The following is a 57,413-nucleotide window of genomic DNA, read 5'->3' as shown; positions in this document are numbered from 1 at the left end:
GGAGCGGAAGCAAGCCAGGGCTTACTTGTTGTCCTTGACCTCTTCGAACTCGGCGTCGACCACGTCGTCACCCGGCTTGCCCTGCTCATCTGCCGGCTGGCCTTCGCCAGCCTGAGCCTGCTCGGCGTACATCTTCTGCGCGACCGGGGTGGAAGCCTGGGAAACCGCTGCGATCTTCGCTTCGATTTCGGCCTTGTCGTCGCCCTTGATGGCCACTTCCAGCTCGCCAAGCGCCTTCTCGATGGCAGCCTTGTCGTCGTCGCTGGCCTTGTCGCCGGCTTCGGTGAGCATCTTGCGGGTGGCGTGCACCAACTGGTCGCCCTGGTTACGTGCAGTGGCCAGCTCCTCGAACTTGCGGTCTTCCTCGGCATTCGCCTCGGCGTCGCGCACCATCTGCTCGATCTCCTCCTCGGACAGCCCCGAGTTGGCCTTGATCACGATGGACTGCTGCTTGCCAGTGGCCTTGTCCTTGGCGGACACGTGCAGGATGCCGTTGGCGTCGATATCGAAGGTAACCTCGATCTGCGGCATGCCACGCGGAGCCGGCGGGATCTCGGCCAGATCGAAACGGCCCAGCGACTTGTTCTGCGCGGCCTGCTTGCGCTCGCCCTGCAACACATGGATGGTCACGGCACTCTGGTTATCGTCGGCAGTGGAGAACACCTGCGACTTCTTGGTCGGGATGGTGGTGTTCTTCTCGATCAGCGGAGTCATCACGCCGCCGAGGGTTTCGATACCCAGGGTCAGCGGCGAGACATCGAGCAGCAGCACGTCCTTCACGTCACCTGCCAGGACCGCGCCCTGAATGGCAGCGCCCATGGCGACGGCTTCGTCCGGGTTGACGTCCTTGCGTGCTTCCTTGCCGAAGAACTCGGCAACCTTCTGCTGCACCAGCGGCATGCGGGTCTGACCACCGACCAGGATCACGTCGTCGATCTTGGACACGTCGACGCCGGCATCCTTCAGCGCGATGCGGCAAGGCTCGATGGTGCGCTGCACCAGATCCTCGACCAGCGCTTCCAGCTTGGCACGGGAGATTTTCACGTTGAGGTGTTTCGGACCGGTCGAGTCTGCAGTGATGTACGGCAGGTTGACGTCGGTCTGCTGGCTCGACGACAGCTCGATCTTGGCCTTTTCGGCGGCTTCCTTCAGGCGCTGCATGGCCAGCGGATCGCCCTTGAGGTTCATGCCGGTTTCTTTCTTGAACTCGTCGACGAGGTAGTCGATCAGGCGAATGTCGAAGTCCTCACCACCGAGGAAGGTATCGCCATTGGTAGCCAACACTTCGAACTGGTGCTCGCCGTCGACTTCAGCGATCTCGATCACCGAAACGTCGAAGGTACCGCCACCCAGGTCATAGACGATTACGGTGTGGTCGCCCTTGGCCTTGTCCATGCCGTACGCCAGCGCAGCCGCGGTCGGCTCGTTGATGATGCGCTTGACGTCCAGACCGGCGATGCGACCGGCGTCCTTGGTGGCCTGGCGCTGGCTGTCGTTGAAGTAGGCCGGAACGGTGATCACCGCCTCGGTCACCGGCTCACCGAGATAGTCCTCGGCGGTCTTCTTCATCTTCTTCAGGATTTCCGCGGAGATCTGCGGCGGCGCCATCTTCTGGCCATTCACCTCGACCCAGGCGTCGCTGTTGTCGGCCTTGACGATCTTGTAAGGGACCATCTGGATGTCTTTCTGCACGACTTCTTCGTCGAAACGGCGACCGATCAGACGCTTCACCGCATACAGGGTGTTATGCGGGTTGGTCACCGCCTGACGCTTGGCCGACTGGCCAACCAGGATTTCGCCGTCGTTCGCATACGCGATGATCGACGGGGTGGTACGGCCGCCTTCGGCATTCTCAATAACCTTGGCCTTGCCGTTTTCCAGGATCGAGACGCAGGAGTTGGTGGTTCCCAGGTCGATACCAATGATCTTGCCCATTTAATTCGCTCTCCAAATTTCGATTGGTCCGCGCCTGTTTTACCGGCTGCGGGTAACACAAAAACGCTTGGCTACCAGATGGGGGTCGGCAACCGGATTTCAAGCCTTCTCATCAATCGAAGGCGGCACATCGGCGGGCGCCTTGCTGACGACGACCATCGCCGGACGCAGCAGGCGACCGTTGAGCAGGTAACCTTTCTGGAACACCTTGAGCACGCTGCCCGGCTCGACATGGGTGCTCTCTTCCATGGCCATGGCCTGGTGATGCTCGGGATTGAACGGCTCGCCATGCGGATCGAGCTGCTCGAGCTGGTGACGCGCCAGCGTGTCCAGCAACAACTTGAGGGTCAGCTCGACGCCCTCGCGCATGGGCTTGACCGCCTCATCCGCGGCGCTGGACAACTCGAGGCCACGCTCCAGACTGTCGGCGACGGCAAGCAGATCACCTGCAAACTTTTCCAAGGCGAACTTGTGCGCCTTTTCCACATCCTGCTCGGCACGCCGGCGGATGTTTTGCAGCTCTGCCGCAACGCGCAGGGACTGGTCCTGCGCAGCGGCCAGCTGCTCTTCCAGCGACTGCACGCGGGCAGCCAGATCCTCGGCTACGTCCGCCTCCGAATGCTCGGGCGCTTCCGGGTTCTGGTTATCCAGGTTCTGCTCGTCGGCCATGGGTCCTCCTCTCTATACGATCAGCGGGCAGCAAACCCGCGCTTGTGCCGCTATATGGGGGCGCGAAAACAGGCTTCAAGGGCGGAAAGCGAAGAGCGCCCGGCGAAATGACGAGCAACTGCACATTCATCCTTCAACGCTTGTAGCGGCCGGGAAAACCACTGTATAAATAGCCAGCCAAGCAAATCGGGAGCCCTTGCCATGCTGGTTCATCTATCGGTTCACAACTACGCCATCGTCGAGCACCTCGACCTCGAACTGAAGCGCGGCATGAGCGTCATCAGCGGTGAAACCGGCGCAGGCAAGTCGATCATGCTTGACGCCCTCGGCCTGACGCTGGGCGACCGAGCCGACAGCAGCGTGGTACGCCTTGGCGCCGACAAGGCCGACATTCTCGCCAGCTTCGACCTGGACGATATTCCCGACGCTCGCGCCTGGCTCGCCGAGCGCGACATGGACCATGACGGACCCTGCATCCTGCGCCGCGTCATCACCGCCGAAGGGCGTTCGCGCGGCTACATCAACGGCACCCCTTGCCCACAGGGCGACCTCAAGGCGCTGGGCGAGCTACTGATCGATATTCACAGCCAGCACGAGCACCAATCGCTGCTGAAGACCGACACCCATCGACGCCTGCTCGACGAGTACAGCGGCAACCAGGAGCTGGCGCGCCAGGTCCAGCTGGCCGCCCAGCGTTGGCGGCAGACCCGCCAGACCCTGGAACGCCTGAGCAACAGTGGCGACGAACAGCGCGCACGCCACCAGCTGCTCAGCTACCAACTCGAAGAGCTGGAGAACCTGGCGCTGGGAGAGAACGAACTGGAGCAGCTGGAACGCGAGCACAAGAACCTGGCCAACGCCGAACAGCTGCTCGGCGCCTGCCGCCAGGTCATGGAGCTGTGCAGCGAGAGCGATGCCGGCAATGTGCTGTCGGCGCTGACCAGCAGCCTGCAGCGCCTGAGTGCCTTCCAGAACCAGCCGCAAGCCTTGAGCGAAGCAGTCAACCTGCTGGCCAGCGCGCAGATTCAGGTCGAGGAAGCCATCGGCGAACTGAATCGTTTCGTCGACCATTTCGACGCCGACCCCGAACGCCAGCAGACACTGGAAGAGCGCCTGGACACCATCTACACCCTCGCGCGCAAGCACCGCGTGCAGCCAACCGAACTGCCCGGCCTGCATCAGCAGCTGCTGGAGGAACTCGAAGGGCTGAACGCCGATGACGAAGCAGTCGAGCGCCTCGGTGAAGAACTGGCGGCCTACGCTCGGCATTACGAAGAAAAAGCCGGCGAGCTCAGCCGCATGCGCCAGGCTGCGGCCGAACAACTGGCCAGCGCGGTCGAGGTAGAGATTCAGAGGCTGGGCATGCCAGGCGGCAAATTCAGCGTGCAGCTCAAGCCCGCAGCCGAAGGCGAACTGATGCCCTATGGCCTGGAACAGGTCGAGTTCCTGGTCAGCGCCAACCCGGGCCAGCCCCTGCGCCCCCTGGCCAAGGTTGCGTCCGGCGGCGAATTATCACGCATCAGCCTGGCGATTCAGGTGATCACCGCGCAGACATCCCGCGTACCGACACTCGTGTTCGATGAAGTCGACGTGGGTATCGGCGGCCCCACCGCGGAGATTGTCGGCCAGCTACTGCGCCGCCTCGGCGAACGCGGCCAGGTGCTGACCGTCACCCACCTGCCCCAAGTCGCCGCCCAGGGACATCACCACCTGTTCGTGCACAAGGCTCGCGGGGCGGATGAAACCCGCACGGCCGTGGCCGAATTGGATCAGAACGGCCGCATCGAGGAAATCGCGCGAATGCTCGGCGGCGTCGACCTGACCGAGCAGTCCCTGGCACATGCCCGGCAGATGGTCACCTCCGCACAAGCCTGAGCCCAGCAGTCAGGCACAAAAAAGGCGGCCTGGGCCGCCTTTTTCATATGTTTGGATCAGTCTTTCTTGCGCACGTAGAGCACCAGATTGTGATCCACCAGCTCGTAGCCGTGACGCTTGACGATCTCCTTCTGCAACTTCTCGATCTCGGAGTCGAAAAACTCGATGACATCGCCGCTATCGACGCAGACCATGTGGTCGTGATGTCCGCCATCGGCCAGCTCGAAGACGGCATGGCCACCATCGAAGTTGTGCCGAACTACCAGACCGGCCGCCTCGAACTGGGTCAGCACGCGATAGACCGTCGCCAGACCGACATCCTCACCCGCTTCCATCAACGCCTTGTAGACGTCTTCGGCGCTCATGTGGCGGCGATCGGTAGTGTCCAGCATCTGCAGGATCTTGACCCGCGGCAGAGTTACCTTGAGACCAGCTTTACGTAGTTCGCTATTTTCAACCATGGTTGGCTTTCTCGCTGCTGCTGTTTCGCAGCCTCCTTCAATACGGGTATGATCCGGGTTCTTTGCCCAGCCAAGATAGTGGAAGTCACCCACCGATGCAAAACACCAAGCTCATGCTGGCCAGCCTCTCCTTCGCAGGTCTGGTCGCACTCGCCGGTTGTTCATTCCCCGGGGTTTACAAGGTCGACATTCAACAGGGCAATGTCGTCACGCAGGACATGATAGACCAGTTGCGTCCCGGAATGACCCGCCAGCAGGTGCGGTTTATCATGGGCAATCCGCTGATCACCGACACTTTCCACGCCAACCGCTGGGACTACCTGTACAGCATCCAGCCCGGCGGCAGCCCGCGCCAGCAGGAGCGCGTCAGCCTGGTGTTCAACGCGAACGATCAACTGGCCGGCCTGGCTGGCGACTTCATGCCCGGCGTAAGCCGCGACGAACAGATCCTTGGCCGCGACGCCCAGGCGCCTGACGCAACGCCTGCCGCCCAGCCAAGTCAGCCTGAAGAGCGCCCTGCGCCTGGCTCGCTGCTAGAACAGATTCAGCGTGAAGTGGACGAAGCGGAGCCGGTTCCGGTCCCGATCCCCGAACCGCTGGAAACCGAATAAAGAAACGCCCGGCTAGCCCGGGCGTTTTTGTTTCAACATGTTCAAGCGTCTTCGGCCTTGTTCTTTGCCGCCCGCGCGGCACGCTGTTTGCGCACCTCTTTCGGGTCGGCAATCAGTGGCCGGTAGATCTCCACGCGCTCACCTTCCTCGAGCACGCGCTCCTCGGGCTTGGGCACGGCCTTGCCGAAAATACCCAGCGGCGCAGCGGCCAGATCGAGCCCCGGGAAGTGCGCATCCATTCCCGAACGCAAGGCCGCCTCGCGCACGGTAGTACCGGCGGGCACGGTCATCTGCAGCAACTTCTGCTTGTCGGCCAGCGCATAGACCACCTCGACCGCAATCGATTGCTTATCCATATAGCTGCTTCGCCCGGTCGCAGAAGGCATCGACCAAAGTATTGGCAGCCTGGTTGAACAACGGCCCAAGGGTCGCCTTGACCAACGGCCCGGCGTAATCGAAGGTCAGATCCAGGCTGATCTTGCAGGCCTTTTCACCCAACGCCTTGAATTCCCATATGCCGTGCAGATGGCTGAACGGTCCTTCCTCCAGCGTCATCTCGATACGCTTGCCGAGGTCCAGGGCATTGCGCGTCATGAAGCGCTGGCTCAACCCGGCCTTCGCCACCGTCATGCTGGCGTGCATCTCCGTCTCACTGCTGGAAAGCACCTCGGTCGCAGAACACCAGGGCAGGAACTGCGGGTAGCTGGCTACGTCATTGACCATGTCGAACAGCGCCTGGGCCGGATAAGGCAGCAGCGCGGAACGTTGAATGTGCGTCGTCATGCGGACCTTCTACGTCGTCGTTTCATTGCGCGCCATCCGAAGGTTGGCGCAGCCAGCCCGCAACCGCGGCTTCCGGATGGCACCAGGAAGCGGCTCAGCGCAAAGCGGGGCACATTGTCGGGGATTAATGGCTGCCCCTCAAGTTTCTGCCGCCAGCACTCTTGCAGGCTGTCGCCAGCCGCAGCGGGACTCCCTATAATGCGGCCCCTATGGCCAAACAGAAGAAACAGTCCCCCGGGACCATCGCGCTGAACAAGAAAGCGCTACACGACTACTTCATCGAACAGAAATTCGAGGCGGGCCTCGTCCTGGCCGGCTGGGAAGTGAAGAGCATGCGCGCCGGCAAGGCGCAGCTGGTCGACAGCTACGTCCTGCTCAAAGATGGCGAAGCCTGGCTGATGGGTGCACACATCACGCCGCTGACCAGCGCCAGCACCCACGTCATTGCCGACCCGACCCGCACCCGCAAGCTGCTGCTGAACAAGCGCGAGCTGGGCAAGCTGTTCGGCGCCGTACAGCAGAAAGGCTACGCCTGCGTAGCGCTGTCGCTGTACTGGAAGAAGCACATGATCAAGTGCGAGATCGCCCTCGGCAAAGGCAAAAAGGAGTACGACAAGCGCCACACCGAGAAGGAGCGTGACTCCGACCGGGAGATCCAGCGCGCGATGCGCACCAAAGGCAAGGACGACTGAGCCACGCCCGCCGCGCGGCATGATCAGCCCAAGCGGCAATACTGAGCCGGCAGGCAATGCCGGCTCCGTTCTCATCCTTCTTTCTGCAATCGCTCACCCTGCCTGCGCTGCGCGCGCGCCAGACGCTGAGCTTCCTGCTGACCTTCAGCCAGCACTTCCTGCACGTAATTGATATGCCGGTGAATCACCTCACGTGCTTCCACTGCCTGCCTGGCCATGATCGCCTCGTACAGCTCGCGGTGCTGACTCATCAGCATGTCCCGCGTTTCATCGCGCAGGGCGTACATGCCGCCGATGTTGGTCACCACGTTGCGCTTGAGCAGGTCGAACAGGCCACGAATGGTGTGCAGCAGCACCGCGTTGTGACTGGCTTCGGCAATCGCGAGATGAAACTGGGCATCGGCCGCCCCCTCTTCGGCACGCGTGACCTTGCCGTCGCGGGTATAGCACTCCTGCAAGGTGGCGAAGGCTTCGGTTAGCCGCTTCCGATCCACCTCGGTCGCTCGCAGCGCCGCGTAGTACGCACAGCTACCTTCGAGCGTGTGACGAAACTCCAGTAAATCGCGCTGCGCATCGCTGTTGTTTTCCAGCAGATGCAATAGCGGGTCGCTGAAGGTGGAGCCCAGCGAGTCGGCGACGAACGTACCACCGCCATGTCGGCTGACCAGCAGCCCCTTGGCCGCGAGCTTTTGAATCGCTTCGCGCAGCGAAGGCCGCGAGACCCCAAAGCTTTCAGCCAGGGCACGCTCCGCTGGGAGGCGCTCACCGGCCTTGAGCGTACCCTCAAGAATCATCGTTTCCAGCTGCGCGACGATATCGTCCGCAAGCCGCCGCTGCCGCACCATCCCCACATCCATAGCCATCCCCGAATGGTCTTACCAATCTGAAAATGCTAGCCATGACCGCGCATCCGCACAAGGCCGGCTGTTGCGACCAAAGTCTATAGCTAGCCAATTGACGACCCTATACACAGCTCTTACGCTGGCCATTCCCTTTTGTGAATTGGTATTACCACTTTACAGATCGGTCTAACAATAAGAGGACTCAGCATGAGATCTGTGCACAACAACAACTTCACGGTCCGCTCAGGGCCCCATCTGAACCGAATTGCAGGGGACGCCTGACATGTCCAACGGACTGCTCGCACTATTCGCCTTCACACCCATTCTGCTCGCAGCAATCATGCTGATCGGCTTGCGCTGGCCGGCCAGCCGCGCCATGCCGCTGGTCTTCCTGTTTACCGCAGCCATCGGCCTGTTCGTCTGGGACATGAGCGTCAACCGGATCATCGCCTCGACGCTGCAAGGCCTGGTGATCACCCTCGGCCTGTTGTGGATCATCTTCGGCGCGATCCTGCTGCTGAACACCCTGAAACATTCCGGCGGCATCACTGCCATTCGCGCCGGTTTCACCACCATCAGCCCTGACCGCCGCATCCAGGCCATCATCATCGCCTGGCTGTTCGGCTGCTTCATCGAAGGCGCCTCCGGCTTCGGCACCCCGGCTGCCATCGCCGCCCCGCTGCTGGTCGCGGTTGGCTTCCCGGCGATGGCCGCGGTCCTGCTCGGCATGCTGGTACAAAGCACGCCGGTGTCTTTCGGTGCGGTCGGTACGCCGATCGTCGTGGGCATCAATAGTGGTCTGGATACCGCCACCATCGGTGCGCAGCTGGCAGCCCAGGGTTCCAGCTGGCAAGCCTTCCTGCAGCAGATCACCAGCAGTGTGGCGATCACCCACGCCATCGTCGGCACCGTGATGCCACTGGTCATGGTGCTGATGCTGACGCGCTTCTTCGGCAAGGAGAAAAGCTGGAAGGCCGGCTTCGAAGTGCTGCCGTTCGCGATCTTCGCTGGTCTGGCGTTCACCCTGCCCTACGCCGCCACCGGTATCTTCCTCGGCCCGGAATTCCCGTCGCTACTCGGCGGCCTGGTAGGTCTGGCAATCGTCACCACCGCTGCTCGCTTCAACTTCCTGACACCGAAGCGCACCTGGGATTTCGCCGACGCCAAAGAGTGGCCGGCCGAATGGCTGGGCACTATCGAAATGAAGCTGGACGATATCGCGGCGCGCCCGATGAGCGCCTTCCGCGCCTGGCTGCCCTATGTGCTGGTCGGTGCGATCCTGGTCATCAGCCGTGTATTCCCGCAGGTCACTGCCGCGCTGAAATCGGTATCCATCGCCTTTGCCAACATCCTCGGCGAGACCGGCATCAATGCCGGCATCGAGCCGCTGTACCTACCGGGCGGCATCCTGGTCATGGTGGTGCTGATCACCTTCTTCCTGCACGGCATGCGCGTTTCCGAGCTGAAGGCTGCGGTAAAGGAATCCAGCGGCGTGCTGCTCAGCGCCGGCTTCGTCCTGCTGTTCACCGTGCCGATGGTGCGTATCCTGATCAACTCCGGCGTCAACGGCGCCGAGCTGGCCAGCATGCCGATCGTCATGGCGCGCTACGTCGCCGATAGCGTCGGCAGCATCTACCCTCTGCTGGCGCCAGCCGTCGGTGCGCTGGGCGCGTTCCTCGCTGGCTCCAACACCGTCAGCAACATGATGTTCAGCCAGTTCCAGTTTGGCGTTGCGCAGTCGCTCGGAATTTCCGGGGCGATGGTGGTTGCCACCCAGGCCGTCGGTGCTGCGGCGGGCAACATGGTTGCGATCCACAACGTGGTCGCCGCATCCGCTACCGTCGGCCTGCTCGGCCGCGAAGGCTCCACGCTGCGCAAGACCGTATGGCCTACGCTGTATTACGTGCTGTTCACGGGAGCGATCGGCCTGATCGCCATCTATGTCCTAGGCGTGACCGACCCGCTGGTCGGGGTGTAAGTAACAGACCGTGCCCCCGCTGGGGGCACGGTTGCATTCCAGAAACCGCACCTGGCAGGCCCACTGAAAAACGTAGGCGAGGCGGGCAAGACGACGCAGAAGCAGCCTGACGCTGCTTTTAACGACGGATTGCCAACGCAGATAGTTTTTCAAAAGCCTGTATGCGGATAACCGGGCTAACCCGGAGACCAAGCCGATGAGTGAACTCTTCTACAACGCTGCGCCGAACGCCACTCGCGTCGCGCCGCCGCTGCCCAAGCCACGCGAGTATCCGGCCAAGCCGAGCCAGGTCTACCTGTTCGGTACCTGCGTGGTGGATCTGTTCTATCCCGAGGCTGGCCTGGATGCCATCCGTCTGCTCGAACGCGAAGGATTGTCCGTGCACTATCCGCAGGGCCAGACCTGCTGCGGCCAGCCGGCCTACACCAGCGGCTACACCGACGAGGCACGCAAGGTCGCCCGTGCGCAGCTGGAGCTGTTCGCCAATGACTGGCCGGTAGTCGTCCCTTCCGGTTCCTGCGCCGGCATGCTGCGCCATCACTATCTGGACCTATTCAAGGACGAGCCAGCCACGCTGAAGAAGGTCCAGGCGCTGGCCGAGCGCACCTTCGAGCTGGCCGAGTTCCTGCTCAACGTCTGCAAGGTCGAATTCAAGGACGCCGGCACGCCGACCAAGGTTGCCCTGCATACCTCCTGCTCGGCCCGCCGCGAGATGAACACTCACCTGCACGGCCGTGCCCTGCTCGCCCAGCTGGGCCAGGTCGAACGCGTCGAGCATGATCATGAAAGCGAATGCTGCGGCTTCGGCGGCACCTTCAGCGTACGCATGCCCGATATCTCCGGCGCCATGGTGCTGGACAAGACCCGTGCACTGAAGGAATCCGGCGCGCATCAGCTCATCAGTGCCGATTGCGGTTGCCTGATGAACATCAATGGTTCGCTGGAGAAACAGCGTGAAGCCCTGCGCGGTCAGCATCTGGCGACCTTCCTCTGGCAACGCACCGGAGGTGCCCGATGAACGCCGAACAGCGTATTCCCGCGATACAGATCGAGAACGCCGGCGATCCGGATTTCCGTGCCCGCGCCCGCAAGTCCCTGAAGGACGACCAGCTGCGGCGCAACTTCCGCACCGCCATGGACTCGCTGATGACCAAGCGCGCCGTGGCCTTCAGCGATGCCGACGAACGCGAGCGGCTGCGCGAGATGGGCAACCGCATCCGCGCCCGCGCACTGTCCAAGCTGCCCGAACTGCTCGAGCGGCTGGAAACCAACCTGACCCGCAATGGTGTGAAAGTGCACTGGGCGGAGACGGTTGAAGAGGCGAACAACATCGTCCTCGAGATCGCCCGCGCCCACGAGGCGAAGCAGGTGATCAAGGGTAAATCGATGGTCAGCGAAGAAATGGAGATGAACCATTTCCTCGAAGGCCATGGCATCGAATGCCTGGAATCGGACATGGGCGAGTACATCGTCCAGCTCGACCACGAAAAGCCTTCCCATATCATCATGCCGGCAATCCACAAGAACGCCGGCCAGGTCGCGTCCCTGTTCCACGAGAAACTCGGCGTGGAGTACACCAAGGACGTCGACCAACTCATTCAGATTGGCCGCCGCACCCTGCGCCAGAAGTTCTTCGAGGCCGATATCGGTGTCTCCGGCGTGAACTTCGCGGTGGCTGAGACCGGCACCCTGCTGCTGGTCGAAAACGAGGGCAACGGGCGCATGTCCACCGGCGTGCCACCGGTACACATCGCCGTCACCGGCATCGAGAAGGTGGTGGAGAACCTGCGCGACGTGGTGCCGCTGCTCTCGCTGCTGACCCGCTCGGCGCTGGGCCAGCCGATCACCACCTACGTCAACATGATCTCCAGTCCGCGCAAGGCCGATGAGCTCGACGGCCCGCAGGAAGTGCACCTGATTCTGCTGGACAACGGTCGCAGCCAGGCCTTCGCCGACAGCGAGCTGCGCCAGACCCTCAACTGCATCCGCTGCGGCGCCTGCATGAACCATTGTCCGGTGTACACCCGCGTCGGCGGCCATACCTACGGTGAGGTCTATCCGGGCCCGATCGGCAAGATCATCACGCCGCACATGGTTGGCCTGGACAAGGTGCCGGATCATCCCAGCGCCTCCTCGCTGTGCGGCGCCTGCGGTGAAGTCTGCCCGGTGAAGATCCCGATTCCGTCCATCCTGCGGCGCCTGCGCGAGGAAAACGTCAAGGCGCCGAACGATACGCACAAGGTCATGCGCGGCCAGGGCAGCAAATACTCGAAGCAGGAACGACTGATGTGGGCCGGCTGGCGCCTGCTCAACACCAGCCCGACGCTGTACCGCATATTCGGCTTCTTCGCCACACGCCTGCGCGGCCTGACGCCATCGAACATCGGCCCCTGGACGCAGAACCACAGCGCACCGAAACCTGCCGCCCGCTCGCTGCACGAGCTGGCCCGCGAGCACCTGGAGGGCAAGCGATGAGCGCCAAGGCCAATATCCTCGCCAAGCTGAAGAAGAGCCTGGAAGGCACCACGCCTATCGTCGATGACTACGACGTATCGCTGGTCGCCCAGCCCTGGAGCTACACGCCCGAGCAGCGTATCGCCCGGCTGCGTCAGCTGATGGAAGCGGTGCACACCGAGATTCACCTGACCACGGACGCCGCTTGGCCCGCCTTGCTCGAACAGCTGCTGCACGACCGCCAGCTGCCGAGCCTGCTGATTGCCCCGACCACGCCGTACGGCGCACGCTTCACCGCGCATTGCGCCGGCCGTGAAGGCCTGCCGACGCTGAAGGCCTACGACCGCCCGGTCGAGGACTGGAAGGACGAGCTGTTCAACGACACCCCGGCGAGCCTCACCGGCACCCTCGGCGCCATCGCCTCCACCGGCAGCCTGATCATGTGGCCGACCCGCGAGGAACCGCGCCTGATGAGCCTGGTGCCGCCGGTGCATTTCGCCATCCTCAAGGCCAGCGAAATCCACGACAACTTCTACGAGATCCAGCAGAAGTTCCAGTGGGCCGCCGGCATGCCGACCAATGCCCTGCTGGTCTCCGGCCCGTCGAAAACCGCCGACATCGAACAGGTGCTGGCTTATGGCGCCCATGGCCCGAAGGATCTGATCCTGCTGATCCTGGAGGACGCATGAACGCGGCCGCACAGCTCGAACGCGCGCCCTTGCAGGCGGCGTTCCTCCGCGAAGTCGAACGCCTGATCCCCGCTGAACGCCGCTTCGACGACCCACTCTCCACCCTCGCCTTCGGCACCGACGCCAGCTTCTACCGGCTTATTCCCAAGCTAGTGGTGCGCGTGGAATCCGAAGCCGAGGTGATCGCGCTGCTCAAGCTGGCCCATGCGGAAAGCGTCCCGGTGACCTTCCGCGCCGCCGGCACCAGCCTGTCCGGCCAGGCGATTTCCGACTCGGTGCTGATCGTGCTCGGCGACAACTGGAACGGCCGCGAGATTCGCAACGGCGGCGAGCAGATCCGCCTGCAACCCGGCGTCATCGGTGCAAATGCCAACGCCGTTCTCGCGCCATTTCAACGCAAGATCGGCCCTGATCCGGCCTCGATCAACGCAGCGAAGATCGGCGGCATCGTCGCCAACAATTCCAGCGGCATGTGCTGCGGCACCGCACAGAACACTTACAAGACGCTCGTCGGCCTGCGTATCGTGCTGGCCGATGGCACCGTGGTCGACAGCGAAGACGCAGCCAGCGTCGCCGCCTTCCGCCAAAACCACTCAGCGCTGCTCGAACAGCTGGCCGAGCTGGGCCGCGAAACCCGGGCCAACACCGAACTGGCAGCGAAGATCCGCCACAAGTACCGGCTGAAGAACACCACCGGCTTTTCGCTCAACGCACTGGTCGACTTCGACGAGCCGCTGGACATCCTCAATCACCTGATGGTCGGTTCCGAAGGTACGCTGGGCTTTATCAGCGCGGTGACCTACGACACCGTGCCGGACCATCCGCACAAAGCCAGCGCGCTGGTGGTGTTCCCCGACGTGGAAACCTGCTGCCTGGCCGTGCCGGTGCTCAAGCAGCAACCGGTATCGGCGGTCGAGTTGCTCGACCGCCGCAGCCTGCGCTCGGTCGAGCACAAGGCTGGCATGCCCGAATGGGTGAAGGAGCTGTCGCCGACGGCCTGCGCACTCTTGATCGAATCCCGCGCCGCCAGCCAGTCGCTGCTACACGAGCAAATCAACCTGATCATGACCTCCATTGCGCATTTTCCGGTGGAGAAGCAGGTCGACTTCAGCGAAGACCCGGTGGTCTACAACCAGCTGTGGAAGATCCGCAAGGACACCTTCCCGGCGGTCGGCGCCGTGCGCCAGACCGGCACCACGGTGATCATCGAGGATGTGACTTTCCCCGTCGAGCGTCTGGCCGAGGGCGTCAACCGGCTGATCGAATTGCTCGACAACCACCGCTACGACGAGGCGATCCTCTTCGGCCACGCCCTGGAAGGCAACCTGCACTTCGTCTTCACTCAGGGCTTCGATGATCCGGCGCAGGTCGCCCGTTACGAAGCCTTCATGGGCGAAGTGGCGCAGCTGGTTGCCGTCGAGTTCGGCGGCGCGCTCAAGGCCGAGCACGGCACCGGGCGCAACATGGCGCCCTTCGTCGAGCTGGAATGGGGCAGCGAGGCCTACGCGCTGATGTGGAAGATCAAGCGCCTGCTCGACCCCACCGGCATCCTCAATCCGGACGTGGTGCTCTCCGACGACCCGGACATCCACCTTAAGCATCTCAAGCCGATGCCCGCCGCCGACGAGATCGTCGACAAGTGCATCGAGTGCGGCTTCTGCGAGCCGGTCTGCCCATCCAACGGGTTGACCCTGACGCCGCGCCAGCGCATCGTCATCTGGCGCGATATCCAGGCGCGCAAGCGCGCCGGTGTCGACACCACGGAAATCGAGCGGCTCTACCACTACCACGGCGTCGAGACCTGCGCCGCGACCGGCCTCTGCGCCCAGCGCTGCCCGGTCGGCATCAACACCGGCGACCTGGTGCGCAAGCTGCGCGGACGCGAAGCGAGCAAAACCGGAACCGCCAATTGGCTGGCCGATCATTTCTCCACCGCCGTGCAGGGCACCCGGTTCATGCTGCATGCCGCCAATGGCGCGCACATCATTCTCGGTAGCAAGCGCCTGGCCAAGCTGTCTGCGACCATGACCAACGCCAGCAAGGGCCGCGTGCCGCAGTGGACCCCTGCCACACCGCAGCCGCTGCAACGCCTGCATCTGCCCAAACCAGCCGTGCAGGACGAGCGTCCGCGCGTGGTCTATCTGGCCGCCTGCGTTTCCCGTGCAATGGGCCCGGCGGCACGCGATCAGGAACAGGAGCCGCTGCTCGACAAGACCCGCAGCCTGCTGGAAAAGGCCGGCTACCAGGTGATCTTCCCCGAACAGTTGAACGACCTTTGCTGTGGCCAGCCGTTCGCCTCCAAGGGCTATGCCGAACAGGGCGAGCGCAAGCGCCAGGAAATGCTCGACGCCCTGCTCAAGGCCAGTCGCGGCGGGCTCGACCCGATCTACTGCGACACCAGCCCCTGCACCCTGCGCCTGGTCCAGGGCCTGACCGATCAACGCCTCGACATGTACGACCCGGTGCGCTTCATCCGCACGCATCTGCTCGACAAGCTGGAATTCGTCCCGCAGGACAAGCCGATCGCCGTGCATGTCACGTGCAGCACCCAGCATCTGGGCGAGGCGCAGGCGCTGATCGATATCGCGCGCCGCTGCGCAAACGAGGTGGTCATTCCGGAAGGCATCCACTGCTGCGGCTTCGCTGGCGACAAGGGCTTCACCACGCCGAAACTGAACGAGCACGCACTGCGCAGCCTGAAGAACGCCGTGCAGATCTGCGAGGAAGGCATCTCCACCAGCCGCACCTGCGAGATCGGCCTGTCACGTCATGGCGAGATCGACTATCACGGCCTGGTCTATCTGGTTGACCGTGTAACGCGTCGTAAAACTGCCAGCCAACCGCTCTAGCACCAGCGTTACGGCCCGCTCAGCGGAGCGGGGCCGTTTCGTTTGTGTCGCTTCGATGAACGCTCTTGCGCAATCGCAGTCGGATTTTTAGAGCCCCTGACGGGTTCGATTCGACTCGGCGCCGCCGTTTCAGCAGTTCTCAGGCAGGCCCGGGAAGTCCACAAGACTGGAGGACCCACAATGAAAGTTCATGCACTGCTCGCGTCCGCGGTACTGCTCGCCAGCCCCGCTGTCTTCGCCCAAGACGACCTGTGTCAGCTCAACCTGCAGGAAATCGACGACAACATGGCCACCAACACCGCTACGCTGGGCGAGCCGGCCAAGAGCCAAGTCGACGAGTACGTCAAACAGGCCCGCCAAGCCCAGCAATCGGGCGACACCGAAGCCTGCATCGCGCACTCCACCAAGGCACTGCAAGAGCTGAAGGGCCCAGGCAGTACCGGTAGCGGCGGCACAGCTGGCTCTGGCTCTGGCGGCGGAAACTAAGCCCGACCGGCGGGGTTGTGCGAGCGATCCTGTCGCAGCCGAGCTGTACATTTTGTAACCAGCATGGCTACAAACTGATCGACAGCGCAGAGAGATCGCCGTACACTCGCGCCCAGCACCACAAGCGTCACCAGGGGCCGATTAGGATTCGACGCCGGTAACAAAACTTGAGGGGCATGCCGAGTTGGTAACAGAACTCGTAAATAAACTGTTGCAAACCTATAGTTGCCAACGACGACAACTACGAAGGGTACGCGCTAGCCGCCTAACCTTCATCTGGTAGCTTCGGCTCCAGCGGTCACTAGGGGATGCCTGTAAACCCGAAATGACTGTCAGACAGAACAGGATCGCCGCCAAGTTCGCTGTAGACGTAACGGCTAAAACTCATACAGCTCGCTCCAAGCACCCTGCCAATCGGGCGGCGCGGAGTTAACTCAGTAGATCTGGCTAAGCATGTAGAACCGATAGCGGAGAGCTGGCGGACGGGGGTTCAAATCCCCCCGGCTCCACCAAATGCACAAAAAAGGGCGTCCACGGACGTCCTTTTTTATGCCTGAAATTCGCTAACTACGGGGATTCCAGCTGCCACAGGTACAGACGTAGCCTCCGATCCGGACCGGATGGCATGAGCCATAGCGCGGCGCAAGCCGCAACGGGTACCTGCGGCGATGCTGTCGAAGTCAGTCTGCGCAAGGTAGATCACCGCCCGATCGAAACGGCCCAGCCAGTCTTGGGGGCACCGACTCTGCAGTTCTCGATAATCGGAACTCCTAACCTCTGGTGCTTGCCACATACTTGTCCGAACCGTTGGCCTTTACGGTCCATACAGTCCGCCGCCTCCCCCGTACGCGTGATCGGCGGAAGGCAGCAAGAAAAGCGGTGAAAGGGCATGAAAAGACGACACCTGCTTAAGGCCGGACTATTTCAGTTGTTGTTCGCCAAGCTATCTCTGGCACGGGCGCAGGCCGTGCGCCACGTCGAGCGGGACGGCTGGATTCTGCGCCTGGATGACGATTGATGAAGGTCAGCGTTGGACAACTCGCGCAAGCTCCTCCGTTCGACTACTGCGTCGTCGGCAGCGGCCCAGCCGGCATCACCCTGAGCCTGGCGTTGGAAGACGCCGGCAAACGCGTCCTGCTGCTCGAAGGCGGTGGTGAGTCGCCCTCCGAAGCGTCCCAGGAGCTCTACCGTGGTGAGACGCTGGGGCATGCCTATCGTCCCCTGCATGGCTGCCGGATACGTGCCTTCGGCGGATCGTCGAACGGCTGGGGCGGCTGGTGTCGGGCGCTGGATGCGGTGGATTTCGAGGCCAGGCCGGGCCTGACCGACGGCTGGCCGATCAGCCACGGCGATCTCGCACCTTATGCCACTCGTGCGGACGAACTGTTAGGGTTGGGCGCCGCCGGAGAGGAACCCCCGTTGCCCGGCGCATCGCTCAAGCAAAGCCGCTTTCGCTATTCCACGGTGAACTTCGGCCAGAAGTTCCGGAAGCGCCTGTTCGCCTCGACGCACGTCGCAGTGGCGCTGGACACCAGCCTGGTGGCGATCCTGACCGAAAATGCGAAAGTCACTGGCCTGCTGGTGGATAGCGGCGGGGAGCGTAAGACCCTGAGCGCACGACGCTACGTTCTCGCCACAGGCGGCATCGAGAATAGCCGCCTGCTACTGTGGAGCAACCAGTTGGCGCAGGGCAGACTGATCGGCAATACGGCGACGCTAGGCCGCTACTGGATGGAGCATCCACATTTCACCCTCGGTGAAATCCTGCTCAAGCAAGTGGCCGGGCTGCACTTCGACGAATACGATGTCAGCTTCGTATCGCCGTCGGCGGAACTGATGGTGCGCGAGCGCCTGCTCAATTGCGCTCTGCGGATCATCCGTGATGGCGAAACGCAGACCCTCGACAGCATTCGCCGGCTGGCCCGGGTAGCGCCTCGGCTAGCCCGCGCCACGCTGCGTGACTACCGCCAGGGGAACAGCTATGGGGCGCTACTGCGAGCCAGTTGGGAACAGCGGCCGCGCGCGGAAAACCGCGTCGCTCTGGGCCCACAAAAAGACCGCTTGGGCATCCCCCGGGTGGCACTGCACTGGACCCTCGACGACGAAGACAGGCGCAGCGCTCGGGAGTGCGCCCATCACCTGGGCCGCCTTATCGCCGACCTCGACCTTGGCCGTCTACGCCTGGACGACTGGTTGTCCGGAGGTGCGCCGTTTCCCACCGACGACGAGCTCGGCGGCTGTCACCATATGGGCGGTACACGCATGGCCTTAACGCCGGAACACGGCATCGTCGACCGCGACTGCAAGGTGTTCGGCCAACGTAATCTCTATATCGCCGGCTCCTCGGTATTCCCCAGCGGCGGCTTCTCCAACCCGACCTACACCATCGTGCAACTGGCGCTACGCCTGGCGGAGCACCTGACAAGACTGGAGGACACCTGAACACTTGGCTAGCGACGCATCAGGGTGCGATAAGCCGCACTCCTGAGTGAACGTATCGTCCGTATCGGCCCTTGCCGCTGCGTCGACGTAGCTTTCGCCAGGTCGGAGCTCGCCCCCAGTGGGCGCTCAGAAGGGCAACTGATGTTCATCCTCGTACAAGAAAAGTAAAAGGCCTCCATCGGCATCCACGGTGAACAATCGAAAGGATCTTCTGAACGGTATTCCCACCTCACTGTGGCTCCGGGCGAATACGTCATCACCGACACGCAGTGCCGGATGACCGCGGGTGCATCCTCGCGGGGCAGCGGCCCTCGACTAGCCATGCAATGCGCTAAGCGCCCAGTTAGGGCAGTGCCCGCCAATGCTCTATGCTGGTTCAATCGATCAGCGCCGTATCAAGGAGCCCACATGCCCAGCCTCGAATACCTGATTACCTGTCTGATCGTCGTGCTGATACCCGGCGCGGGGGTGATCTATACGGTTTCGACGGCGCTGGTGCACGGCCGTCGCGCCGCTATTCTGGCCGCGACAGCCTGTACGCTCGGGATTCTGCCGCATCTGCTGGCGACCATTCTCGGTGTCGCGGCGATCCTGCATTCCAGTGCATTGGTCTTCGAGACTCTGCGCTATGCCGGTGCCGCCTACCTGCTCTATCTCGCCTACGCGACCTGGCGTGACCGCTCCGCGCTGGCGGTGGGTGGCGATAGAGAACCGTTCAGGGTCCGCTCGCTGGTTGCCAAGGCGCTGCTGGTCAACCTGCTGAATCCGAAACTGACCATTTTCTTCCTTGCCTTCCTGCCGCAATTCATCCGGCCGGGCGCGGGCGATGAGCTTGGACAGCTGCTCGGCCTCAGCGCGACATTCATGCTGATGACATTCGCCATCTTTTCTGCCTATGGCCTGCTGGCGCACGCCTTTCGCAAGGCAGTCATCGAGTCGCAGCGGGTTCAGGCCTGGCTATGCCGGGGCTTCGCGGCATCATTTGCCGGTCTCGGTGCGAATCTGGCCTTGGCCGACAGATGACCCCCAAAGGCCTTTGACGCGACCGAGAGGAGCCGGCCGCGGCTCTCGATGAGGCGCAACGCAAGCAGGCCGTGCTCAACCTTGCCGTCAGTCACGCGGGGCGGTTTCAGTCACCCATAGATCGCCGGCTCCCGATAATGCCGGGCGCAGGCCTCGCCGTTCTCGCGGAACAGGTGGCACTTGTCGGCCTTCAGGCCGGCGGCGAAGGTCTCGCCCTCGGTGACGCGCAGGTTGCCGTCGACGCAGAGGGTGATCACATCCTGCAGACGTTCAAGGGTGAGGTGCAGCAGGTTGTACTGGCCCAGGCGCTCGGCCACGGTGATCTGGCCATGGAAGGTGAAGTCGGCCTCTTCCGGCATGACGAAGTGTTCGGGGCGGATACCGAGGGTGAGCGGGTCGCCAGGGCTCACCGCGCTGCCGTCCACCGGCAGGGTCAGCGGGAAGCCGCTGGGCAGTTCGATGGTGACGGCCTCGGGGCTTGCGGAGATGGCCCTCACGTCGACGAAGTTCATCTGCGGCGAGCCGAGGAAGCCGGCGACGAAGCGGTTCTGCGGGTAGTGATAAAGGTGCAGCGGCTGACCGACCTGGGCAATCTCGCCGGCGTTGAGCACCACGATCTTGTCGGCCAGGGTCATGGCTTCGACCTGATCGTGGGTCACGTAGATCATGGTGGAGCGGATGCGCTGGTGCAGGCGGGCGATCTCGATGCGCATCTGCACGCGGAGGAAGGCATCGAGGTTCGACAGGGGTTCATCGAACAGGAACACCTTCGGTTCGCGGACCATGGTGCGGCCGATGGCGACACGCTGGCGCTGACCGCCGGAGAGGTCCTTGGGCTTGCGTTCGAGCAGCTTGTCCAGCTGCAGGATCGCCGCGGCCGCCTCGACGCGGCGCGCAATCTCGCGCTTGTCGACGCTGGCGAGCTTGAGGCCGAAGGCCATGTTCTCCGCCACCGTCATGTGCGGGTAGAGCGCGTAGGACTGGAACACCATGCCCACCGAACGATCCTTCGGCGGCAGGTCGTTGACGCGCTGGTCGCCGATCAGCAGATCGCCCGAAGTGATGTCCTCCAACCCGGCGATCAATCGCAGCAGCGTGGACTTGCCGCAGCCGGACGGGCCGACGAAGACGACGAACTCACCGTCTTCGATATCCAGGTCGATATGCCGGGTGATCGGCGTACCGTCATAACTCTTGCAGATGTCGCGCAGCGTGACACTGGCCATCGTTGTTGTTCTCCGTTGCTGCGATGCACTCGTTTCGATGGCAGCGGCGGGTCATGCCCACCGCTGCCGACGCTCCCTCAACCCGCGAGCCGCACATAGCCGAAGCCGTGCGCCGGCAGCCGCGCCCAATGACCGTCGTATTCGGCGAAACTCGCCGGCACGTCCACCAGCGGCACCGCCTGCACCGGCAGCTCGTAGCTGCGCGGCAGGTCGCCAAGGTTGAACAGGCACAGCCAGACTTGCTCGCCGAGGCGCCGCTCGAACACCAGCAGGGCGTCGTCATGGTAGACCATGCGGATGTCGCCCTCGATCAACAGACGCTGCTCGCGCCGCCAGCCGAGGAAGCGCCGGTAGCAGTTGAGCATCGAATGCGGGTCGGCTTCCTGCGCGGCCACCGACAGCGAACGGTGCGAGTCGTCCACCGGCAACCACGGCTGGCTACCGGTAAAGCCGGCATGATGCGCCTCGCTCTGCCAAGGCATCGGCGTGCGGCAGCCGTCGCGGCCCTTGAATTCCGGCCAGAAGGTGATGCCGTACGGATCGACCAGATCCTCATAGCGCAGTTCCGCCTCGGGCAGGCCCAGCTCCTCGCCCTGATAGAGGCAGACGCTGCCGCGCAGGGACAGCAGCAGCGCCATCAGCAGGCGGCCGCGCTCCGGATCGGGACGGCCGTCGAGCGCCCAGCGGGTCATCACCCGTACCACATCGTGGTTGCCCATGGACCAGCACGACCAGCCATCGGCCAGTTCACGCTCGATGCCCTCCACCGTGCGGCGGATGTAGGCCGGGCTGCACTGTTCGGTGAGCAGGTCGAAGGAGTACGCCATGTGCAGGGTGTCGCCGCCGCTGGTGTAGGCGGCCATGGTGCGCAGGGATTCGTCGCAGCCGATCTCGGCCACCGAAGAGGCACCGGGATAGCGCTGCAGCAGAGCGCGCAGACGGCGGAGGAATTCCAGATTCTCCGGTCGCGTCTTGTCATAGATGTGCCGCTGGTAGGCGTAGGGGTTGTCGATGCGTACGCCGATGCTGCCCTCGCGGATCTCGCTGTTCGGCGGGTTGTCGCGCAGTTCGGCGTCGTGGAAGTAGAAGTTGGCGGCATCCAGGCGGAAGCCATCCACGCCGAGCTCGAGCCAGAACTCCATGTCGTCGAGCACCTGATCCTGCACGGCCGGGCAGTGGAAGTTCAGGTCCGGCTGGCTGGCGAGGAAGTTGTGCAGGTAATACTGCCGGCGCCGACTGTCCCAGCTCCAGGCCGGGCCGCCGAATACCGAAAGCCAGTTGTTCGGCACGCTGCCGTCCGGCTTGGGATCGGCCCAGACGTACCAGTCAGCCTTGTCGTTATCGCGGCTGGAGCGGCTCTCGACGAACCAGGGATGTTGGTCCGAGGAATGGTTGAGCACCTGGTCAATCAGCACGCGCATGCCGCGCTCGTGGCAGGCCTCGACCAGTCGGACGAAGTCATCCAGGGTGCCGAACAGCGGATCGACACCGCGGTAGTCGGCCACGTCGTAGCCGAAATCCTTCATCGGCGAGGTGAAGAAGGGCGACAGCCAGATGGCATCGACGTTGAGGCTGGCGATGTAGTCCAGCTTGTGCAGCACACCGGGCAGATCGCCCACGCCATCGCCGTTGCTGTCGAAAAAACTGCGCGGATAGACCTGATAGATCACCCCGCCGCGCCACCAATTCTGAAGTTGCTCGGACATACCACTTACCTTGAGTGAGCGTGAAGACGGGGCCACTCTAGGTGCGGCAAGCGGTCGCAACATCCTCCGGCGGCGGGCTCTTGCAGGCGTAAAGGCCGGGCGTAGACGGCCCGCTGGCCGAGGGCGTAGACAGCGAACCGGTCAGCGCATCCGCGCGGGGTTGCCGACCACCGTGGCGCCGGCCGGCACGTCGCGGGTCACCACACTGCCGGCGCCGACCAGCGCATCTTCACCGACCGTCACACCCGGAAGGATGATCGCCCCACCGCCGATCCAGGCGTTGCGACCGATATGGATCGGCCGGCCGAACTCGACGCCCGAGCGGCGTGCCTGCGGATCACGCGGATGGTCGGCCGTGTACAGCTGTACCGCCGGGCCGATCTGCGCACCGGCACCAATATGCACCTCGACCACATCGAGAATCACGCAGTTGAAGTTGAGAAAGGCGCCTTCGCCCAGGTGGATGTTGTAGCCGTAGTCGCAGTGGAACGGCGGACGGATCACCGCGCCGGCACCGACCGCGGCCAGCCGTTCGGCCAGCAGCGCCCGACGCTCGTCCGGCGCGGCCGCCAGCGCTGCGTTGTAGCGCACCATCCAGGCCTTGGCCGCGGCCTGATCGGCGAGGATCTCCGGGTCGCCGGGGTGGTACAGCTCGCCGGCCAGCATCTTCTGTTTCTCGCTCATCGCCATGGCAACGCTTCCTTCACTGAAAAGCCCGAGGGTGCCACAGCCGGACGCTGCCCTCCTCCTCCCCCGCCCGGCGGCCAGCAGTCGAGGCGATGGATGGTTCCGCCCGATACCGTCGCATCCGCCGACGGGCTCGACTAGGGTTGATGCACTGTCCCCTCGCCTTCGGAGCACCGCCTGTGAAACTGATCGGTCGCTATATGTCGCCTTTCGTCCGCCGCGTCGGCGTCAGCCTGCATCTGTTGGACATAGCGTTCACCAACGAACCACTCAGCGTCCTGACGGATAGTCTGAAGATTCGTGAATACTCGCCGCTGGGTCGAGTGCCCGCGTTGGTGCTGGATGACGGTCAGGTGCTGATCGACAGCAACGCCATCCTCGATTATTTCGATCAGCAGGCTGGTACCGAGCGCGCCCTGCTGCCGCTGTCCGGCCCCGAGCGCAGCGAGGCGATGAACCTGCTGGCCTTTGCCGTCGGTGCCTGCGAGAAAACCGTGGCGGCGTACTACGAACGCGATCGGCGGCCGGAAGGGCTGGTCTGGGACGACTGGTACCGCCATTGCGAGGATCAGGCGCGTGGTGCGCTGGCATTGCTGGATGCACGCCAGGCCGAGCGCGGCGAACGACCCTTGCTGGGCGAGCGCATGAGTCAGGTGGATATCAGCGCGGTGGTCGCCTATGACTTCGCCCGTCTCACCCTGCCCGACACGCTGGCGCCGGACGGCGCCTTCCCGCATCTGGCCTCAGCGTCGCAGCGCGCCAACGCCCTGCCCGCCTTCGCTCAGACGCAGTGGAAGGGCTGAGCGTCAGTCCCCCTGAATCTTGCTCAGCAGGTCGCGCGCCAGCTGCACCGCTTCGCTGCGGTGGGCGATGTTGAGCTTCTGGTAGAGGCTGCGAATGTGCGTCTTGATGGTGGTGGGCGCGACGTTGAGGTGATCGGCGATCTGCTCGTTGGACTGCCCGGCGTGGATCAGGCTCAGCACCTGCCATTCGCGCCGGGTCAGCGGTGAGCGGCGGATCAGTTCGGGCACGTCGGGGCGGTTGATGATGTCCTGGATCACCGCCTCGTCGAGGGTGATGCGGATGGCGCGGCTGAAGTCGCGCTGCTGCTGCGCCAGCTGTATCAGCCGCGTGGCGCGCTGGGCTTCCGCTTCGTCGAGGGTGCGTTCGTGCAGCAGGCACTTGAGCATGCCGATGATCGGCTTGCCGACCCGCAGAAAGCTGCCGACGGCGCCGCTGCCGCTGGCCAGGGTCATGGCCCGTTGCAGGTGATCCAGCGCCTGCTGGCGCTCTTCACGCAGCCAGTGCAGCTGCGCCAGGAGGATGTGGTTGCGGTTGCGATCCATCACCAGGCCGTGGCGCTCGGCGTCGGTCAGCAGCTGGCGCAGGATCGGCAACGCACTGTCCAGCTGCCCCAGCGCCACGTGGGCACGGGCATGATTGCGCGCGTTGAGCTGGGAGAAGTGGTTGGCACCGGCGCTGACCGGCGGCGCGCTGATCAGCCATTGGCGAATCGCCTCACGATCCTGGCTGGAATCCCAGTAGGCGAGCATCACCGCATGGGCATTGGCCAGCCAGTCGATGTGGTAGCGATCATCGGCAAGCATCGTCTGCATCTGGCTGATGTAGTCGGCGCAGGCGTTCTGCTGGCCACGGGCGTAGGCGACGCCGGCCAGCAGTGCGTGGCTCTGCAGACGCCAACGCTGGTTGCCGAGTTCGTCGAGAATCTGGATACCCTGCAGCGCACACTGCTCGGCAGCATCCAGCTGATGCCATTCCAGCAGCACCTGGCCGCGCACCCGATAGATGAACTCGACGATCGGCGTGGCCTGCAGGTTCTGCTGCTCGATGTACTGGATGGCCCGTTCCTGCAGGGTGTAGGCCTTCTGCAGATGGCCCTGGGCGATGGCGATCTCCGACAGCTGGCCGAGGCTCCAGACCACCAGATGCGACGCGTTGATCTCCCGCGCGCGGCGTTCGGCTTCCTCGTACTGCTTCTGCGCCTGCGGCAGTGCACCCTGGACGAAATGCACCTCGGCAAGGCCGGACATCGCCGCCACGCGCGAGGTGCGCATGATCAGCGGCTCGCAGGTCAGCGCCTCCTGGGCCAGGGCGATGGCGCGCTGCTCGTCGCCCTGATTCATCGCCACCTGCGCGCGCACCGCGTTGAACTCGCAGACGATGCGCGCCCAGTCCTGATCCGAGCAGCTGCGCTGCAGGGCCAGTTCGGCGGCCTTGAACCAGCGCTCGACGTGATCGAACTGGTAGGAATTCTGCGACACCCAGGCCTGCAGGAGCGTGAGCAGCGGCGAGCCGGCGATCACCGGCTCCGGCAGGGTTTCCAGGCACTGCTGCAGCAACCCGAGACGACCCTGACGATAGAAGGCACGCCCGTGGCGCTGCAGGATGTCCGCGACCTGCTGCGGGTCGCCGGCCTGCACCGCATGCCGCGCGGCTTCCTCGGGCATGCCCTCGGCCAGCAACGCCTCGGCGGCGCGCAGATGCAGCTGGTTGACCCGCTGCGGCTGGTGGGTGCGCAGCTCGCCCTGCAGGAACACGGCGAACAACGGGTGATAGCTGTACCAGCGGCGCAGGCTGTCCAGCGGCTGGATGAACAGGCCGCCGCGTTCGAGCCGTTCGAGCATCTCGCGGCCGTGGCAGGCTTCGGTCAGGCGGTCGGCCAGCGCCGCATCGAAGCGGTCGAGCAGGCAGGTCGCCTCGAGAAAGCCGCGCAGGTCTTGCGGCAGGCCGTCGATCACCTGTTCGCGCATGTAGTCGCGGATATCCGGGTGGCCGAGCAGCAGGTTTTCCAGGAACAGGTCCATGCCACGGCTGGTCTGCACTTCCTGCAGCGCCAGCTGTAGTGCGCAGGGCCAGCCACCGATGCGGCGGTTGAGCCGCTCGACCTGCTCGCGGTTGATGTTCACCGGCACGCCCAGCTCCAGCAGGGCCTGCACCTCATCGTCTTCAAAGGCCAGCTGGCGGGCATCGAGCAGCAGCAGCTGATGCTTGACCCGCAGCTCGGCCACACCCAGCTCCGGCAGCCGGCGGCTGCACACCAGCAAGGTCATCCAGCTGGGCATATGCCGCAGGAAGAAGCGCAGCCCGGCGATCAGCTCACGCTCGTGCAGCACTTCGAATTCGTCGAGCACGATCAGGATCGCCTCGTGCTCGCCCGGCAGTTCGGCCAGCAGTTGAGTGAACAGCGCATCCAGCGAGACCTGGCCCTGTTCGGCGAGCGCAGCGGACAGCGGGCAGCCGGCATCGAGCTGGCGGTCCAGCGCCTGGGTCAGGTAGCGACCGAACTGCAGCGCCAGGTTGTCGCTGGCATGCAGCTGCAGCCAGGCGACGCGGCCATCGAAGGCCCGCGCCCATTGCGCTGCCAGGGTGGTCTTGCCAAAGCCGCTGGCCGCATGCAGCACGGCCAGGCGTACCTGCGGCAGGCGCACCTGCCACTCGTCCAGTCGCGGACGTTCGAGCAGGCCCGGCGGCAGCATGGGGATCGCCAGCTTGGTGGGAATCAATGGCAGCAGAGGTGGCATCGCGGCATTCATGGACGGTTCCCTGTTCTTGTTCTTGTTCTTGTTCTTGTCATGGCCTGGCGCACCGGTTCGCATCGCTCCCGCGCCCCGGTTTCGCGCCTCGTTTCAACTCAGTTGGTCAGCCTTTCACCCCGCCCGCGGTCAGGCCACCGACGATCCACTTCTGGCAGTAGAGGAACACCGCGGTGATGGGCAGCCCGGAGAGCACCGCCGCCGCGGCGAAGTCGCCCCACAGGTAGTTCTGCGGATAGAGGTACTGCTGGGCGCCGACCGAGAGGGTCAGTTTGTCGACATCCATCAGCAGCACCGAGGCGATGGGGTATTCGGTGACGCTGGTGATGAAGGCGAGAATGAACACCACCGCCAGGATCGGCACGCTCATCGGCAGCAGAATATGGAAGAACGCCTGCCAGGTGGTCGCGCCGTCGACGATGGCGGCCTCCTCCAGCGAGGCATCGATGCTCTCGAAGTAACCCTTGATGGTCCAGATATGCAGCGCCATGCCGCCCAGCGAGGCGACGATCACCGCGCCGTGGCTGTTCACCCCGAGCCAGCTGACGTGCTGGCCGAGCTGGTCGAACAGCGCGTAGATGGCCACCAGCGAGAGCACCGGCGGGAACATCTGGAAGATCAGCATGCTTTTCAGGATCGGCGCCTTGCCGCCGAAGCGCATGCGCGCGAAGGCGTAGGCGCTGGTGGTCGACAAAAGCAGGATCAGCACCGAGCTGACCAGGGCGATCTTCACCGAATTCCACAGCCACAGCAGCACCGGGAACGGCGGGTTGGTCACGCTACCGTCCTCGTGGGTGTAAGGAATGCCGAGGGCCAGCGACCAGTGTTCCAGGGTCGGGTTGTCCGGGAACAGGCTGCCGGTGGCGAAGTTGCCTTCACGGAAGGAAATCGAGATCACCATCAGCAGCGGAAAGAGGATCACCGCCACGAACGCCAGCAGCGCCGCGTGGGTTGCCCACAGCCGGTAACGGGCGGATCTGGGTTGCACCATGGCCATGTGGGTCTCCTTATACCTTCACTTTCGAGAGTTTGAGGTTGAGCAGCGCCATGGCGCCCACCAGCAGGAAGATCAGCGTGGCGATCGCCGCGGCCAGGGCGAAGTCCTGCCCGGAATCCTGGAAGGCGATGCGGTAGGTGTAGCTGACCAGCAGGTCCGTGGTGCCGGCCGGCGTGGTCGCGCCGATGATGTCCGGGCCGCCGCGGGTCAACAGGGTGATGAGCACGAAGTTGTTGAAGTTGAAGGCGAAGCTCGCGATCAGCAGCGGCATCAGCGGCTTGATCAGCTGCGGCAGGGTGATGCGCAACAGGTTGTCCAGCGGACTGGCGCCGTCGATGGCCGAAGCCTCGTACTGATCCCGCGGGATCGCCTGCAACAGGCCCATGCACAGCAGCAGCATGTAGGGGTAGCCGAGCCAGGTATTGACGATGAGGATCATCGTGCGCGCCAGGGCCGGGTCGCTGAACCAGTCCGGGCGCGTGCCGAACAGGCTGTCGAGCAGCAGGTTGATCTCGCCGAAGTTCTGGTTGAACAGGCCGCGGAACACCAGGATGGAAATGAACGCCGGCACCGCGTACGGCAGGATCAGCATCAATCGGTAGAACGCCTTGCCGCGCACCAGCTCCCATTGCAGCAGGCTGGCCAGCACCAGCCCTACGGCGAGGGTGAAGACCACCGTGAGGCCGGCGAAGGCGAAGGTCCAGGCGAAGATCTGCATGAAGGGTTCGCGGATGCTCGGTTCGGTCAGCACCCGGGAAAAGTTGGCGAAGCCGGTGAACACGGTAAAGCCCGGCGGCACCGCCTGGCCGGCTTCGTCGACATAGAAGCCGCGTTCCATGTCGGCAGTCAGCCGCGCGCCGCTGCGGGTGTCGACCAGCACGCCGGGGCCGTCCTGACGATAGACGGGCTCCACGGCGGCGACTTCACGCAATCCATACAGCCGCAGCAGGCTGCCATCCGGCGCCTGCATCACCCACTGCTCCAGCGCCTTGCGCCGCTGAATCACCTCGCGCAGCGCTAGCACCTCGCCCAGCCCTTCGACGCTTTCGGCCGGCTGCAGGAGCAGCGGCGCTTCCGCGTCAGGCTCACCGGTCAACGGCGGGGTGACGAACACGCCCTGCTCGCCCTTGTCGATGCGCAGGCGCTCGCCATCAGGACTTTGATGCAACGTGAAACGGAAGCGCTCGCCGGCAAGGTAGGTCTGGCTCAGATGATATTGCTCGACCTGGGCCTGACTCAGCAGGTTGCTGCCGCTGTAATTGGTGAAACCGATGCCCACCGTATATAGCAGCGGGAAGATGACGAACACCAGCATCCCGGCCACCGACGGGAAGATGTAGCGCTGCGCGTACATCCGTCGGTTGATGAACAGGTAGCTGGCGATCCCGGTCACCACCAGCCCGAGCAGGGCGAAGGCCATCTGCCCCTGCACGTAGAGCGCGACCACCAGGTACAGCGCGAAGGCGTTGAAGGTCAGCCACGCCAGCCAGCGCAGGCCGTTGGTCAGGGAGCGGGGCAGGCCCCGGGAGGTCGTACGGGTCATGGCTGGGCTGGGCAACTCGGCACGGGCATTCACGGGAGCGGAACCTTTGAGAACGGAGCATAGTCCGCCGGCGCGCCCGAGGCGGCGGCCGGCGACGGGTTCAACGGGTGATGCGCTTGGCGGCATCGTCCAGGGCGGCGTCGACGTCCTGTCGGCCGGAGGTGATGTTGGTCAGCGCGGCGGCCATGGATGACCAGAACGCGCCCATCTCCGGCACGTTGGGCATCGGCTCGCCCATTTGCGCGTTCTCGAAGGTCGCCTTGATGTGCGGATTGCTCGAAAGCTCTTCCATGTAGGCGGTGTTGGCCACCGCACCCAGCGGCACGTCGGCGTTCACCGTCTTCAGGCCGTCGACCTCGAGCAGGTAGTTCTCGAGAAACTCCACGGCCAGGTCCTTGTTCGGGCTGGCGGCGTTGAGCAGCGCGGCGGCGACGCCGACGAAAGGCTTGCCCGGTTCGCCGTCGATGGCGGGAATCGGTGCCACGCCGAAGTCGATGCCGCTCTTCTCGATGTTCGACCAGGCCCAGGGGCCGCTGATCATCATCGCCGAGTCGCCCTTGTTGAAGGCCGCCTCGGCCACGCTGTAATCCGCGCCCTTGGGCATCACACCCTTGTCGATCAGGTCGCGCAGCACCTGCGCGCCGGCCTTGGCGCCGGCGTTGTTCACCCCAGTGGATTTGACGTCGTAACCGCCGTCGGTCCGCTCGAATACGTAGCCGCCCTTGGCCGACAGCAGCGGCCAGGTGAAGTAGGTGTTGTTGTAGTCCCAGAGGATGGCGCGCTTGCCCTGCGGAGCGAGCTTCTCGTTCAGCGCCAGGACGTCGTCGAAGCTCTTCGGCGGCGTATCCACCAGGGCCTTGTTGTAGATCAGGCCGATGGTTTCCACCGAGATCGGGTAGCCCCACAGTTTGTTGTCGTAGGTCACCGCCTGCCAGGAGAAGCCGGCGATGCCGGACTTGGTCTCGGCGCTGGGGGTGACGGGGGTGAGCAGGCCGCTCTTGGCCCATTCGCCGATGCGGTCATGGGCCCAGATGAAGATGTCCGGGCCGTTGCCGGTGGCCGCCGCCTGCTGGAACTTGTCGGTGGCGCTGTCCGGGTGGGCCACTTCCACCGGAATACCGGTCTCGGCGGTGAACCGCTTGCCAACCTCTGCCAGGCCCTTGTAGCCCTTGTCGCCGTTGATCCAGACGACCAGCTTGCCTTCTTCGATCGCTGCCAGCGCCGGCAGCGGCAGGCTGAAGGTGGCCGCCAGGCCGACAGTGGCGATACACCAGAATTTCTTGTTCATGCTTCGCTTTCCTCGTGGCTTCTTATTAGTTGTTCCACCTGCTGCCGGCCTGAGGCTCTGACAGTCGTTCCATCCTCGGCGCGTCATGCGCCATGTGCATCCTCCTCCTCAAGGGGGCGGAGGGCGTAGAAGCGGGGCGTAGACCGACCCTCGCAGCGGCACAAAATACGCCATCAGCCTGGCGCTTACGCCTATACCCGGCGGCCAACGCGCAGTCAAATGTAGCGAAAAAGCATAATGGAGCCCCATTTGATGCGTGCCCACCGGTTTTCTGCCCTGCCGCTGCTGTTCGGCCTCGCCCTGCCCTTGTCCGGCCTCGCCGCTCCCGAACTGAGCGTTCGCCTGAACGACCAGCCGCTGTCACCGCGCTGGAACGCCCTGGCAGCCGAACGCTACGACACGGAGCTGGAGCTCGAACCCGGTCAGCTGCGATTGGTGATGCCGCAGGGCACCGCGACAGGCGCAGCGCTTGCGCCTTACCGCCGCCAGCCGCTTGGCAAAGACAGCGCCTACCGCTACGAAGTGCCCGAGGCCGGACGCTATCGGCTGATCGTCGAGACCGGCACCGCGCCGGCCCTGCGTCTGTTGCCGATCAAGGCCGCCGAGCCGAAGGCGGCCACCGCGGTCTGCAAGCCGTGGGAGGGTGGCGCGGTGGAACTGGCGGTCGGCGAGGTGTTCCGCGATGGCCAGACCCTGCGCGACGCCCTGTCCGGCACCACGGCGGTGGTCCGCGACGGCCAGGTCAGGCTGCAACCCGCCGCCGGCAGCGACGGCCTCTTGCTGCTCGAAGCCGCCGAGCCGGCCAAACCGGCACCGCGCGACTGGCGCAACGCGATCGTCTACTTCGTGCTCACCGACCGCTTCGCCAACGGTGATCCAGGCAACGACCGCAGCTATGGCCGCGAGCCGGACGGCGCCGAGGAGATCGGCACCTTCCACGGTGGCGACCTCAAGGGGCTGACCGAGCGGCTCGACCATATCGCCAGCCTCGGCGTCGATGCGCTATGGATCAGCGCGCCCTACGAGCAGATTCACGGCTGGGTCGGCGGTGGCGAGCGCGGCGACTTCCGCCATTACGGCTATCACGGCTACTACGCGCTGGACTTCACCCAGCTCGACGCCAACATGGGCAGCGAAAACGACCTGCGCGCCCTCATCAGCGCGGCCCATGCCCGCGGCATCCGCGTGCTGTTCGACGTGGTGCTCAACCATCCCGGCTACTCGACCCTGCAGGACATGCAGCAGCTCGGCTTCGGTGCTCTGCGCGAGGGCATGGCCGAGTACCTGCCCGAGCAGTGGAGCGCCTGGCAGCCGGAAGCCCACGAGAATCTGCACGCCTACCACAACCTGGTGGACTACGAGCACCCGAGCTGGGCCGCCTGGTGGGGCCGCGACTGGGTCCGTGCCGGCATCGCCGACTACGACACGCCGCCCAGCGCCACGGTCGATCCGCTCAAGGGCTCGCTGGCCTTTCTGCCGGATTTTCGCACCGAGTCCGACGCAGTCGTCGCGCTGCCGGAGTTTCTTGCGCGCAAGACGCAGACCCGTGCCGAGCCGCGCGAGGGCTATCGCGTGCGCGACTACCTGATCGAATGGCTGACACTCTGGGTCCGCGAATTCGGCGTCGACGGCTTCCGTGCTGACACCGTCAAGCACGTCGAGCCATCGACCTGGGCCGAATTGCGCGTGGCGGCCGAACGCGCCCGCACCGACTGGGCCCGCGCCAATCCGGACGATCCCATGGCCGACGAGCCGTTCTGGATGGTCGGCGAAGTGTTCGGCCACGGCCCCGAGGCCAGCGACTATCTGGACCAGGGCTTCGACGCGCTGATCAACTTCGACTTTCAGCAGCAGTCGCTGGCGGCCAGCGATTGCCTCGCAGCGGCCGAACCCAGCTACGCGGACTATGCCCGGCGCCTGGGCGAGACACCCGGGCACAACTTGCTGAGCTATGCCTCATCCCACGACACCGCGCTGTTCAACCAGCTGGCCAAGGGCGACCTGGCGCGCCAACGCGGCCTCGCCGCCGCCCTGTTGCTGGCGCCTGGCGCGGTGCAGATCTACTACGGCGACGAAAGCGCGCGTCCATTCGGACCGACCGGCTCGGACCCCTTCCAAGGCACGCGCAGCCCGATGAACTGGGGCGAGCACGAGCAGCCCGAAGTTGCCGCCCTGATCGAACATTGGCAACGGATCGGCCAATTCCGCGCCCGGCATCCGGCGATCGGCGCGGGTGAGCATCGACTGCTTTCGGCCGGCCAGCCCTATGCCTTCGCCCGCGAGCTGGGCGAGGACAAGGTCATCGTGGTGCAGGCCCGATGAGTGCCGCCTCGTTGACCGCAGCGGCACGGCGCCAGGCCCAGCGGGCTTTTCTCGCCAGCGGCACCGAGTTTCGCCTGGGCCGCGCGGAGGATTGCCCGCTGCCACCGCAGGAACTCGCTGCCGTCACCGGAACGGAGCCATGGGTACGCGCCTGCCTCGACGACGGTCTGACCGCCCGCGTCTACCGCGTACAGCTGGCCGGCCGCGACTGGGCGCTGAAGGTCGCGCGGCGGCCCTGTCGTGTGCAGAACCCGGACGGCCAGACGAGCTTTCTCAACGAGTTGCAGCGCCGCCGCGACCTTGCCCGGCTGATGCGCATACCGGAGCAGGCCGAACGCCTGGCCGGCATCGTGCCGACGCAGTACGCCTCGCTGCAGCAGGGCATCGTGTTGTCGCCCTGGGTCGAGGGCCGGCGCATAGAACGCTGGGACGAGCGCCAGCTCGTCGAGCTGTTCGACCTGCTGATCGCCCTGCTGCTGGCCGGCCTGTTCGAGTGGGATCTGGCGCCAGGCAACACCCTGGACGATGGCCGCATCCGCCTGTTCGATTTCGGCTACCTCTACCCCTTCGACCCGCTGCGTCAGTACAACAGCGACGGCCTGGCCTCGCCGGGCTTCCATCCGGCCGAGCGCTTCGAGACGCGCCAGCTGTTCGCCTGCCTGCTGCGGCTGGAACAGGAAAGCGAGACATGGGCACTGGCCGATTTCGAGCTGGAAAAACGCATCGCGCTGGATGCCTACCAGCGCCTGCATCGAGAGCTGACTGGCCGCGGCGCAAGCGAAACGGTATTGGACTGGCTGAGCGGCCTGATGCGTCGCTGGCGCAACGCGCTGGCTGGCGAACTGGGCGGGTTGTACCTGCAGGAAGCCTGGCGCTCGCACTGGCTCGACGTGAAAGACGATCTCAGCGGCCAGAGCTGCACGCCTCTGACCCTACAGCGCCTGGCCTGGCTCCGAGATAAAGCCACCACCCGGCATGCCGATCTGCTCGCCAGCGGTGCGCTGACCAACGAACGACAGCCCGACCGCGAAGCGCTGCTGAACCAGCTTCGCCTGGCCGAAGCACAGGCCGCCCGCTGGCAGCTGGGCGAATCGGGTGCTTAGCCGCGCGCCCGCTGCCAGCAATGGAACACCTGCTAAGCAGGAATGCTGGCAGGCCCAGCCTGCTCTGCGGGAGCGGTCTTGACCGCGAAGGCTGCAAGCCAGTTCGCAGCCAAGGCCGTACCCAAGCTTCACACCATTACCCAGGCGCACCCGCCTCAGAACGAGCCGCTGCTACTGGCGCCGGCGGCGGCCTGGACCTGATTGTTGCCGCCCGATTGCCACTGACGCACCAGCGTCGCGTCCGCCTCGTTGCGGATCAGGCATTTCCACTCCACGTTCTGGCCAGCAGGCAAGGCGATGCTGCCCTTCCAGGTCGGATAGGCACTGGTGTCAGTCAGCCGCACCGCAGCGGCCGGGCTCCAGTTGCCGAGCTGGCTGACGTTGCCCACCGCGTAGACGCTGTCGCCCATCTGCGTCACGCCGTTGTCGCAGCGGAAGTTCACATTGACCAGACCACCCTCGCCGCCGTCATTCCCGCCGCCATCGCCGCTACCGCTGCGCCAGACGCGCACCTGGCCATTGCTGGCGTTGACCGCCTCGCTGAAGCTGCCGCTGGCGACCTGGCCGGGGTTGGCCAGATCGGAGTTGAGCGCCACCACCAGGGTCTGCTGGCTGCCGCTGACGGTGGCGACCAGGCCACTGAAGCCGCTATGGAAGCTGATCGCCGAATCGGCACGCACGCCGGCGGTGCGCCGCACCTGGATCAGCTGGCGGATGAAGTCGCCGTAGCCCCAGTCGTACATGTGCGGCCAGTACACCACCGGCGTGCCCGGGCTGGTGAGGATGTAGGCGTAGGCCTGGCGGATCAGCCCGTCCTGCAGCGCCCAGTGGTGCTGGCCACCGTTCTGCCCGGGCGAATAGCCGGTGTCATGGTTGTCGACAAAGGTCACCGCCACCTCGCGCCAGCGCGGGTCGGGGTTGCCGTTAAGGCCGTTCTTCCAGTCGGCGACCGAGCCGTTCTGCATGCGCTCCTTGAGGGCGAAGTCGAACACCGGGCACTTGGCCCGATCCGACCAGTCCTTGATGATCTGCTGCCAGCTGGCCGTGTTGCGCCAATCCCAGCTCGGGTACTCGGACGGGCCTTTCCACAGCTCGCCGACGCAGAAACTGCTGTCGGCGCTGTCGCTCATCCAGCTGTCGACCCGCTCGGGCGCATAGCCGCGAACGAAGTCGAAGCGGAAGCCACCGGCGCCGTAACCGCTGCGCAGGTTGCCGAGCTCGTCGCGAAACATGCCGTAGACCTGCGGGTGGCCGGTGTTCAGGTCCGACTCGCCGCCGATGAAGCGGTCACCGTCGTCGCAGTCGTTGGCGTAGTTGCCCGGGTCGGCGCAGTCGTTGCGCCAGAAGCCCTGGCCGGCCGGCAGGTTGATTTCCTTTTCCGGGTAGCCGCGGTTCATGTGGTTGGGCACCACGTCGTAGAGCACCTTCACCCCGGCACCGCCGAGCGCACCGGCGGCCTGGCGCAGCTGGGCGTCGCTACCGTAGCGGCCGTTCTTGTTGAAGTCATGCCAGAAGTAGCCTTCGCCGCCGCCGGAGTTGCCGCCATCAGTCCAGCTGGAGAAGTCACGCCAGGGCACCGGCATCCAGATCGCCGAGAAGCCGTCAGCGGCGATGGTCGCGGCCTGCTGGCGGAGGATGTTGTACCAGTCGTTCGGCGCCTCGCGCACGACGTTCCAGTGAAAGCCCTGGAGGATGATTTCGTCGCCGCCGTGGTAGCGCACGCCGGCCGGGCTCTTGCCGGCCTGGTCAGCGAGGGCGGGGAACGGTAGCAGGATCGCCGCCAGCACGGCGGCACGCAGGGTTTGGCTCATCGCAATACTCCGGTTCTTGTGCTTGTTCGCGGGTATCCGGCAACGCTTTGCCGAATGAGGATGAACGCCGGCCGGACTTTCGACCGACCCGTGCAGACTGCTCCCGGGCCCGCTCACGTCCAACCTCCCTGCGCGCTTTCGAGGCGGCGTAGTGGCCAGGCGGAGGACCCATGGCAATCATCTGCGCCCCGCCCGTCGCGACCCCGCCCCGGGGATTACGCCGCAGTCATCCCGATTACGCCCTCGGGCTGCGCCAGCGAAATATTCAGCCGGGAGGATGCCGCCCCCTGCCCCATCACCGAGGCTTTGCGCCACCGATCGGCGTTGCCGCGACAGGCAGCGCCGGCGTGACCGCTCGGCATTAACAAGAAAAACAAGGACCCGTCATGAAGCACACCGCGCACCCTCTGTTCGTCCTCAAACCCGTCTGTGTTCTCGCCGCCCTGCTGGTCGGTGGCCCGGCCCTGGCGGTCGATTTCCACGGCTACCTGCGTTCCGGCGTCGGCGCCACGGCCGGCGGCGGAGACCAGGCCTGCTTCCAGGCTGCCGGCGCACCGGCGAAATATCGCCTGGGCAACGAATGCGAAACCTACGCCGAGATCGGCCTCGGCCAGGAGGTGTGGAGCGAAGGCAACCGCAGCTTCTACGTCGACAGCATGATCGCCTACCGCTCCGATCAGGGTAACGACTGGGAAGCCACCGGCACCGACACCAACGGCGGCGAGAACAACCCGTTCGACGAGGCCGGCACCACCTCCATCCGCCAGTTCAACGTGGTCGGCAAGAACCTCATCCCGAGCCTGCCGGGCGCGGCGATCTGGGCCGGCAAGCGCTACTACAAGCGCCACGACGTGCACATCAACGACTACTACTACTGGGACGTCTCCGGCCCCGGCGCCGGTATCGAGGACATCGACCTGGGCTTCGCCAAGGCGAGCGTGGCGTGGATCCGCAACACCGACGGCGACTGGGTCTACCAGGGCTCGGGAACCGGCACCAACCTGGCCAACGACACCCTCGACTTCCGCCTCGCCGAGATCGACGTCAACCCAGGCGGCAAGCTGGAGCTGGGCTACGACTACGGCAAGGCCAACCTCACCGACGAGCAGGAGCGCGATCCCGGCTACGAGGACCAGAAAGGTCATCTGGTCACCCTCGAGCACACCCAGAGCGACTGGTTCGGCGGCTACAACAAACTCGCCCTGCAGTACGGCACCGACGGCATCATCGGCAGCAGCGGGCGCAACAGCACCGGCAACAGCGACGGCAAGATGCTGCGCCTGGTCAACCAGGGCGTGGTCGGCCTGAGCGACAACATCGAGATGATGTACGTGCAGATCTACGAGGACCGCGACTTCGACAACGACTCCGGACAGACCTGGGCCAGCTTCGGCGTGCGCCCGGTGTACAAGTGGAGCGACGTGATGAGCACCGCGCTGGAGTTCGGCTACGACCGCGTCGATCCACAGGCCGACGGCGAACGCACCCGCGACCTGAAGAAGCTCACCCTGGCCCAGCAGTGGTCAGCCGGCAACAGCTTCTGGGCGCGCCCGCAGATCCGCGTGTTCGCCACCTACGCCCAGTGGGACGGCGGCCGCTACCAGGCCGCCAGCGAATCCATCGACGCCGGTGACGACGACGGCCTCACCTTCGGTATCCAGGCCGAGGCCTGGTGGTAAACCGCGCCGGCTGAACGCCGTTGCACGCAACGGCAGACTTTCCGCTCCCACCGTCCAGACGGTGCCTTTTGCCCCGACTCTGGCAGGTCGGGGCATTTTTTATCCGGAGAACCGCCATGCATCCTCTATCCCTTCTCGCCGCCGGGCTGATCGCCCTGGCGCTGGCCGGCTGCAGTAGCGAACCGCTGCGTCGGGTCGACGCCCTCGCCGCCAGCCCGGCGCCGCTGCACGGCTCGGTCGAACAGGCCCGTGCCGCGCTGGCCGCCGCACCGTCTTGCTGCAGCGGTCTCGACCAGCTGCCGTACCAGCCGCTGGAGGCGGGCTTCAGCGGCAATGTCGTGATCGACAGCCAGGCCCCGGCCTATGCCTTCGAAACCGGCAAGAGCTTCCTGCGCGCCTTCAAGCTGCCGGCCGGCGGCCCGTCGTTCGAGCTGCGCCTGTACAGCCAGGCCGGCAGCAGCGTGCTGGCGCCCAACGCCATGCTGCTCGACAGCCGCATGCGCCCGACCCGCCTGCTGGATGCCGACGACTTCGCCTACGTACCGCCGACCGGCCTCAAGGGCGACAGCCTCGACGCGCGCCTGCGCATCGACCGCTCGCAGCCGGAGCATCCGGGCAACGAGCGTTACCTGATCCTCTATACCAGCGAGGCGCAGATGGCCGGGCAGACGGTCCTGCAGCACCCGGCCAAGGCCTACGCCAAGGCGCTGGGCAACGAGCCGCCGAGCATCCCCGACCCGGTGGCGCAGCACTCCCCGGTGGGTGTGATCAAGCTGGTGATGATCCCCGACAGCGCCGCCGGCTCGACCGCCAAGGGCTACGTACCGGGCTACAGCATCGGCCAGGAAATGGGCAACGAACTGCCCAGCGCGCCGGCGCCAACGGTGCTGCCGGAGACCTCGGCGTACTACCGCCAGGCGATCGATGCCGCTCTGACCGAGAAGGACCTGGAACGCGCGCTGCGTCTGGCCGACGAAGCGGCACGGGTTGGCGACAGCGCGGCCAAGCGGCACCTGCTCGAGCGCATCGAGATCCGCTGAAAGGCGGGGTTCGCGGCGCGGCAATCGCGTCGCGAACATCGCTGTGGACAGGTGAAGCGCGTTACGCCTGGGTCAGCTGCTTGTACAGCTGCGGCAGACGGAACGGCAGCTGTTGCGGCTCCTTGATCAGGGTGTAGCCGTTGGCGCCGAACATATATGGCAGGTAGCCGCCGGCCTCGCGGTCGATGGTGATGCAGAACGGCAGCAGGCCCTGCTTGCGCGCTTCCATGACGGCCTGGCGGGTATCTTCGACACCGTAACGGCCTTCATAGAGGTCCAGATCGTTCGGCTTGCCGTCGGTGACCAGCAGCAGCAGCTTGCGCCGCTGCTTGCAGGCGCCGAGCAGTTCGGTGGCGTGGCGGATGGCGGCGCCCATGCGGGTGTAGTAGCCGGGCTTGAGCGCCTGGATGCGCCCGCGGGTCTCGTCGCCGTAGGGCTGGCGGAAGCTCTTGAGCTCCTGCATGCGCACCTGCTGACGGCGCAGCGAGGAGAAACCGTAGAGCGCGAACGGATCGCCGACCGCCGACAGCGCTTCGCCGAACAGCAGCAGGCTGTCGGTGACCACGTCGATCACCCGGTGCTCGTTGTCCAGGTGCGCGTCGGTGGACATCGACAGGTCGGCCAGCAGCAGGCAGGCCAGGTCGCGGCGGTTCTGCCGCTGCTCCATGAACAGACCACGTTCGGCGCACTGGCCGTTCTGCCGCTCGACGTGAAAATCGAGCCAGGCCTGCATGTCCAGTTCCGAGCCCTGCGGTTGCTGACGCAGCCACTGGCGGTCGTTGCGCAGGTGCTCGAACTGCCGACGCAGGCGTCGCGCCAGCGGCGACAGGTGCAACGGCAACGGCTTGGCCTCGGCACCACGTGGCAGCATCAGCTGCAGGTTGACGAAGTCCTGCTGCAGACATTGCTTGCGATAGTCCCACTCGGGCAGCTTGATGCCTTCGCCCAGCGGCACATCGTCGAAATCCGCGGCAGGCAGGTCCAGGTCGAGCTTCAGCCCGCCGCCCTGGCGCATGCGCTGGCGCGACAGCGCCAGTTCGTCGAGGTCCTCGGCGACACGGGCGGCATCGAGGTCCTCGGTGTCGTCGCCGCAGCGGTCCAGCTCGATATGCTCGGACCAGCTGAACAGGTTCTCCAGACGGAACAGCAGCAGGCCGCCCTTGCTCGAGCTCTCGTCCACCCGCCGGGCGCGCTTGCGCTGACGGGACTCACCGCCGGGCGGGGTTTCCAGATTGCCCTCGCCTTCCTCGGCGCGCTGGGCGGCCTGAGGTTCACCGAGGTTGTCCGCCGGATACAGCCACAGCGGCAGCGGCCAGGGCGCGCGCTCGCTGCGCGGGAACTGGCTGACGCTGCCCGGCTCGCGCAGCGCCTGGCACAGTGCCGCTTCCAGCGCAGCCTCGGCCTTGGGCAGCTGGCTCGGGTCCGGGCGCAGCTGCAGATGAGCTTCGACCAGGCGCTGATAGCGCGGGCGCATGGCCGGAAAATGTTCAAGGATCGCCTGGGTCCAGCGCTGGTTGTCGCGCGCCCAGTGGCGCATCGGCCCGGCCTGTGCGGCGAGCAGCGCCAGCCAGCGATACAGATCCTGGTTCAGCGAGACTTCCGGGTAGACCGCCAGGCTCTGCGGCAGCCGCAGATTGCTGGCGTCGCACCAGGCCACCGGCAGTTGCTTGCAGGTCCCGGCGACCTGTTGCAGCAGGTTGCGCCTGAGCAGCAGATCACGCGCGCTGGCGGCTTCGACGCCGACCCCGCTGGCGCCGCCCATGGCGCGGAACAGCAACGACAGCGGCCGCTGCATGCTCTCGAGATCGACCCGTGCTTCCGGAAAATCCGGGTTGGCACGACGGGTGATGAAGCGGTGCCAGACACTACCGACCCACTCTTCCACTTCGATGGTAAAGGCCATGGCGGTTACTCCGTGCAGGCACTGAAAAAGCAAAACGGCCCGCTGTTACCAGCCGGGCCGTCGATCCTCATTGCGACGCGTCTCAGGCCGCGGCGGCAGCTGCTGCTACGGCCGGTACCCGACCGCGCTGGCGGAAGCTGTACAGGTAGCAGACCAGGCCGATCAGGAAGAACACCCCGGCGATCAGGCGCAGCCAGAAGAAGATGGCCAGCTGGTCGGCGGTGTTCATGAACGACATGGCAGCACCGTCGGCAGGGATCCGCTGCAGCCACACCTGCACCACGCCGGCTGCGGTGAGGAACAGGGTGATCGCGACCATGGAGATGGTCATCAGCCAGAAGCCCCAGACTTCGATGCGCTGAGCGCGTGCATCCGGTGCTTCGCCCAGGCCACGCAGACGCGGCATGGCGTAGCTGATCATGGTCATCACGATCATCGCGTAGGCACCGTAGAAGGCCAGGTGGCCGTGTGCGGCAGTCAACTGCGAACCGTGGGTGTAGTAGTTCACCGGAGCCAGGGTGTGCAGGAAGCCCCACACGCCGGCACCGAGAAACGCGGTCACGGTGGTGCCGATGGCCCACAGCGAAGCGGCCTTGTTCGGATGCTCGCGACGGCGACGGTTAACCATGTTCAGGGCGAACAGCACCATGGCGAAGAACGGCAGCGGTTCCAGGGCGGAGAAGATCGAGCCCAGCCACAGCCACACGGTCGGCGCACCGATCCAGAAGAAGTGGTGGCCGGTACCGATGATGCCGGTGATCAGAGCCATGGCGATGATCACGTAGAGCCACTTCTCGACCACTTCGCGGTCCACGCCGGTGATCTTGATCAGGACGAAGGCGAGCATCGAACCCATGATCAGTTCCCACACGCCTTCCACCCACAGGTGCACGACGAACCACCAGTAGTACTTGTCGCGCGCCAGGTTCTCGGGGTTGTAGAAGGAGAACAGGAAGAACACCGCGAGGCCGATCAGACCGGTCATCATCACCGTGCTGACCACGGTCTTGCGACCCTTGAGCATGGTCATGCCGATGTTGTAGAGGAAGCCCAGGGCCACCACCACGATGCCGATCTTGGTGATCGTCGGCTGCTCGAGGAACTCGCGTCCCATGGTCGGCAGCAATTCGTTCTTGGTCATCTCCGCCAGCCCTGCATAGGGCACGAAGAGGTAACCGAGAATGGTCAGCACGCCGGCCGCGGCGAACACCCAGAACAGGATGATGGCCAGTTTCGGACTGTGCAGTTCACGGTCCGCTTCCTCGGGAATGAGGTAGTAGGCCGCACCCATGAAGCCGAACAGCAGCCAGACGATCAGCAGGTTGGTGTGAACCATCCGTGCCACGTTGAAGGGCAGCAGCGGGAACAGGAAATCACCGATGACGTACTGCAGTCCCATGATCAGACCGAACAGGATCTGACCGACGAACAGGATCAGTGCAAACACGAAGTAGGGTTTGGCAACGGCCTGCGATTGGAATTTGAGATGCGGATTGATGATGCTCATCTCGTGGCCCCTCCAGTTAAATCGGAAACAAAGACGTCCATCGATCAACCCTCCCTGTTTGGCGGCCAGTTGTTGGTATCGATCTTCGAAGTCCACTTGAGGAACTCCGCCATATCGTCAACTTGCTGTTCGGTCAGATTGAACTGAGGCATCGCACGACGACCGGGGGCGCCGAGAGGCTGGGCCTTCATCCAGGCGTGCAGGAAGGGCTTGAAGGCCTCTTCACCACCACGACGGACGAACACGTTGCCCAACTCCGGCGCGAAATAGGCGCCTTCACCGAGCAGGCTGTGGCAGCCGATGCAGTTGTTGTTTTCCCAGACTGCCTTGCCGCGTACTACCGCTTCGGTCATTTCCGATGCGTTCGTGCGTTCGGGGAAAGTCTGCTCTGTGTGGTAGGTAAGGCCGAGGAACACCAGGAAGAAGAACACGCTTCCTCCGAAGTAGATATTCCTGGCCATTCCTTTGGTGAAGGTCTCGGACATGGTCGCCTCCTCGTGGCTTGGCGTGGCCAGTTTAAGAAGGGGGCTATCGAAACCTGCTTGATGGCAATCAAGAAAAACCTGAACGTGGCAGTAGGGCTTTCTGGAGGCACTGCAGGAGGGGCGCAAAGCCGGACGCCACGGGGGCTGCGGCGCGTTGCGGGCCACAGGCCTGCATTTTCGGGCGGCGTGACCGTGGCCTTGGGCGGCCCGTGCGGCGATCGCACGCAGGTCCTGCCGACGCCGCCGCGGGCATCAGCATGCAGAGAATCAGGCGCGGCGTTGGGTCGTCAGGCGCAGACCGGTCTTCTTCAGAATGCGGCTGGATACCAGTATCTCGTTGGCCCGGCAGGCGCTGCCCAGCAGCGCGCGAATCTGGTTGCGGTAGGCCTCGATGTCACTGGCATCACGCCCATGCACCATGGCGAACAGATTGTATGGCCAGCCTTCCTGCCGCGGTCGGCGATAGCAGTGACTGACGAAGGGCTGGGCGCCGATCAGCGCACCCAGTCTCGCGATCTCGGCGTCGTCGACGTCCCACACGGTCATGCCGTTGTGCCGGTAACCGAGGCGGTAGTGGTTGGGTACCGCCGCGATACGCCGGATCGCACCGTCCGCCTGCAGCCGCTGCAGCAGCGCCAGGGTGGCATCGACGTCGATGCCCAGCTCAGCGGCGAGCCAGGCCCAGGGATCGGCCACCAGCGGCAGCCCGGCCTCGGTCAACTCGATCAGGCGGCGGCTCAGGCCATCATCAGACGGGGAAGTGCAAACCGACATGGAAGGTTTCCTCTTTCGGCAGATTCAGCACCGCCAGGCCGGTCCCGGCCTCGATGCGCGCGATGCTCTCGGCGATGCCCTGCGGGGTCTCGCAACCGAGCACGAACCACATGTTCCAGCGGTGTTCGCGGCGGTAGTTGTGTGCCACTTCGGGCATCGCCGAGAGCATCGCGGCGACCTCGTCGAAACGCGCCTCCGGCACCGACAGCGCGGCCAGGGTGAAGGCGCCGCCGAGCCGGTCGATGTCGAACATCGGCCCGAAGCGGGTCAGCGTGCCGTCGTCGAGCAATGCCTGGACCCGCTCGCGCAGGGCCTCGGAGGTGCTGCCCAGCTCCTCGGCCAGGGCTTCCCAGGGGTGGCGCACCAGCGGCAGGCCATGCTGCAGACGATTGATCAGCAGCCGGTCGAATTCATCCATTGGCGACCTCGGGCAGCGGCGGTGCAAAACGGCCACCGCACTGTTTGAAGGCCCGCGTGCTGAACAGCAGCTGATGCGGCACATCGCTCAGGCCGTTGTCCGCCAGCAGGCGCTCGATCAGCCGGCAGACCTGCTCGCGCTCGCGGCCATGGACCATGCAAAACAGATTGTAGGGCCACTGCGGCAGACGCCGCGGGCGCTGGTAACAGAGATTGACGCCGGCGGCCAAGCCGAGCCGCCGCCCGACTTCGTCGACCTGCGCATCGGGGATGTCCATCACCAGCATGGCGTTGGCGCGAAAACCCAGCGCGCGATGCTTGAGCACCAGGCCGAAGCGGCGGAACAGCCCTTCTTCCTGCCAGCATTGGATCTGTTCGAGGACCTGCGCCTCGACGCTGCCGATCTGCTCGGCGAGCCGCTGATACGGACGTGCGGCCAGCGGCAGGCCACCCTCGAGCAGGCGACGCAGCTGCAGCGCCTGCAGGTCATTGAGACAACCGGTCATGATGGATCTCCCAGCGGAAAGCCGAGGTCGATGCGAAAGGCCTGCTGCATCGGCAGGTCGAGCGGAGTCAGCCCGGTATCGGCCTCGATTTCGGCCAGCAGCCGGTCGAGGTGTGGCCGATCCGGCCCGGTCAGCACGAACCAGAGGTTGTAGCGATGCTCGCGCAGGTAGTTGTGGTTGACCTCGGGGAACGCATTGATGCGCGCCGCGATCTGCTCCAGCCGAGCCTCGGGCACGGCCAGCGCGACCAGGGTGCTGGCGCCGGCACGGCTGTGCTCGAACACCGGGCCGATGCGCGACAGGCCACCGCCCTCGTGCAGCTGTCGGAGACAGGCGAGCACCTCGTGCTCGCTGCAGCCCAGTTCCTCGGCCATGGCGCGGTAAGGCTCGGCGCACAGCGGCATGCCGTGCTGGTAGCGGTCGATCAGGCGGCGGCTGAGGGCGTCGATCTGCATGTCACAACCCCGTCTCGTGGGCGCGGCTGCTGAAGAAGATGCCGCTCGGACTCTGCGCCGGCAGTCGCTTGAGCAGCTTCAGGGTGTAGGGGTCCCAGACCTGGATTTCCTCGCCATCGCGCACCGACAGCCAGAGCTGGTCGCCACGGGCGGTGAACTCCATGTGCAGCACCGCCGGGCCCGGTTCCAGATCGGCGATGATCTCGTGGGTCTCGCTGTCGATGACCTGGACCTTGCCGTTGTCGGGGTGCGCGAAGTTGACCCAGATCTGCCGCGCGTCCGGTCGCGCCATGACGAAGATCGGCTGGCCGGCGACGTCGATGGCGTCGGTCTGCTGCCACCTCTCGGAATCCATCACCAGCACGCGATGCTGGCCGACGGCGGGAACGAAGGTCTGGTTGCCGGCCACGGTCCAGCCTTCCAGGTGCGGCATCTTGTAGACCGGCAATTTCTGCTGGCCGCGGCCATAGCCATCGAGAATGCGCTCCACACCACGCTCGGGATGCCAAAGATCGATCTTGGCCATGCCATCCTCGCCGAACAGGCCGGCGATGTAGTAGCGCCCTTCCGGCGTCAGCAGCGCATCGTAGGGCTGGCGGCCGATACCCTCGAAACGAGTGATCTGCGGCTGGTCGCCCTGACTGAAATCCAGCAGCCAGGTCTCATCGGTATCGAACAGGCTGTAGATGAAGCGCCGGCCGGGCACGTCGATCACGCCGACCACCCGCGAATTGCGGCTGCCATCGGCCAGCGGCGTAGCCGGTATGTCGGCGACCAGCTCCAGGGTCTTGGCATCGAAGACCTTGACCCCGCCCGGCTCGTAGTTGCCGACAGCGATCAGCGTGCCGTCCTGGCTGATGGCGCCACCGATGCTGTTGCCGCCCTGGATGACGCGACGATCGATGCGCTGACGCAGCAGGTCGACCTTGGTCAGCCCGCCGTCGCGGCCGAATACATAGGCGTAGCGCTGGTCGCGGGAGAACACCACCGAGGCGTGGGACAGGTCGCCCAGGCCCTCGACGCGGGCGAGCTGGCTCTGGCTGCTGCTCTCGATGATCTGCAGGCTGCCGGTGGCGCGCTCCACCACCACGCCCAGGTCTCCGGTGCCGCGCAGCGGTTGCTGTGCACAGGCCGCGAGCAGACCGGCCGCAGCCAGCAGCAGAAAAGGACGAATCATGGCTTGGGATATCCTTCGAGCAGGCGGTCGACCAGCCAGGCGATGTCCTGCTCGTCGAGCAGCACATTCCAACCGGGCATGGCGGTGCCAGGGCGGCCGTGGGTCACGGTGACGATCAGACTGTCACGGGGTTTGCCGGCTAGCGCCTCGCGGGTGAGCGCGGGTCCGAGACCGCCGGTCATGCGCAGGCCATGGCAGGAGCCACAGTCCTGAAGTAGCAGATGGTCGAGCTTCGCCTGGCGTTCGGCAGCGGGGGCCGCGGCCAGGGCAAGGGGAAACAGGAGAAAGGACGCCAGGGCCAGTCCCAGACGTGAAACGGCGTGTCGGGCAACTGTCATGGCGTCCTCCGTGCAGCTTACTTGTGGCTAAGAACCCACTCGGCGAGGATCTTGGCTTCTTCTTCGGTGACGGCGTTCGGCGGCATCGGGATCGGACCCCATACGCCCTGGCTGCCGTTCTTGATGTGGCCAGCCAGCAGATCGGCAGCGCCGTCCTGTCCTGCGTACTTGGCGGCGACTTCCTTGAACGCCGGACCGACCAGCTTGGCATCGATGCTGTGGCAAGCCGCGCAAGGCTTGCTCTTGAACAGCGCCTCACCATCCTGCGCCAGTGCCGGCTGCAGGGTCAGCGCGCCGCCCAGGGCGAGCATCGGGATAAGGATTTTCTTCATTAGATCTTTTCCTCAAGGCTAAAGGGGAGAGCGTTACCGCTCACCCAAAGGGTGCTCAGCAAAACGCACTGAGCAAGTGCACGGTAAATTTACCGCTTGTGCTAGGCAACCTTTTGTCCTTGGTCATTGTTTGTGGGTTCCGGGACTTCGAACGGCTGCTTCGCGACCCGTGCGGGCAGGCTCAGAATGAATGAGCCGCCATGCCGGTTCCTTGATTGCAATCAAATCATCCCATCGGCACGGTTGCGCCGTCGCCGGCCGCTCGGACACCGGAAAAGCACAAGGCCGGCATTGCGCCGGCCCGTTGCTTGCCGCCTGGTTACTGCTTGGCGGCGGTGATATCGCCCTGGGCGTCGATACCCAGCGTGTAGCCGAGCGAAACGTGGTGGTAGCGCCCAGTGGCGTTGTCGTCATGGATGGCGAAGCCGAAGTTGTAGACGTTGCCCGGAGCCAGTGTCACGTCGCCCTCGCCGCCAGCGAACTTGCGGGTGAACACCACCGTCCAGGTATCGCCATCGAGCTGGCCCTGGGCATCGACCAGGGCCTGGCCGCCTTCCATCACCCGCTCGGTGGCGACATGGCCGTCGAACGCCTTGTTCTCACCGCTGCGCCACTGGTTCAGGTCGTAGAAAATCCCGTTGGCCAGCGAGCCGTCCTTGACGTATTTGGTCTTGGTATCGGCTGCACCCGGCATGGTCCGCGCGTCGCCGTGGCAGCTGCCCCAGCAACCGCCCGCCTCGGCCAGCTGGACCTTGGAACCGCCTTCGAGCATGTAGGCGATCTTCACCGGGTTGTCGGCGTCCATCGGCGCCGCACCGGATGCTGCGGGTTGTTTCCAGGTGAAGCGCAGGTAGAGGTTCTCGCCGTCGTTGGCGGCCTGCACCTTGGCATTGATGAAGGGCGCCTTGCCATCGATCGGCGTGGGCTCGAGCTTCTGGCCGCTGGCCATCTTGCCGCCCATGTCCGCGACTTCCTCGGAGTGGCAGCCGGCGCAGGTCTCGCCTTTCTTCAGGGCCCGGGCGCCACCGTGCTCGGTACCCTTGGTGATCCATTCCACCGGCGATACGCCGGGGTAGAACAGAGTGACGTCGGTCGCAGCCACCGCGCTCCAGTCAGCCGGTGCCGCGGCCATAGCAGCCTGTGCACCGAAGGCGATTACCGCCCCCACCGCGCTGGCCATCAGGGTCTTTTTCATAATCGGTTCCTCATCATCGATGGTTGGCTGGCCCGCCGGACCGCAGTTCAGTCTTCGTCTTCTTCGGTCATACCTTCGGGCAGGTGGTGCGCGATGCCCTTGTGGCAAGCGATGCAGGTCAGGTTGTCTTCGCGCGCCATCTCATGCTGCTTGCGGGCTCGCTGTTTCTGCATGTCGGAGCTCATGCTTTCCAGGCTGTGGCAGTTGCGGCACTCGCGGGAATCGGATGCCCGCATCCGGGCCCATTCGCGACGCGCCAGGGTCAGCCGCTTGGCCTCGAACTTTTCGGCGGTGTCGATGGTGCCGACGATCTTGCCCCATAGCTCCTTGGAGGCCTCGACCTTGCGCACCATCTTGTGCGTCCAGTCGCGCGGCACATGGCAGTCCGGGCAGGTTGCGCGAACGCCGGTGCGGTTGGCGTAGTGAATGGTCTCCTTGTACTCGGGGTATACGTTGTCCCCCATCTCGTGACAGGAGATGCAGAAGGTTTCGGTGTTGGTAGCCTCCAGCGCGGTGTTGAAGCCGCCCCAGAAGACGATGCCGGCAACAATGCCCACCACTAGAATGCCGCCGAGCGAGTAGCGCGCGCTCGGCCGCCGCAGTAGCGCAAGGATGCCGCCCTTCTTTTGCTTGTTGCCGTCTTGATCTGTCATGGAATCTGTTCCCTTGCCAGACCCACCGCGCCAGGCGCGGTGGGTGTTAACAGGCAATCCTCGGGCGGATTAGTACACGTCGTGCATGGTGTTGAAGACGTTGAACTTGCCGGTCGGCGTGACGATTGCCGGGTCGGTGATCACCTTCTTCAGCTTCAGCGTCTTGTCGTCGTAGATCACGATCGCGGACTGGTCGGTCTTGCCGCCCCACAGGGAGATCCACACCTCGTTACCCGCCTCGTTGTACTCGGGATGGGTGGCGCGACGGATCGCCTTGCTTTCCGGCAGACCGGAATCCTTGGCGACGTCGAGACGCTTGGGTTCCTTGCTCAGATCGGCCAGGTCGTAGACGTAGACGGACTCGGCGACTTCCCGCTCGGGGTTCATCGGCGCGTCGGCCCAGAGGTTCTTCGATTTCGGATGGGTCTTGACGAACAGGTTGCCGGCGCCCGGCATCTTCAGTTCCTGCACCACCTTCCAGTTGTGCTCCTTGTACTTGGCGTACTTCGGATCCTCGGAAGCGGTGGAGATCAGCGAGACCACGTCGTCACCCAGGTGGCCGGTGGTCCAGACCGGGCCGAACTGCGGATGGATGAAGTTGGCGCCGCGACCCGGGTGCGGGATCTTCGCGGTGTCGACCAGCGCGGCCAGCTTGCCGGTCTTGGTATCGACCGCAGCGACCTTGTTGGAGGCGTTGGCAGCGACCATGAAGTAGCGCTTGGAGTAGTCCCAGCCACCGTCGTGGAGGAACTTGGCCGACTCGATGGTGGTGGTCTTGAGGTTCTTAAGGTCGGTGTAGTCGACCAGGATGATCTGCCCGGTTTCCTTCACGTTGACCACCCACTCCGGCTTGATGTGCGAAGCGACGATGGACGCTACGCGCGGCTCGGGGTGGTATTCGCCGTCGACGGTCTGACCGCGGGTGGATACGACCTTGATCGGCTCCAGGGTCTCGCCGTCCATGATCGAGTACTGCGGCGGCCAGTAGGTGCCACCGATCAGGTACTTGTCCTCGTAGCCCTTGAACTTGGAGGTGTCCACGGAACGGGCATCGGAGCCCAGACGCACGGTGGCGACGGTGGTCGGCTCTTCGTACCACATGTCGATGATGGTGGTCAGGCCGTCGCGGCCAACGGTGTAGACGTAACGGCCGGAAGCGGACAGACGCGAGATGTGTACCGCGTAGCCGGTGTCCAGCACCTTCCAGATGGTGTGGGTATCGCCGTCGACCAGGGCCAGCTTGCCGGCATCGCGCAGGGTGATGGCGAACACGTTCTTCAGGTTGATGTTGTTCAGCTGCTTCTTCGGACGCTGATCAACCGGAACGATGAGCTTCCAGCTGTCCTTCATGTCCTGCAGGGAGAACTCCGGCGGCACATCCGGGGTGTTCTGGATGTAACGCGCCATCATGTTGATCTCTTCCTTGGTCAGGATGTCGTCATAGTTGACCATCCCGCCCTCAGTGCCATAGGCAATGATGTTCTCCAGGCGCTTGGTGCCCAGGTTGAGGGTGCCGCCCTCGGTCTTCTTGCCGTCCGCGTCGGTCTTGCTCCAGTGCGGCTCGAGGTTCTTGCCCGTGGCTCCTTTACGTAGAACGCCATGGCAACCGGCACAGCGTTCGAAATAGATCTGCTTGGCCGCCTCCTTTTCTTCGGCGGTCATCTCTGGGGCAGCAGCCTGGGCGACTGCCAGACCAAGCAACGAAAGGCCGGCGATCAGGCCAGCCAGGATAGGTTTACCGACATTGCTCATCCTTCTCTCCTATGGGAGCGCTTCTGGCGACTCCTGCTAGTTACGGCGGTGTGGCAGTTCCCGGGGACTTCTTCTTTTTGCGATTTGGATGCTATGAGAGCGCCGTTGCGAAGGCGCTTGACGACAATCAAGAGAGCCCCCGGCACCCCCTGAGCGTGACGCCTTGTCGCGGGCGCAACGGGCCGAAACGTCTGGAATCGGCTTCGATTGGTCGGCATCGGAGGCGAGACTTGATCGCAATCAAGCTTTGCCGGCGGATGGCTTGAGAGGGGTCGGTGGGCTCGGTAGCTTGGCGATGGAAATAACCAACTGCTGCCGTGAGGTACTTGCCTGTGAATGCGATTGAAATCCCGACTGCCGCCGGCACGCCTGACGCGCCCTTCTACCAACCGCTAGGCAACGAAGAGCAGCTGTTCCAGCAGGCCTGGCAGCACGGCATGCCGGTGCTGATCAAAGGCCCGACCGGCTGCGGCAAGACCCGCTTCGTGCAGCACATGGCGCATCGGCTGAACCTGCCGCTGTACACCGTGGCCTGCCATGACGATCTCTCCGCCGCCGACCTGGTCGGCCGTCACCTGATCGGCGCCCAGGGCACCTGGTGGCAGGATGGCCCGCTGACCCGTGCGGTGCGTGAGGGCGGCATCTGCTACCTGGACGAAGTGGTCGAGGCGCGCCAGGACACCGCCGTGGTGCTGCACCCGCTGGCCGACGACCGCCGTGAGCTGTTCATCGAGCGCACCGGCGAGGCGCTCAAGGCGCCGCCGGGTTTCATGCTGGTGGTGTCCTACAACCCCGGTTACCAGAACCTGCTCAAGGGCATGAAGCCGAGTACCCGCCAGCGTTTCGTGGCGATGCGCTTCGATTACCCGCCGGCCGCCGAGGAAGTGCGCATCGTCGCCAACGAGGCGCAGGTGGATGAAGAACTCGCCGCCCAGGTGGTCAAGCTCGGCCAGGCGCTACGCCGGCTGGAGCAGCATGATCTGGAAGAAGTCGCCTCGACCCGCCTGCTGATCTTCACCGCGCGGATGATCCGCTCCGGCATGACGCCGCGTCAGGCCTGCCTGGCCTGCCTCGCCGAACCGCTGTCGGATGACCCGCAGACAGTCGCCGCGCTGATGGATGTGGTCGATGTCCACTTCGCCTGAAGCCACCAGCCAACTGCACCGGCGCCTGCCGGGCGACCTGGCGATGTGGTTCTTCATCCTCGCCGAGCTGACCGTCTTCGCCATCCTGATCCTGGCGTTCGCCGCCACGCAGATGCTCAATCCAGAGCTGTTCAGCGAGAGCCGCGCGGCACTGGACAGCTCCATCGGCCTGGCGCTGACCTTGAGCCTGCTGACCTCCGGGCTGTTCGCCGCGCTGGCGGTGGAACAGGTGCGCGAAGCCCGCTCCGGGCGCGCGACGCTGTTGCTGCTCGCCGCGCTGGGCACGTCCTGCGTCTACGTGGTGCTCAAACTCAACGAGTACAGCCACCTGGCCGGGCTCGGCCTGGGCATGGAACACAATACCTTCTTTACCCTGTACTGGATTCTGACCGGCTTTCATTTCCTGCATGTGCTGCTGGGCATGGTGATTCTCGGCTGGCTGGCCATGCGCTGCCGCCGCGGTGCCTACGGGCCGAACGAGCACAGCGGCCTGGAATCCGGCGTGCTCTACTGGCACATGGTGGATATGGTCTGGGTGCTGCTGTTCCCGCTGGTCTACGTGCTGAGGTAAGTCATGTCCGCTTCGAAGAATCTGCTAGCCTGCTGGCTCGGCCTGGCACTGCTGTCGGTTTCCACCGTGCTGCTGGGCAACGCCGGCGCCACGCTGGCGTTGACCGCTGCCGTTCTGCTCACGGCGTTCGGCAAGGCCTGGCTGATCACCGACGGTTTCATGGAGCTGCGCCATGCCCCGCGGACGTGGCGTCTGCTGCTGCTCGCCTGGCCGCTGGTACTGGTGCTCGGCGTGCTGCTGACCCTGCTCTGACCAACGGTACACCGCCGCAAGAAGCTGACGATGCGGTCAACCACGCCCCGCGACTTTTATTGTTTCCGATCAAGGCCAGCCCTACCCCGCTCGGTGATCCTGCTGCTCAAGGAGCGGGCGCCCGAGACGGCGCGCCCGGTGAGATACGCTGCCGAAGCGGAGCCGCCCCATGTTGAGAATCAGCCATTACCTGCGCGCCCTGGCCCAGCCGGCCACCAAGGTGCTCGGTGCCCGCAGCGTCAGCGGCAAGCGCCCGCCCGTGGTGATCTGGAACCTGCTCAGGCGCTGCAACCTGACCTGCAAGCACTGTTACGCGACCTCCGCCGACAGCGAGTTCCGCGACGAACTGGACACCGCCGAGGCGCTGAAGGTGATCGACGATCTGCACGAAGCCGGCGTGCGCGTGCTGATCCTCTCCGGCGGCGAACCGCTGCTGCGCGACGACATCTTCCAGCTCGCCGACTACGCCCGCGACAAGGGCTTCTTCGTTGCGCTGTCCACCAACGGCACGCTGATCGACGAAAGCAACATCGAGCGTATCGCCGCCGCGCAGTTCGATTACGTCGGCATCAGCATCGATGGCCTGGAGGCGGTGCATGACGAATGGCGCCAGCTCAAGGGCAGCTTCGCCGCGTCCATGCATGCCATCGACCTGTGCCGCCAGCGCGACATCCGCGTCGGCCTGCGCACTACCCTGACGCAGAACAATTACCCGCAGCTGCCGGCCCTGCTGGCGCTGATGCGCGAACACGACGTGCAGAAGTTCTACCTCTCGCACCTCAACTACAGCGGCCGCGGCAAGCGCAGCCGCAAGGCCGACGCCCATCACCAGATGACCCGCGACGCCATGCGTCAGCTCTTCGAGCAGGCCTGGGACGACGTTCAGCACGGCCGCGAGACCGATTTCGTCAGCGGCAACAACGACGCCGACGCCGTCCTGCTGCTGCAGTGGGTCGAGGAGCGCCTGCCGGAACATCGCGAGCGCCTGGAAGGCATGCTGCGCGCCTGGGGCGGCAACGCCTCGGGCAACGGCATCGCCAATATCGACAACATCGGCGACGTGCACCCGGACACCTACTGGTGGCAGCACACCGTCGGCAACGTGCGCCGGCAGCGCTTCAGCGACATCTGGCTGAACGAGCCGGCGCCATTGCTGCAGGAGCTGCGCCAGCATCCGCGCGCGGTCGGCGGTCGCTGTGCCGACTGCCGCTGGCTGGCGATCTGCAACGGCAACACCCGCACCCGCGCCTGGGCGCAGGGCGATCTCTGGGCCGAAGACCCGGGCTGCTACCTCTCCGACGAGGAGATCGGCCTGCCCGCCACCGAGCGCATTCCCAGCATCGCCATCTGACCGATCGAGCGGCCGTCCAAGCGCCGCAGCAACGCACTCCGTAAGCCCGATGAGAATTCAGGAGCACCGCATGGACCAGCCACTCACATTTCCCGCCTCGCTGAGCGCCGCGTTCGCCCCGGGCGAAGTCGCTCTGGTCGGTGCCGGACCGGGCGACCCCGGCCTGCTCACCCTGCGTGCCTGGAGCCTGCTGCAGCAGGCCGACGCGGTGGTCTACGACCGCCTGGTCAGCGACGGACTGATGGCGTTGCTGCCGGCCGACTGCAGCCGCCATTACGTCGGCAAGACCAGTGGCTACCACAGCCTGCCGCAGCCGCAGATCAACCAGTTGCTGGCCGACCTGGCGCAGCAAGGCAAGCGCGTGGTGCGACTCAAGGGCGGCGACCCGTTCATCTTCGGTCGCGGCGCCGAAGAGCTCGAATTCCTGCTGCAGCGCGGCATCGACTGCCAGGTGGTGCCGGGCATCACCGCCGCGGCCGGCTGCAGCGCCTATGCCGGCATTCCCCTGACCCACCGCGATCTGGCCCATTCCTGCCAGTTCATCACCGGCCACCTGCAGAGCAACGGTGAGCTGCACCTGCCGTGGAAGGCCCTCGCCCAGGGCGGGCAGACGCTGGTGTTCTACATGGGACTGGCCAGCCTTGGCGAGATATCACGAAACCTGATCGCCGCCGGCCTGCCGGTGGACACGCCCGCCGCGCTGATCGGCAATGGCACCCGGGAGAACCAGCAGGTGGTGCGCTGCACGCTGAGCCAGCTACCTAACATGGCCGACGAGCAGCACCTCACACCGCCGACCCTGACCGTGATCGGTCGGGTGGTCGGCCTGTTCGCCGAGCGCCAGGTCCGGCATCCGGCGCGGCTGCACGGTGATCCAGCCGCGCAAACGGAGGCCTTATGCAACTGATACCTGCCCTGCTGCTGGCCGCCGCGCTGCCAGCAGCCACCTTCGTTGCCCTCGACCTGGCCATTCCGCGGGCTGCCGCGGCGACCCAGCCAACCGACAGTCAGGCGCTGTACGAACAGCACTGCCAGAGCTGTCACGGCGTCAACCGCCTCGGCGGCGCCGGACCGGCGCTGCTGCCGGAGAGCCTCAGCCGCATCAAGCCGGCCGAAGCCCAGGCGGTGATCCGCGACGGCCGCCCGGCGAGCCAGATGGCCGCCTACTCCCACGTGCTGAACGAAGCGCAGATCGCCGGCCTGGTCGATTACCTGTATCAGCCCTCAGCCGTGCCGCCGACCTGGAGCGACGCCGACATCCGCGCCAGCCACCGCATGCTCAAGGACGTCGCCACACTGCCGACGACACCGCAACACGGCGCCGATCCACTCAACCTGTTCGTCGTGGTGGAAGCCGGCAATCACCACGTCCGCGTGCTGGACGGCGATCGTTTCGAGGAGCTGGCGAACTTCCAGTCGCACTTCGCCCTGCATGGCGGGCCGAAGTTCTCGCCGGATGGCCGCTTCGTCTATTTCGCCTCCCGCGACGGCTGGGTCAGCGTCTACGATCTCAACAACCTGAGCATGATCGCCGAGGTCCGCGCCGGGCTGAACACCCGCAACCTGGCCGTGAGCAACGACGGCCGCTGGGTGCTGGTGGGCAACTACCTGCCGGGCAACCTGGTGCTGCTCGATGCGCGCGACCTGTCGCTGGTCAAGCACATCCCCGCGGTCGGCCAGGACGGCACGCCATCGCGGGTCAGCGCCGTGTACACCGCGCCACCGCGCGACAGCTTCGTGGTCGCGCTGAAGGACGTGAAAGAAGCCTGGGAACTCTCCTACGCCGGCGAGCCGACTTTCGAACCGCGGCGCATCGAGGCCGCCGACTTCCTCGACGACTTCTCCTTCACCCCCGACTATCGCCACCTGCTGGCCACCTCGCGCAAGGCTCACGGCGGCCAGGTGATCGATCTGGACAGCGGCAAGGCGGTCACCGACATCCCGCTGCCGGGTATGCCGCACCTGGGCTCGGGCATCTACTGGAAGCGCGACGGCAAGTGGGTGTTCGCCACGCCCAACGTCAGCCAGGGGCTGATCTCGGTGCTCGACCTGCAAACCTGGAAGCTGATCGAGGAGATTCCCACCGAAGGCCCGGGCTTCTTCATGCGCAGCCAGGAAAACTCGCCCTATGCCTGGACCGACGTGTTCTTCGGGCCGAACAACGACGCCGTGCACCTGATCGACAAGCAGACCCTGGAAGTCGCCCACACCCTGCGCCCGATGCCAGGCAAGAACGCCGCCCACGTCGAGTTCACCAACGACGGCCGCTACGCCCTGCTCAGCGTCTGGGACACCGACGGCGCACTGCTCGTCTACGATGCCAACACGCTGGAGGAGGTCAAACGCATTCCGATGAACAAGCCCTCCGGCAAATACAACGTCGGCAACAAGATCGAGTTCGCCGAGGGCACCTCGCATTGATCGTGAACGGATCGCCCACCGATTCAAGGTGGGCGCTCCCACGACGGTCACAACCCCCTACAATCATCGGTTTCGTCACCTTCACTGCATTTAAGGCCGACCATGGATATTGATCTCGCCCGCACCTTTCTCGAGATCATTCGCAGCGGCAGCTTCATCGCCACGGCCGAGCGCCTGCACATCACCCAGACGGCCGTGACCGCGCGCATACAGAACCTGGAAAACCAGCTGAGCTGCCGGCTGTTCGTGCGCAATCGCGCCGGGGCCCGGCTGACGGCCGATGGCGAGCGTTTTGCCGCCTATGCCCGCCAGTTGGTGCAGACCTGGGAGGCCGCGCGGCGCGACCTGCCGCTGCCTCGCGGCTATGGCGAACTGCTCACGCTCGGCGCCGAGGTGAGTCTGTGCAACCCGCTGATGCTGGCCTGGCTCCAGCGCCTGCGGCAGGCGCTGCCCGGCCACGCCGTGCGCCTGGAAGTGGGCAGTGGCGATGAACTGCAGAAGAAGCTCGACCTCGGCGTGCTCGACGCCGCGCTGGTGCACCAGCCGGAGTACCTGCCCGGTCTGCAGGTCGAACAGCTGCTGGAGGAAAAGCTGATCCAGGTGGTGCAGGCGCAGAATCCCACGCCGTATCTGTACGTGGATTGGGGACCGGCATTTCGCAAGCAGCATAACCAGGCGCTGCCCGAATACACCCGTGCCGCGCTGTCATTCAGTCTCGGGCCACTGGCCTTGCAGTATCTGGTGCAGTGCGGCGGACGCGGCTACTTTCGCACCCGCGTGGTCCAGCGTTATCTGGAAGAAGGCGTTCTCAAGCGAGTGGAGCAGGCGCCGGAGTTCAGCTACCCGGTCTACCTGGTCCACGCACGCGCCAGCGAATCGCCCGCGCTGCTCAGGGCCGTCGAACTGCTGCGCGAAGCGGCCCTCGACGATTACGACTGGTCACGCTGGTACTACGATATCTGAGCCTCGAGCCGGGCCCGTGAGCGCTCAGTCCGGCAATTGCTTGAGCCAGTTGCGGTACAGCGCGGCGATCAGGTCCGTCTGGGTGATCATGCCCACCAGCCGCTGTTGCGCATCGACCACCGGCAGGCAATGCAGGCCGCGATCCGAGAGCAGGTACACCAGCTCGACCATGTGCGTATCGGCCGTCACCGAAACCACCGGCGAGCTCATGATCGCGCGCAGCTTGGTGCCGCGCAGGAAGTTCAGCTGGCCGAAGCTGAGCCGCCCCGGGCGTGGGTGGAAGTGCTTGAGCAGATCCACCTGGGTGACGATCCCGACCAGCCGGTGATCATCGCCCTCGACCACCGGCAACGAGCGCAGGCGATGCTGCTGCAGCGTCTGCCAGGCCTGTTCGATGAAGGTATCCGGGGTGTGCCAGTAGAGATCGCGCGACATCACGTGCGCCGCGGTGATCTCACCCATGCTGCGGCG

The 57,413-nt window shown here is 64.8% G+C and carries 52 protein-coding genes and 1 other RNA gene (1 of these 53 running past the window's edge); 25 read left to right on the top strand and 28 right to left on the bottom strand.

The window, feature by feature from the left end:
* Positions 1-21 precede the first annotated feature (21 nt).
* Both dnaK and grpE read right to left on the bottom strand, forming a co-directional pair.
* Positions 22-1,935 carry a molecular chaperone DnaK gene (gene dnaK / locus P5704_018385; protein ID WOF77983.1) on the bottom strand — a complete coding sequence of 638 codons (1,914 nt, stop codon included), beginning with the start codon at positions 1,933-1,935 and terminating at the stop codon, positions 22-24.
* A gap of 99 nt (positions 1,936-2,034) precedes the next feature.
* The gene (gene grpE, locus P5704_018380; protein ID WOF77982.1) at positions 2,035-2,604 is read right to left on the bottom strand and encodes a nucleotide exchange factor GrpE; all 570 of its coding nucleotides are present in this window, start codon (positions 2,602-2,604) and stop codon (positions 2,035-2,037) included.
* Positions 2,605-2,805: 201 nt separating this feature from the next.
* Here grpE and recN point away from each other — a divergent pair, with 201 nt between their 5' ends.
* The gene (gene recN, locus P5704_018375) at positions 2,806-4,479 is read left to right on the top strand and encodes a DNA repair protein RecN (protein ID WOF77981.1); all 1,674 of its coding nucleotides are present in this window, start codon (positions 2,806-2,808) and stop codon (positions 4,477-4,479) included.
* A 56-nt stretch (positions 4,480-4,535) separates the two neighbouring features.
* Here recN and fur read toward each other — a convergent pair whose 3' ends face one another.
* Positions 4,536-4,940: a ferric iron uptake transcriptional regulator gene (gene fur / locus P5704_018370; GenBank protein WOF77980.1), complete on the bottom strand. Its 405-nt coding sequence runs from the start codon at positions 4,938-4,940 to the stop codon at positions 4,536-4,538.
* A gap of 95 nt (positions 4,941-5,035) precedes the next feature.
* On the opposite strand from fur, the gene P5704_018365 reads away from it, so the two are divergent.
* Positions 5,036-5,551, top strand: a complete 516-nt coding sequence (locus P5704_018365) for an outer membrane protein assembly factor BamE (GenBank protein ID WOF77979.1) — start codon at positions 5,036-5,038, stop codon at positions 5,549-5,551.
* 41 nt (positions 5,552-5,592) lie between these two features.
* Here the strand turns inward: P5704_018365 and P5704_018360 are convergent, their stop codons facing one another.
* Both P5704_018360 and P5704_018355 read right to left on the bottom strand, forming a co-directional pair.
* Positions 5,593-5,907, bottom strand: coding sequence for an RnfH family protein (locus P5704_018360; GenBank protein WOF77978.1), 315 nt, complete (start codon positions 5,905-5,907; stop codon positions 5,593-5,595).
* A complete protein-coding gene (locus P5704_018355; GenBank protein ID WOF77977.1) occupies positions 5,900-6,334 on the bottom strand; it encodes a type II toxin-antitoxin system RatA family toxin in 435 nt (144 codons plus the stop codon). Before P5704_018355 ends, P5704_018360 begins: the two co-directional genes overlap by 8 nt.
* A 209-nt stretch (positions 6,335-6,543) precedes the next feature.
* Here P5704_018355 and smpB point away from each other — a divergent pair, with 209 nt between their 5' ends.
* Positions 6,544-7,026: an SsrA-binding protein SmpB gene (gene smpB / locus P5704_018350; protein WOF77976.1), complete on the top strand. Its 483-nt coding sequence runs from the start codon at positions 6,544-6,546 to the stop codon at positions 7,024-7,026.
* Between the two features lie 71 nt (positions 7,027-7,097).
* On the opposite strand, the gene P5704_018345 is transcribed toward smpB, so the two are convergent.
* Positions 7,098-7,883, bottom strand: coding sequence for a GntR family transcriptional regulator (locus P5704_018345; protein ID WOF81276.1), 786 nt, complete (start codon positions 7,881-7,883; stop codon positions 7,098-7,100).
* 268 nt (positions 7,884-8,151) lie between these two features.
* Between P5704_018345 and P5704_018340 the strand changes: the two genes are divergently transcribed.
* The 10 genes from P5704_018340 (at position 8,152) to P5704_018295 (ending at position 19,789) form a co-directional block, all read left to right on the top strand.
* Positions 8,152-9,846, top strand: coding sequence for an L-lactate permease (locus P5704_018340; GenBank protein WOF77975.1), 1,695 nt, complete (start codon positions 8,152-8,154; stop codon positions 9,844-9,846).
* 196 nt (positions 9,847-10,042) lie between these two features.
* Positions 10,043-10,864, top strand: coding sequence for a (Fe-S)-binding protein (locus P5704_018335; protein WOF77974.1), 822 nt, complete (start codon positions 10,043-10,045; stop codon positions 10,862-10,864).
* Entirely contained in the window at positions 10,861-12,321 is a 1,461-nt protein-coding gene (locus P5704_018330) for a LutB/LldF family L-lactate oxidation iron-sulfur protein (GenBank protein ID WOF77973.1), read from the top strand. The genes P5704_018335 and P5704_018330 overlap by 4 nt, the downstream gene beginning before the upstream one ends.
* Positions 12,318-12,989: a lactate utilization protein gene (locus P5704_018325; GenBank protein ID WOF77972.1), complete on the top strand. Its 672-nt coding sequence runs from the start codon at positions 12,318-12,320 to the stop codon at positions 12,987-12,989. The genes P5704_018330 and P5704_018325 overlap by 4 nt, the downstream gene beginning before the upstream one ends.
* Positions 12,986-15,838 (top strand): FAD-binding and (Fe-S)-binding domain-containing protein, encoded by a 2,853-nt coding sequence (locus P5704_018320; protein WOF77971.1) that lies wholly within the window; start codon positions 12,986-12,988, stop codon positions 15,836-15,838. Before P5704_018325 ends, P5704_018320 begins: the two co-directional genes overlap by 4 nt.
* A 180-nt stretch (positions 15,839-16,018) precedes the next feature.
* Positions 16,019-16,324, top strand: coding sequence for a hypothetical protein (locus P5704_018315; protein ID WOF77970.1), 306 nt, complete (start codon positions 16,019-16,021; stop codon positions 16,322-16,324).
* Between the two features lie 133 nt (positions 16,325-16,457).
* Positions 16,458-16,836: a transfer-messenger RNA gene (gene ssrA, locus P5704_018310) on the top strand.
* A gap of 377 nt (positions 16,837-17,213) precedes the next feature.
* Positions 17,214-17,342: a hypothetical protein gene (locus P5704_018305; GenBank protein WOF77969.1), complete on the top strand. Its 129-nt coding sequence runs from the start codon at positions 17,214-17,216 to the stop codon at positions 17,340-17,342.
* Positions 17,342-18,766, top strand: a complete 1,425-nt coding sequence (locus P5704_018300; protein ID WOF77968.1) for a GMC family oxidoreductase — start codon at positions 17,342-17,344, stop codon at positions 18,764-18,766. The genes P5704_018305 and P5704_018300 overlap by 1 nt, the downstream gene beginning before the upstream one ends.
* A 408-nt stretch (positions 18,767-19,174) precedes the next feature.
* Entirely contained in the window at positions 19,175-19,789 is a 615-nt protein-coding gene (locus P5704_018295; protein WOF77967.1) for a LysE family translocator, read from the top strand.
* A 110-nt stretch (positions 19,790-19,899) separates the two neighbouring features.
* Here P5704_018295 and malK read toward each other — a convergent pair whose 3' ends face one another.
* The 3 genes from malK to P5704_018280 form a co-directional block, all read right to left on the bottom strand.
* Positions 19,900-21,015: a maltose/maltodextrin ABC transporter ATP-binding protein MalK gene (gene malK / locus P5704_018290; GenBank protein WOF77966.1), complete on the bottom strand. Its 1,116-nt coding sequence runs from the start codon at positions 21,013-21,015 to the stop codon at positions 19,900-19,902.
* A 77-nt stretch (positions 21,016-21,092) separates the two neighbouring features.
* The gene (locus tag P5704_018285) at positions 21,093-22,721 is read right to left on the bottom strand and encodes an alpha glucosidase (protein ID WOF77965.1); all 1,629 of its coding nucleotides are present in this window, start codon (positions 22,719-22,721) and stop codon (positions 21,093-21,095) included.
* 141 nt (positions 22,722-22,862) lie between these two features.
* A complete protein-coding gene (locus P5704_018280; protein ID WOF77964.1) occupies positions 22,863-23,411 on the bottom strand; it encodes a sugar O-acetyltransferase in 549 nt (182 codons plus the stop codon).
* A gap of 176 nt (positions 23,412-23,587) precedes the next feature.
* Between P5704_018280 and P5704_018275 the strand changes: the two genes are divergently transcribed.
* The gene (locus P5704_018275; protein ID WOF77963.1) at positions 23,588-24,211 is read left to right on the top strand and encodes a glutathione S-transferase family protein; all 624 of its coding nucleotides are present in this window, start codon (positions 23,588-23,590) and stop codon (positions 24,209-24,211) included.
* A 3-nt stretch (positions 24,212-24,214) separates the two neighbouring features.
* Here the strand turns inward: P5704_018275 and malT are convergent, their stop codons facing one another.
* The 4 genes from malT to malE all read right to left on the bottom strand — a co-directional run bounded on the left by malT (position 24,215) and on the right by malE (position 30,790).
* On the bottom strand, positions 24,215-26,962 hold the full coding sequence (gene malT, locus P5704_018270; GenBank protein WOF77962.1) for an HTH-type transcriptional regulator MalT: 2,748 nt from the start codon (positions 26,960-26,962) through the stop codon (positions 24,215-24,217).
* 106 nt (positions 26,963-27,068) lie between these two features.
* The gene (malG, locus tag P5704_018265; GenBank protein ID WOF77961.1) at positions 27,069-27,959 is read right to left on the bottom strand and encodes a maltose ABC transporter permease MalG; all 891 of its coding nucleotides are present in this window, start codon (positions 27,957-27,959) and stop codon (positions 27,069-27,071) included.
* 10 nt (positions 27,960-27,969) lie between these two features.
* Entirely contained in the window at positions 27,970-29,535 is a 1,566-nt protein-coding gene (gene malF, locus P5704_018260; GenBank protein WOF77960.1) for a maltose ABC transporter permease MalF, read from the bottom strand.
* Between the two features lie 67 nt (positions 29,536-29,602).
* Positions 29,603-30,790, bottom strand: coding sequence for a maltose/maltodextrin ABC transporter substrate-binding protein MalE (gene malE / locus P5704_018255; GenBank protein ID WOF77959.1), 1,188 nt, complete (start codon positions 30,788-30,790; stop codon positions 29,603-29,605).
* Positions 30,791-31,042: 252 nt separating this feature from the next.
* Here malE and P5704_018250 point away from each other — a divergent pair, with 252 nt between their 5' ends.
* Positions 31,043-33,112, top strand: a complete 2,070-nt coding sequence (locus P5704_018250; protein ID WOF77958.1) for an alpha-amylase — start codon at positions 31,043-31,045, stop codon at positions 33,110-33,112.
* Positions 33,109-34,215, top strand: coding sequence for a hypothetical protein (locus tag P5704_018245; GenBank protein WOF77957.1), 1,107 nt, complete (start codon positions 33,109-33,111; stop codon positions 34,213-34,215). Before P5704_018250 ends, P5704_018245 begins: the two co-directional genes overlap by 4 nt.
* Positions 34,216-34,370: 155 nt before the next feature.
* Here P5704_018245 and mta read toward each other — a convergent pair whose 3' ends face one another.
* Entirely contained in the window at positions 34,371-36,026 is a 1,656-nt protein-coding gene (mta, locus tag P5704_018240) for a glucan 1,4-alpha-maltotetraohydrolase (GenBank protein WOF77956.1), read from the bottom strand.
* A gap of 386 nt (positions 36,027-36,412) precedes the next feature.
* Between mta and P5704_018235 the strand changes: the two genes are divergently transcribed.
* Positions 36,413-37,705 (top strand): maltoporin, encoded by a 1,293-nt coding sequence (locus P5704_018235; protein WOF77955.1) that lies wholly within the window; start codon positions 36,413-36,415, stop codon positions 37,703-37,705.
* Between the two features lie 116 nt (positions 37,706-37,821).
* Complete coding sequence (locus tag P5704_018230) at positions 37,822-38,745, top strand: MalM family protein (protein WOF77954.1); 924 nt, start codon at positions 37,822-37,824, stop codon at positions 38,743-38,745.
* A 61-nt stretch (positions 38,746-38,806) separates the two neighbouring features.
* Here P5704_018230 and P5704_018225 read toward each other — a convergent pair whose 3' ends face one another.
* The 13 genes from P5704_018225 to P5704_018165 all read right to left on the bottom strand — a co-directional run bounded on the left by P5704_018225 (position 38,807) and on the right by P5704_018165 (position 50,239).
* Positions 38,807-40,648 carry a VWA domain-containing protein gene (locus P5704_018225; GenBank protein ID WOF77953.1) on the bottom strand — a complete coding sequence of 614 codons (1,842 nt, stop codon included), beginning with the start codon at positions 40,646-40,648 and terminating at the stop codon, positions 38,807-38,809.
* Positions 40,649-40,730: 82 nt separating this feature from the next.
* Positions 40,731-42,155 carry a cbb3-type cytochrome c oxidase subunit I gene (locus P5704_018220; GenBank protein WOF77952.1) on the bottom strand — a complete coding sequence of 475 codons (1,425 nt, stop codon included), beginning with the start codon at positions 42,153-42,155 and terminating at the stop codon, positions 40,731-40,733.
* Positions 42,156-42,199: 44 nt separating this feature from the next.
* Positions 42,200-42,640 (bottom strand): cytochrome c, encoded by a 441-nt coding sequence (locus P5704_018215; GenBank protein WOF77951.1) that lies wholly within the window; start codon positions 42,638-42,640, stop codon positions 42,200-42,202.
* A gap of 267 nt (positions 42,641-42,907) precedes the next feature.
* Positions 42,908-43,414, bottom strand: a complete 507-nt coding sequence (locus tag P5704_018210; protein WOF77950.1) for an Lrp/AsnC family transcriptional regulator — start codon at positions 43,412-43,414, stop codon at positions 42,908-42,910.
* The gene (locus P5704_018205; protein WOF77949.1) at positions 43,389-43,832 is read right to left on the bottom strand and encodes an Lrp/AsnC family transcriptional regulator; all 444 of its coding nucleotides are present in this window, start codon (positions 43,830-43,832) and stop codon (positions 43,389-43,391) included. Before P5704_018205 ends, P5704_018210 begins: the two co-directional genes overlap by 26 nt.
* Positions 43,825-44,337 (bottom strand): Lrp/AsnC family transcriptional regulator, encoded by a 513-nt coding sequence (locus tag P5704_018200; protein ID WOF77948.1) that lies wholly within the window; start codon positions 44,335-44,337, stop codon positions 43,825-43,827. Before P5704_018200 ends, P5704_018205 begins: the two co-directional genes overlap by 8 nt.
* Positions 44,334-44,792 carry an Lrp/AsnC family transcriptional regulator gene (locus tag P5704_018195; protein WOF77947.1) on the bottom strand — a complete coding sequence of 153 codons (459 nt, stop codon included), beginning with the start codon at positions 44,790-44,792 and terminating at the stop codon, positions 44,334-44,336. Before P5704_018195 ends, P5704_018200 begins: the two co-directional genes overlap by 4 nt.
* Before the next feature lies 1 nt (position 44,793).
* The gene (locus P5704_018190) at positions 44,794-45,969 is read right to left on the bottom strand and encodes a cytochrome D1 domain-containing protein (protein WOF77946.1); all 1,176 of its coding nucleotides are present in this window, start codon (positions 45,967-45,969) and stop codon (positions 44,794-44,796) included.
* Positions 45,966-46,307, bottom strand: a complete 342-nt coding sequence (locus P5704_018185) for a cytochrome c (GenBank protein ID WOF77945.1) — start codon at positions 46,305-46,307, stop codon at positions 45,966-45,968. The genes P5704_018190 and P5704_018185 overlap by 4 nt, the downstream gene beginning before the upstream one ends.
* Positions 46,308-46,324: 17 nt before the next feature.
* Complete coding sequence (locus P5704_018180; protein WOF77944.1) at positions 46,325-46,639, bottom strand: c-type cytochrome; 315 nt, start codon at positions 46,637-46,639, stop codon at positions 46,325-46,327.
* Positions 46,640-46,958: 319 nt separating this feature from the next.
* Entirely contained in the window at positions 46,959-47,834 is an 876-nt protein-coding gene (locus P5704_018175) for an ethylbenzene dehydrogenase-related protein (protein ID WOF77943.1), read from the bottom strand.
* A 47-nt stretch (positions 47,835-47,881) separates the two neighbouring features.
* On the bottom strand, positions 47,882-48,487 hold the full coding sequence (locus P5704_018170; GenBank protein WOF77942.1) for a cytochrome c3 family protein: 606 nt from the start codon (positions 48,485-48,487) through the stop codon (positions 47,882-47,884).
* Positions 48,488-48,556: 69 nt separating this feature from the next.
* The gene (locus P5704_018165; protein ID WOF77941.1) at positions 48,557-50,239 is read right to left on the bottom strand and encodes a nitrite reductase; all 1,683 of its coding nucleotides are present in this window, start codon (positions 50,237-50,239) and stop codon (positions 48,557-48,559) included.
* Between the two features lie 332 nt (positions 50,240-50,571).
* On the opposite strand from P5704_018165, the gene P5704_018160 reads away from it, so the two are divergent.
* The 7 genes from P5704_018160 (at position 50,572) to P5704_018130 (ending at position 56,942) form a co-directional block, all read left to right on the top strand.
* Positions 50,572-51,384: a CbbQ/NirQ/NorQ/GpvN family protein gene (locus P5704_018160; GenBank protein WOF77940.1), complete on the top strand. Its 813-nt coding sequence runs from the start codon at positions 50,572-50,574 to the stop codon at positions 51,382-51,384.
* The gene (locus P5704_018155; protein WOF77939.1) at positions 51,368-51,955 is read left to right on the top strand and encodes a cytochrome c oxidase subunit 3 family protein; all 588 of its coding nucleotides are present in this window, start codon (positions 51,368-51,370) and stop codon (positions 51,953-51,955) included. The genes P5704_018160 and P5704_018155 overlap by 17 nt, the downstream gene beginning before the upstream one ends.
* 3 nt (positions 51,956-51,958) lie before the next feature.
* Positions 51,959-52,207, top strand: a complete 249-nt coding sequence (locus P5704_018150) for a cytochrome C oxidase subunit IV family protein (protein ID WOF77938.1) — start codon at positions 51,959-51,961, stop codon at positions 52,205-52,207.
* 169 nt (positions 52,208-52,376) lie between these two features.
* Entirely contained in the window at positions 52,377-53,558 is a 1,182-nt protein-coding gene (gene nirJ, locus P5704_018145) for a heme d1 biosynthesis radical SAM protein NirJ (protein ID WOF77937.1), read from the top strand.
* 70 nt (positions 53,559-53,628) lie between these two features.
* Complete coding sequence (cobA, locus tag P5704_018140; protein ID WOF77936.1) at positions 53,629-54,465, top strand: uroporphyrinogen-III C-methyltransferase; 837 nt, start codon at positions 53,629-53,631, stop codon at positions 54,463-54,465.
* Positions 54,456-55,979, top strand: a complete 1,524-nt coding sequence (locus tag P5704_018135) for a nitrite reductase (protein WOF77935.1) — start codon at positions 54,456-54,458, stop codon at positions 55,977-55,979. Before cobA ends, P5704_018135 begins: the two co-directional genes overlap by 10 nt.
* Before the next feature lie 102 nt (positions 55,980-56,081).
* Positions 56,082-56,942, top strand: a complete 861-nt coding sequence (locus P5704_018130; GenBank protein ID WOF77934.1) for a LysR family transcriptional regulator — start codon at positions 56,082-56,084, stop codon at positions 56,940-56,942.
* Positions 56,943-56,966: 24 nt separating this feature from the next.
* Here P5704_018130 and P5704_018125 read toward each other — a convergent pair whose 3' ends face one another.
* Positions 56,967-57,413 carry the 3' end of an HPP family protein gene (locus tag P5704_018125; protein WOF77933.1) on the bottom strand. The gene runs 693 nt beyond the window's last position, so 447 of the gene's 1,140 nt are visible here — the last part of the coding sequence; its start codon lies off the right edge, out of view — the gene reads right to left on this strand; the stop codon is at positions 56,967-56,969.

The sequence above is a fragment of the Pseudomonas sp. FeN3W genome (assembly GCA_030263805.2).
In the GTDB taxonomy this organism is placed as follows: Bacteria; Pseudomonadota; Gammaproteobacteria; order Pseudomonadales; family Pseudomonadaceae; genus Stutzerimonas; species Stutzerimonas stutzeri_G.
Note: the sequence above shows the minus strand (reverse complement) of the source record. Positions and strands in the feature narration are given on the sequence as shown.

Coding starts and splice junctions, on each gene's coding strand:
- P5704_018155 (WOF77939.1), top strand. CDS start 51,368: ATGTCCACTTCGCCTGAAGCCACCAGCCAACTGCACCGGCGCCTGCCG.
- malT (WOF77962.1), bottom strand. CDS start 26,962: ATGAATGCCGCGATGCCACCTCTGCTGCCATTGATTCCCACCAAGCTG.
- P5704_018235 (WOF77955.1), top strand. CDS start 36,413: ATGAAGCACACCGCGCACCCTCTGTTCGTCCTCAAACCCGTCTGTGTT.
- P5704_018220 (WOF77952.1), bottom strand. CDS start 42,155: ATGAGCATCATCAATCCGCATCTCAAATTCCAATCGCAGGCCGTTGCC.
- smpB (WOF77976.1), top strand. CDS start 6,544: ATGGCCAAACAGAAGAAACAGTCCCCCGGGACCATCGCGCTGAACAAG.
- P5704_018330 (WOF77973.1), top strand. CDS start 10,861: ATGAACGCCGAACAGCGTATTCCCGCGATACAGATCGAGAACGCCGGC.
- P5704_018360 (WOF77978.1), bottom strand. CDS start 5,907: ATGGATAAGCAATCGATTGCGGTCGAGGTGGTCTATGCGCTGGCCGAC.
- P5704_018295 (WOF77967.1), top strand. CDS start 19,175: ATGCCCAGCCTCGAATACCTGATTACCTGTCTGATCGTCGTGCTGATA.
- P5704_018335 (WOF77974.1), top strand. CDS start 10,043: ATGAGTGAACTCTTCTACAACGCTGCGCCGAACGCCACTCGCGTCGCG.
- P5704_018345 (WOF81276.1), bottom strand. CDS start 7,883: ATGGATGTGGGGATGGTGCGGCAGCGGCGGCTTGCGGACGATATCGTC.
- P5704_018285 (WOF77965.1), bottom strand. CDS start 22,721: ATGTCCGAGCAACTTCAGAATTGGTGGCGCGGCGGGGTGATCTATCAG.
- P5704_018315 (WOF77970.1), top strand. CDS start 16,019: ATGAAAGTTCATGCACTGCTCGCGTCCGCGGTACTGCTCGCCAGCCCC.
- mta (WOF77956.1), bottom strand. CDS start 36,026: ATGAGCCAAACCCTGCGTGCCGCCGTGCTGGCGGCGATCCTGCTACCG.
- malE (WOF77959.1), bottom strand. CDS start 30,790: ATGAACAAGAAATTCTGGTGTATCGCCACTGTCGGCCTGGCGGCCACC.
- P5704_018300 (WOF77968.1), top strand. CDS start 17,342: ATGAAGGTCAGCGTTGGACAACTCGCGCAAGCTCCTCCGTTCGACTAC.
- P5704_018200 (WOF77948.1), bottom strand. CDS start 44,337: ATGACCGGTTGTCTCAATGACCTGCAGGCGCTGCAGCTGCGTCGCCTG.
- P5704_018225 (WOF77953.1), bottom strand. CDS start 40,648: ATGGCCTTTACCATCGAAGTGGAAGAGTGGGTCGGTAGTGTCTGGCAC.
- P5704_018170 (WOF77942.1), bottom strand. CDS start 48,487: ATGACAGATCAAGACGGCAACAAGCAAAAGAAGGGCGGCATCCTTGCG.
- malK (WOF77966.1), bottom strand. CDS start 21,015: ATGGCCAGTGTCACGCTGCGCGACATCTGCAAGAGTTATGACGGTACG.
- fur (WOF77980.1), bottom strand. CDS start 4,940: ATGGTTGAAAATAGCGAACTACGTAAAGCTGGTCTCAAGGTAACTCTG.
- P5704_018365 (WOF77979.1), top strand. CDS start 5,036: ATGCAAAACACCAAGCTCATGCTGGCCAGCCTCTCCTTCGCAGGTCTG.
- P5704_018180 (WOF77944.1), bottom strand. CDS start 46,639: ATGAAGAAAATCCTTATCCCGATGCTCGCCCTGGGCGGCGCGCTGACC.
- P5704_018205 (WOF77949.1), bottom strand. CDS start 43,832: ATGGATGAATTCGACCGGCTGCTGATCAATCGTCTGCAGCATGGCCTG.
- recN (WOF77981.1), top strand. CDS start 2,806: ATGCTGGTTCATCTATCGGTTCACAACTACGCCATCGTCGAGCACCTC.
- nirJ (WOF77937.1), top strand. CDS start 52,377: ATGTTGAGAATCAGCCATTACCTGCGCGCCCTGGCCCAGCCGGCCACC.
- P5704_018195 (WOF77947.1), bottom strand. CDS start 44,792: ATGCAGATCGACGCCCTCAGCCGCCGCCTGATCGACCGCTACCAGCAC.
- P5704_018190 (WOF77946.1), bottom strand. CDS start 45,969: ATGATTCGTCCTTTTCTGCTGCTGGCTGCGGCCGGTCTGCTCGCGGCC.
- malG (WOF77961.1), bottom strand. CDS start 27,959: ATGGCCATGGTGCAACCCAGATCCGCCCGTTACCGGCTGTGGGCAACC.
- P5704_018150 (WOF77938.1), top strand. CDS start 51,959: ATGTCCGCTTCGAAGAATCTGCTAGCCTGCTGGCTCGGCCTGGCACTG.
- P5704_018215 (WOF77951.1), bottom strand. CDS start 42,640: ATGTCCGAGACCTTCACCAAAGGAATGGCCAGGAATATCTACTTCGGA.
- P5704_018320 (WOF77971.1), top strand. CDS start 12,986: ATGAACGCGGCCGCACAGCTCGAACGCGCGCCCTTGCAGGCGGCGTTC.
- P5704_018250 (WOF77958.1), top strand. CDS start 31,043: ATGCGTGCCCACCGGTTTTCTGCCCTGCCGCTGCTGTTCGGCCTCGCC.
- P5704_018305 (WOF77969.1), top strand. CDS start 17,214: ATGAAAAGACGACACCTGCTTAAGGCCGGACTATTTCAGTTGTTGTTC.
- P5704_018355 (WOF77977.1), bottom strand. CDS start 6,334: ATGACGACGCACATTCAACGTTCCGCGCTGCTGCCTTATCCGGCCCAG.
- P5704_018325 (WOF77972.1), top strand. CDS start 12,318: ATGAGCGCCAAGGCCAATATCCTCGCCAAGCTGAAGAAGAGCCTGGAA.
- P5704_018230 (WOF77954.1), top strand. CDS start 37,822: ATGCATCCTCTATCCCTTCTCGCCGCCGGGCTGATCGCCCTGGCGCTG.
- dnaK (WOF77983.1), bottom strand. CDS start 1,935: ATGGGCAAGATCATTGGTATCGACCTGGGAACCACCAACTCCTGCGTC.
- grpE (WOF77982.1), bottom strand. CDS start 2,604: ATGGCCGACGAGCAGAACCTGGATAACCAGAACCCGGAAGCGCCCGAG.
- P5704_018280 (WOF77964.1), bottom strand. CDS start 23,411: ATGGCGATGAGCGAGAAACAGAAGATGCTGGCCGGCGAGCTGTACCAC.
- P5704_018165 (WOF77941.1), bottom strand. CDS start 50,239: ATGAGCAATGTCGGTAAACCTATCCTGGCTGGCCTGATCGCCGGCCTT.
- P5704_018130 (WOF77934.1), top strand. CDS start 56,082: ATGGATATTGATCTCGCCCGCACCTTTCTCGAGATCATTCGCAGCGGC.
- P5704_018175 (WOF77943.1), bottom strand. CDS start 47,834: ATGAAAAAGACCCTGATGGCCAGCGCGGTGGGGGCGGTAATCGCCTTC.
- P5704_018340 (WOF77975.1), top strand. CDS start 8,152: ATGTCCAACGGACTGCTCGCACTATTCGCCTTCACACCCATTCTGCTC.
- cobA (WOF77936.1), top strand. CDS start 53,629: ATGGACCAGCCACTCACATTTCCCGCCTCGCTGAGCGCCGCGTTCGCC.
- P5704_018135 (WOF77935.1), top strand. CDS start 54,456: ATGCAACTGATACCTGCCCTGCTGCTGGCCGCCGCGCTGCCAGCAGCC.
- P5704_018245 (WOF77957.1), top strand. CDS start 33,109: ATGAGTGCCGCCTCGTTGACCGCAGCGGCACGGCGCCAGGCCCAGCGG.
- P5704_018185 (WOF77945.1), bottom strand. CDS start 46,307: ATGACAGTTGCCCGACACGCCGTTTCACGTCTGGGACTGGCCCTGGCG.
- P5704_018210 (WOF77950.1), bottom strand. CDS start 43,414: ATGTCGGTTTGCACTTCCCCGTCTGATGATGGCCTGAGCCGCCGCCTG.